This is a genomic window from Schinkia azotoformans (genome assembly GCF_035811335.1).
Classification (GTDB): domain Bacteria; phylum Bacillota; class Bacilli; order Bacillales; family Bacillaceae_J; genus Schinkia; species Schinkia azotoformans.
This window is the reverse complement of the sequence record NZ_JARSMD010000017.1, coordinates 57,672-115,342: the sequence shown is the minus strand read 5'-3', so window position 1 is coordinate 115,342 and position 57,671 is coordinate 57,672. Positions and strand designations below refer to the sequence as shown.

Annotated in this window: 57 protein-coding genes, 1 pseudogene and 2 riboswitches (2 of these 60 cut by a window edge); of the genes and pseudogenes, 43 read left to right on the top strand and 15 right to left on the bottom strand. The window is 37.3% G+C overall.

Annotated elements, in window-relative coordinates; translation table 11 throughout:
- On the top strand, window positions 1-545 hold the 3' portion of the coding sequence (locus P9E47_RS10320; RefSeq protein ID WP_326163372.1) for an ABC transporter ATP-binding protein. It extends 202 nt beyond the left edge of the window; the window shows 545 of its 747 coding nt (coding positions 203-747); the start codon falls outside the window, past its left edge; its stop codon occupies window positions 543-545.
- Between the two features lie 112 nt (window positions 546-657).
- On the opposite strand, the gene P9E47_RS10315 is transcribed toward P9E47_RS10320, so the two are convergent.
- Window positions 658-1,377 carry a nitrous oxide reductase accessory protein NosL gene (locus P9E47_RS10315; RefSeq protein WP_003332811.1) on the bottom strand — a complete coding sequence of 240 codons (720 nt, stop codon included), beginning with the start codon at window positions 1,375-1,377 and terminating at the stop codon, window positions 658-660.
- Window positions 1,378-1,568: 191 nt separating this feature from the next.
- Between P9E47_RS10315 and P9E47_RS10310 the strand changes: the two genes are divergently transcribed.
- The 6 genes from P9E47_RS10310 to P9E47_RS10285 all read left to right on the top strand — a co-directional run bounded on the left by P9E47_RS10310 (window position 1,569) and on the right by P9E47_RS10285 (window position 7,103).
- Window positions 1,569-2,546, top strand: a complete 978-nt coding sequence (locus tag P9E47_RS10310) for a YncE family protein (protein ID WP_003332812.1) — start codon at window positions 1,569-1,571, stop codon at window positions 2,544-2,546.
- 4 nt (window positions 2,547-2,550) lie between these two features.
- Window positions 2,551-3,228 carry a response regulator transcription factor gene (locus P9E47_RS10305; protein ID WP_003332813.1) on the top strand — a complete coding sequence of 226 codons (678 nt, stop codon included), beginning with the start codon at window positions 2,551-2,553 and terminating at the stop codon, window positions 3,226-3,228.
- A 4-nt stretch (window positions 3,229-3,232) separates the two neighbouring features.
- Entirely contained in the window at window positions 3,233-4,633 is a 1,401-nt protein-coding gene (locus P9E47_RS10300) for a sensor histidine kinase (protein ID WP_039957708.1), read from the top strand.
- A 143-nt stretch (window positions 4,634-4,776) separates the two neighbouring features.
- The gene (locus P9E47_RS10295) at window positions 4,777-5,295 is read left to right on the top strand and encodes a hemerythrin domain-containing protein (RefSeq protein ID WP_003332815.1); all 519 of its coding nucleotides are present in this window, start codon (window positions 4,777-4,779) and stop codon (window positions 5,293-5,295) included.
- Between the two features lie 135 nt (window positions 5,296-5,430).
- Window positions 5,431-5,928: an Lrp/AsnC family transcriptional regulator gene (locus P9E47_RS10290; protein WP_003332816.1), complete on the top strand. Its 498-nt coding sequence runs from the start codon at window positions 5,431-5,433 to the stop codon at window positions 5,926-5,928.
- Complete coding sequence (locus tag P9E47_RS10285; protein WP_003332817.1) at window positions 5,925-7,103, top strand: aminotransferase; 1,179 nt, start codon at window positions 5,925-5,927, stop codon at window positions 7,101-7,103. The genes P9E47_RS10290 and P9E47_RS10285 overlap by 4 nt, the downstream gene beginning before the upstream one ends.
- Before the next feature lie 151 nt (window positions 7,104-7,254).
- On the opposite strand, the gene P9E47_RS10280 is transcribed toward P9E47_RS10285, so the two are convergent.
- Window positions 7,255-8,613 carry a sodium-dependent transporter gene (locus P9E47_RS10280; protein WP_003332818.1) on the bottom strand — a complete coding sequence of 453 codons (1,359 nt, stop codon included), beginning with the start codon at window positions 8,611-8,613 and terminating at the stop codon, window positions 7,255-7,257.
- 183 nt (window positions 8,614-8,796) lie between these two features.
- On the opposite strand from P9E47_RS10280, the gene yugI reads away from it, so the two are divergent.
- From yugI to P9E47_RS10265, 3 genes are all read left to right on the top strand, one after another.
- A complete protein-coding gene (gene yugI, locus P9E47_RS10275) occupies window positions 8,797-9,225 on the top strand; it encodes a S1 domain-containing post-transcriptional regulator GSP13 (RefSeq protein ID WP_326163371.1) in 429 nt (142 codons plus the stop codon).
- Window positions 9,226-9,366: 141 nt separating this feature from the next.
- Window positions 9,367-10,533, top strand: a complete 1,167-nt coding sequence (locus P9E47_RS10270; protein ID WP_326163370.1) for an iron-containing alcohol dehydrogenase — start codon at window positions 9,367-9,369, stop codon at window positions 10,531-10,533.
- Between the two features lie 21 nt (window positions 10,534-10,554).
- Window positions 10,555-11,916 carry a glucose-6-phosphate isomerase gene (locus P9E47_RS10265; RefSeq protein WP_003332821.1) on the top strand — a complete coding sequence of 454 codons (1,362 nt, stop codon included), beginning with the start codon at window positions 10,555-10,557 and terminating at the stop codon, window positions 11,914-11,916.
- Here P9E47_RS10265 and P9E47_RS10260 read toward each other — a convergent pair.
- Window positions 11,896-12,885: a potassium channel family protein gene (locus P9E47_RS10260; protein ID WP_003332822.1), complete on the bottom strand. Its 990-nt coding sequence runs from the start codon at window positions 12,883-12,885 to the stop codon at window positions 11,896-11,898. The two genes, P9E47_RS10265 and P9E47_RS10260, sit on opposite strands and share 21 nt — an antisense overlap.
- A 147-nt stretch (window positions 12,886-13,032) precedes the next feature.
- Here P9E47_RS10260 and P9E47_RS10255 point away from each other — a divergent pair, with 147 nt between their 5' ends.
- From P9E47_RS10255 to P9E47_RS10245, 3 genes are all read left to right on the top strand, one after another.
- A complete protein-coding gene (locus tag P9E47_RS10255) occupies window positions 13,033-13,173 on the top strand; it encodes a hypothetical protein (protein WP_157382174.1) in 141 nt (46 codons plus the stop codon).
- Window positions 13,174-13,367: 194 nt separating this feature from the next.
- Window positions 13,368-14,285 (top strand): DMT family transporter, encoded by a 918-nt coding sequence (locus P9E47_RS10250; protein ID WP_326163369.1) that lies wholly within the window; start codon window positions 13,368-13,370, stop codon window positions 14,283-14,285.
- Between the two features lie 136 nt (window positions 14,286-14,421).
- Window positions 14,422-14,748, top strand: a complete 327-nt coding sequence (locus P9E47_RS10245; protein WP_003332824.1) for a hypothetical protein — start codon at window positions 14,422-14,424, stop codon at window positions 14,746-14,748.
- A gap of 51 nt (window positions 14,749-14,799) precedes the next feature.
- Here the strand turns inward: P9E47_RS10245 and P9E47_RS10240 are convergent, their stop codons facing one another.
- From P9E47_RS10240 to P9E47_RS10220, 5 genes are all read right to left on the bottom strand, one after another.
- Complete coding sequence (locus P9E47_RS10240) at window positions 14,800-16,377, bottom strand: S-layer homology domain-containing protein (protein WP_326163368.1); 1,578 nt, start codon at window positions 16,375-16,377, stop codon at window positions 14,800-14,802.
- A 101-nt stretch (window positions 16,378-16,478) separates the two neighbouring features.
- Window positions 16,479-17,225: a stalk domain-containing protein gene (locus tag P9E47_RS10235; RefSeq protein WP_326163367.1), complete on the bottom strand. Its 747-nt coding sequence runs from the start codon at window positions 17,223-17,225 to the stop codon at window positions 16,479-16,481.
- Window positions 17,226-17,329: 104 nt separating this feature from the next.
- Window positions 17,330-18,100, bottom strand: coding sequence for an ABC transporter permease (locus P9E47_RS10230; RefSeq protein WP_326163366.1), 771 nt, complete (start codon window positions 18,098-18,100; stop codon window positions 17,330-17,332).
- 11 nt (window positions 18,101-18,111) lie between these two features.
- A complete protein-coding gene (locus P9E47_RS10225; RefSeq protein ID WP_326163365.1) occupies window positions 18,112-18,873 on the bottom strand; it encodes an ABC transporter ATP-binding protein in 762 nt (253 codons plus the stop codon).
- 18 nt (window positions 18,874-18,891) lie between these two features.
- The gene (locus tag P9E47_RS10220; protein ID WP_326163363.1) at window positions 18,892-19,989 is read right to left on the bottom strand and encodes an ABC transporter substrate-binding protein; all 1,098 of its coding nucleotides are present in this window, start codon (window positions 19,987-19,989) and stop codon (window positions 18,892-18,894) included.
- Between the two features lie 76 nt (window positions 19,990-20,065).
- A riboswitch (SAM riboswitch) is annotated at window positions 20,066-20,177 on the bottom strand.
- A 182-nt stretch (window positions 20,178-20,359) separates the two neighbouring features.
- A riboswitch (SAM riboswitch) is annotated at window positions 20,360-20,473 on the top strand.
- Between the two features lie 144 nt (window positions 20,474-20,617).
- Between P9E47_RS10220 and P9E47_RS10215 the strand changes: the two genes are divergently transcribed.
- From P9E47_RS10215 to P9E47_RS10205, 3 genes are read left to right on the top strand one after another with little or no spacing between them, the layout of a single operon-like run.
- Window positions 20,618-21,391, top strand: a complete 774-nt coding sequence (locus P9E47_RS10215) for an enoyl-CoA hydratase-related protein (protein WP_326163362.1) — start codon at window positions 20,618-20,620, stop codon at window positions 21,389-21,391.
- Window positions 21,392-21,417: 26 nt separating this feature from the next.
- Window positions 21,418-22,446 (top strand): CoA transferase subunit A, encoded by a 1,029-nt coding sequence (locus P9E47_RS10210; RefSeq protein WP_326163361.1) that lies wholly within the window; start codon window positions 21,418-21,420, stop codon window positions 22,444-22,446.
- Window positions 22,443-23,231 carry a CoA-transferase subunit beta gene (locus P9E47_RS10205; protein ID WP_326163360.1) on the top strand — a complete coding sequence of 263 codons (789 nt, stop codon included), beginning with the start codon at window positions 22,443-22,445 and terminating at the stop codon, window positions 23,229-23,231. Before P9E47_RS10210 ends, P9E47_RS10205 begins: the two co-directional genes overlap by 4 nt.
- Window positions 23,232-23,634: 403 nt before the next feature.
- Here the strand turns inward: P9E47_RS10205 and P9E47_RS10200 are convergent, their stop codons facing one another.
- From P9E47_RS10200 to P9E47_RS10185, 4 genes are read right to left on the bottom strand one after another with little or no spacing between them, the layout of a single operon-like run.
- Window positions 23,635-24,492: a PhnE/PtxC family ABC transporter permease gene (locus P9E47_RS10200; protein WP_326163358.1), complete on the bottom strand. Its 858-nt coding sequence runs from the start codon at window positions 24,490-24,492 to the stop codon at window positions 23,635-23,637.
- On the bottom strand, window positions 24,489-25,283 hold the full coding sequence (locus P9E47_RS10195; protein WP_326163356.1) for a PhnE/PtxC family ABC transporter permease: 795 nt from the start codon (window positions 25,281-25,283) through the stop codon (window positions 24,489-24,491). Before P9E47_RS10195 ends, P9E47_RS10200 begins: the two co-directional genes overlap by 4 nt.
- Window positions 25,280-26,038 carry a phosphonate ABC transporter ATP-binding protein gene (locus P9E47_RS10190; RefSeq protein ID WP_326163355.1) on the bottom strand — a complete coding sequence of 253 codons (759 nt, stop codon included), beginning with the start codon at window positions 26,036-26,038 and terminating at the stop codon, window positions 25,280-25,282. Before P9E47_RS10190 ends, P9E47_RS10195 begins: the two co-directional genes overlap by 4 nt.
- Before the next feature lie 11 nt (window positions 26,039-26,049).
- Window positions 26,050-26,967 carry a putative selenate ABC transporter substrate-binding protein gene (locus P9E47_RS10185; protein ID WP_326163353.1) on the bottom strand — a complete coding sequence of 306 codons (918 nt, stop codon included), beginning with the start codon at window positions 26,965-26,967 and terminating at the stop codon, window positions 26,050-26,052.
- A gap of 217 nt (window positions 26,968-27,184) precedes the next feature.
- Here P9E47_RS10185 and P9E47_RS10180 point away from each other — a divergent pair, with 217 nt between their 5' ends.
- The 11 genes from P9E47_RS10180 to P9E47_RS10130 all read left to right on the top strand — a co-directional run bounded on the left by P9E47_RS10180 (window position 27,185) and on the right by P9E47_RS10130 (window position 37,851).
- Entirely contained in the window at window positions 27,185-27,775 is a 591-nt protein-coding gene (locus P9E47_RS10180) for an SCO family protein (RefSeq protein ID WP_003332839.1), read from the top strand.
- A gap of 295 nt (window positions 27,776-28,070) precedes the next feature.
- A complete protein-coding gene (locus P9E47_RS10175; protein WP_003332840.1) occupies window positions 28,071-28,505 on the top strand; it encodes a cytochrome c family protein in 435 nt (144 codons plus the stop codon).
- A 15-nt stretch (window positions 28,506-28,520) separates the two neighbouring features.
- Window positions 28,521-30,398 (top strand): Sec-dependent nitrous-oxide reductase, encoded by a 1,878-nt coding sequence (gene nosZ / locus P9E47_RS10170; RefSeq protein ID WP_326163351.1) that lies wholly within the window; start codon window positions 28,521-28,523, stop codon window positions 30,396-30,398.
- A 62-nt stretch (window positions 30,399-30,460) separates the two neighbouring features.
- The gene (locus P9E47_RS10165) at window positions 30,461-31,030 is read left to right on the top strand and encodes a hypothetical protein (protein ID WP_326163349.1); all 570 of its coding nucleotides are present in this window, start codon (window positions 30,461-30,463) and stop codon (window positions 31,028-31,030) included.
- Window positions 31,027-32,343 (top strand): nitrous oxide reductase family maturation protein NosD, encoded by a 1,317-nt coding sequence (gene nosD, locus P9E47_RS10160; protein ID WP_326163348.1) that lies wholly within the window; start codon window positions 31,027-31,029, stop codon window positions 32,341-32,343. The genes P9E47_RS10165 and nosD overlap by 4 nt, the downstream gene beginning before the upstream one ends.
- Window positions 32,343-33,140 carry an ABC transporter permease gene (locus P9E47_RS10155; protein WP_003332844.1) on the top strand — a complete coding sequence of 266 codons (798 nt, stop codon included), beginning with the start codon at window positions 32,343-32,345 and terminating at the stop codon, window positions 33,138-33,140. Before nosD ends, P9E47_RS10155 begins: the two co-directional genes overlap by 1 nt.
- Window positions 33,137-33,808, top strand: coding sequence for an ABC transporter ATP-binding protein (locus P9E47_RS10150; protein WP_003332845.1), 672 nt, complete (start codon window positions 33,137-33,139; stop codon window positions 33,806-33,808). The genes P9E47_RS10155 and P9E47_RS10150 overlap by 4 nt, the downstream gene beginning before the upstream one ends.
- Window positions 33,805-34,737, top strand: a complete 933-nt coding sequence (locus P9E47_RS10145) for a FixH family protein (RefSeq protein ID WP_326163346.1) — start codon at window positions 33,805-33,807, stop codon at window positions 34,735-34,737. Before P9E47_RS10150 ends, P9E47_RS10145 begins: the two co-directional genes overlap by 4 nt.
- 182 nt (window positions 34,738-34,919) lie before the next feature.
- Window positions 34,920-37,022, top strand: a complete 2,103-nt coding sequence (locus P9E47_RS10140; protein ID WP_326163345.1) for a methyl-accepting chemotaxis protein — start codon at window positions 34,920-34,922, stop codon at window positions 37,020-37,022.
- Between the two features lie 12 nt (window positions 37,023-37,034).
- Entirely contained in the window at window positions 37,035-37,463 is a 429-nt protein-coding gene (locus P9E47_RS10135; RefSeq protein WP_003332849.1) for an ATP-binding protein, read from the top strand.
- Window positions 37,456-37,851 carry an STAS domain-containing protein gene (locus tag P9E47_RS10130; RefSeq protein ID WP_003332850.1) on the top strand — a complete coding sequence of 132 codons (396 nt, stop codon included), beginning with the start codon at window positions 37,456-37,458 and terminating at the stop codon, window positions 37,849-37,851. Before P9E47_RS10135 ends, P9E47_RS10130 begins: the two co-directional genes overlap by 8 nt.
- An 83-nt stretch (window positions 37,852-37,934) precedes the next feature.
- Here the strand turns inward: P9E47_RS10130 and P9E47_RS10125 are convergent, their stop codons facing one another.
- On the bottom strand, window positions 37,935-38,402 hold the full coding sequence (locus tag P9E47_RS10125) for a 4-vinyl reductase (protein ID WP_326163343.1): 468 nt from the start codon (window positions 38,400-38,402) through the stop codon (window positions 37,935-37,937).
- Window positions 38,403-38,536: 134 nt separating this feature from the next.
- On the opposite strand from P9E47_RS10125, the gene P9E47_RS10120 reads away from it, so the two are divergent.
- Both P9E47_RS10120 and P9E47_RS10115 read left to right on the top strand, forming a co-directional pair.
- Window positions 38,537-40,150 carry a sensor domain-containing protein gene (locus P9E47_RS10120; RefSeq protein ID WP_326163342.1) on the top strand — a complete coding sequence of 538 codons (1,614 nt, stop codon included), beginning with the start codon at window positions 38,537-38,539 and terminating at the stop codon, window positions 40,148-40,150.
- The gene (locus P9E47_RS10115) at window positions 40,143-40,400 is read left to right on the top strand and encodes an amino acid decarboxylase (RefSeq protein ID WP_326154753.1); all 258 of its coding nucleotides are present in this window, start codon (window positions 40,143-40,145) and stop codon (window positions 40,398-40,400) included. The genes P9E47_RS10120 and P9E47_RS10115 overlap by 8 nt, the downstream gene beginning before the upstream one ends.
- 21 nt (window positions 40,401-40,421) lie before the next feature.
- Here the strand turns inward: P9E47_RS10115 and P9E47_RS10110 are convergent, their stop codons facing one another.
- Window positions 40,422-41,120, bottom strand: coding sequence for a Crp/Fnr family transcriptional regulator (locus P9E47_RS10110; RefSeq protein WP_003332854.1), 699 nt, complete (start codon window positions 41,118-41,120; stop codon window positions 40,422-40,424).
- Window positions 41,121-41,142: 22 nt separating this feature from the next.
- Window positions 41,143-41,409, bottom strand: a complete 267-nt coding sequence (locus P9E47_RS10105) for a hypothetical protein (RefSeq protein ID WP_003332856.1) — start codon at window positions 41,407-41,409, stop codon at window positions 41,143-41,145.
- A 272-nt stretch (window positions 41,410-41,681) separates the two neighbouring features.
- Between P9E47_RS10105 and P9E47_RS10100 the strand changes: the two genes are divergently transcribed.
- From P9E47_RS10100 to ppdK, 14 genes and pseudogenes are all read left to right on the top strand, one after another.
- Window positions 41,682-42,560 carry a DUF6282 family protein gene (locus tag P9E47_RS10100; RefSeq protein ID WP_003332857.1) on the top strand — a complete coding sequence of 293 codons (879 nt, stop codon included), beginning with the start codon at window positions 41,682-41,684 and terminating at the stop codon, window positions 42,558-42,560.
- Window positions 42,561-42,587: 27 nt separating this feature from the next.
- The gene (locus P9E47_RS10095) at window positions 42,588-43,994 is read left to right on the top strand and encodes an FAD-binding oxidoreductase (protein ID WP_326163341.1); all 1,407 of its coding nucleotides are present in this window, start codon (window positions 42,588-42,590) and stop codon (window positions 43,992-43,994) included.
- A complete protein-coding gene (locus P9E47_RS10090) occupies window positions 43,991-45,331 on the top strand; it encodes a (Fe-S)-binding protein (protein WP_003332859.1) in 1,341 nt (446 codons plus the stop codon). Before P9E47_RS10095 ends, P9E47_RS10090 begins: the two co-directional genes overlap by 4 nt.
- A 40-nt stretch (window positions 45,332-45,371) precedes the next feature.
- Window positions 45,372-47,114, top strand: a complete 1,743-nt coding sequence (locus P9E47_RS10085; protein ID WP_326163340.1) for a nitrilase-related carbon-nitrogen hydrolase — start codon at window positions 45,372-45,374, stop codon at window positions 47,112-47,114.
- A gap of 124 nt (window positions 47,115-47,238) precedes the next feature.
- Window positions 47,239-49,344: a sensor histidine kinase gene (locus tag P9E47_RS10080; RefSeq protein ID WP_003332861.1), complete on the top strand. Its 2,106-nt coding sequence runs from the start codon at window positions 47,239-47,241 to the stop codon at window positions 49,342-49,344.
- Window positions 49,341-50,708: a sigma-54-dependent transcriptional regulator gene (locus P9E47_RS10075; RefSeq protein ID WP_003332862.1), complete on the top strand. Its 1,368-nt coding sequence runs from the start codon at window positions 49,341-49,343 to the stop codon at window positions 50,706-50,708. The genes P9E47_RS10080 and P9E47_RS10075 overlap by 4 nt, the downstream gene beginning before the upstream one ends.
- Window positions 50,709-50,927: 219 nt before the next feature.
- Window positions 50,928-51,578: an ABC transporter permease gene (locus tag P9E47_RS10070; protein WP_003332864.1), complete on the top strand. Its 651-nt coding sequence runs from the start codon at window positions 50,928-50,930 to the stop codon at window positions 51,576-51,578.
- 18 nt (window positions 51,579-51,596) lie between these two features.
- Window positions 51,597-52,601, top strand: a complete 1,005-nt coding sequence (locus P9E47_RS10065) for an ABC transporter ATP-binding protein (RefSeq protein ID WP_326163338.1) — start codon at window positions 51,597-51,599, stop codon at window positions 52,599-52,601.
- 10 nt (window positions 52,602-52,611) lie between these two features.
- Entirely contained in the window at window positions 52,612-53,349 is a 738-nt protein-coding gene (locus tag P9E47_RS10060) for an ABC transporter permease (protein WP_035198423.1), read from the top strand.
- Between the two features lie 20 nt (window positions 53,350-53,369).
- Window positions 53,370-54,314, top strand: coding sequence for a glycine betaine ABC transporter substrate-binding protein (locus P9E47_RS10055; protein ID WP_326163336.1), 945 nt, complete (start codon window positions 53,370-53,372; stop codon window positions 54,312-54,314).
- A gap of 51 nt (window positions 54,315-54,365) precedes the next feature.
- A pseudogene (locus P9E47_RS10050) lies at window positions 54,366-54,512 on the top strand (MmgE/PrpD family protein); the annotation flags it as partial.
- A gap of 84 nt (window positions 54,513-54,596) precedes the next feature.
- Complete coding sequence (locus P9E47_RS10045; protein ID WP_326163334.1) at window positions 54,597-55,511, top strand: alpha/beta hydrolase; 915 nt, start codon at window positions 54,597-54,599, stop codon at window positions 55,509-55,511.
- 182 nt (window positions 55,512-55,693) lie between these two features.
- The gene (locus P9E47_RS10040; RefSeq protein WP_003332871.1) at window positions 55,694-56,509 is read left to right on the top strand and encodes a pyruvate, water dikinase regulatory protein; all 816 of its coding nucleotides are present in this window, start codon (window positions 55,694-55,696) and stop codon (window positions 56,507-56,509) included.
- Window position 56,510: 1 nt separating this feature from the next.
- Window positions 56,511-57,671: the 5' end (the start) of a pyruvate, phosphate dikinase gene (gene ppdK, locus P9E47_RS10035; protein WP_326163333.1), read on the top strand. It continues 1,503 nt past the right edge of the window; only the first 1,161 of its 2,664 coding nucleotides appear in the window; the start codon lies at window positions 56,511-56,513; its stop codon lies beyond the right edge, outside the window.

Sequence of the window (57,671 nt, the reverse complement as noted above, 5' to 3'; positions counted from 1 at the left end):
TGACGATGGACATGAATAGAGCAGTGTACAAATCGCTTTTTTCCTACATGCCAGATGCGATGGTATTTCCGAAAGTTTTAACAGGCTATGAGGTTTTATGCTTTTTTGCCGACTTATCAAATGTACCAAAAGGAAGAGTTGATTTTCTTCTTGAAAAAGTAGGTCTTGCCAATGATAAGGATAAAAAGGTGCGGGAGTATTCGAAGGGCATGCAGCAAAGATTGGCATTAGCGCAAAGTTTATTGCCGGAAGCACCGTTGTTAATTCTCGATGAACCGACAAACGGCTTGGACCCGTATTGGGTTCGTGAATTTAAAAATATTATTAAAGAAGAAAAGGAAAAAGGGACCACGATTTTATTCTCTTCCCATATTTTATCTGATGTTGAGGAGTTGGCCGATCGGGTTGCTTTTATGAATAGCGGCCGACTGCTTGTTACAGATACAGTCGAGGCGTTGACAAAAGGAAATAACGACAGTTCCGCAGTCAAAACAACGTTGGAGGAAGTATTCTTTTCGTTGGTGAAGGCTGAGCAAACGGTGTGAATAAGGGGAGAGCCAGGTTTGATAGCAGATAACTCTATTTAACCTACTACAATATAAAGTGAACAAAAGGATTCCCTGCCATAGTAGCAAGGAATCCTTTTTGTTGTTCTTATTAGTGATTCATTTGTCCGTTCATGTTACCGTTCATTTGGCCATCCATTTGCATCTGTCCTTGACCGCCCGCCGCACCTGCTGCTTTTTCTTCTGCTGCTTTCATTTTTGCTAGTTTTGCTTTACGACGTTCTAAAGCAATCTTATCAACATCATCCATAGATGTTACTACAGCAGCTAACATTGGATTTTCAGTAACGAATTTGTCGGCAGCTTCCTCGGAACCAAATAATGCAAACCCCATTTTCATTGGAGTTTCGATGCTTGCTCTTACAGGAATTGCATTGCTTACTGGCACCCATTCCAACGTGTTATAATCACGCACCCATGCAGCCTGTGGTGCTTCTTCAAGAACTCGGATTTGGTTCATTAAACAACCTACATCATCTGTAAATAAATGTTCACCATCAGCCGTCACAACTTGTCCTGTAAATTTGCCCATATCATGGTCGTGAGGGTAGACTGTCATATCGCACATTGAGCATTTTGTTTCTGTGGTAGGTTCAGTTGCTTCAACAGCAACATTCACTGGTTCATTTTTCTGCGCTGCTTCATCTTTATCTCCACCTACACCATCTGTTTCTTGCATAGCAGCTTTTTCAACATCAGTAGTCCCTTCAACAGGTGCTCCACTTTGTCCTTCATTGCCGCCTGTACCACATCCTGCGATTACAGCTGTTAGTAAACCAAAGACTGATAAAACAATTAAAAATTTCTTCATAAATAAATCTAACCTCCAAAAATTATTTATATTTTTGATTCCAATTACAGATTAATAAAAAGATTTGAAATATCTGTGAGTAAACTTTATAGAAATGAAAAAGTTTAATAAAAATTTTATAAAATGAATTCACTTTTTCAACACATATACAAGGTATACTGGAGATAGTAACTTGATTTGGGGGTTAAGTAATGTATAAAACAAAGTGGTTACTAGTTTTGACCCTATCTCTCTTATTGACGGGCTGCCGAGCGGAACAATATACAAAAATAGAGGCGTCAAAAGACCAGATTATCGTTGTTAACCTGCTAGAGAGCAGCTTATCCTTTTTTGATCAAGACACAAAAGAAGAGCTGGCAAGGTGGACAATACCCTATACGTTCACAGGTGCTTTGTTATTACCGGATAATAAAACGCTGCTTTTATATGGGAAGCATTTAGAAAAAATCTACTTATATGATATTACGACTGGAACTGAAGTGGACCGCTGGAAAACAGGAAAAGGAATTGTTAATGTCCAAATTTCGAACGATGATTCAAAACTATTCTTGGCTAATCAAGAAAATGATAAAATTCAAGTGAGGACAGTAAGCGGGGAGAAAGTAGCAGAAGTAACTGTTGGAGACGATCCGCTAACGATATTGGAGAGTAAAAAAAGGCACCAATTATTTGCTATTAATTTCAATGCTCCTGAAATTACTGTCATCGATAGCAGATCATATGAAAAAACAAAGGTTATCCATGCGAAGCCAGCTTCTGTAGGCGCCGTACTAATTGAACCATATGATGAACTTTGGACCGGGGGCCATGGAGTCGGTCATAAGACGGAGAATGCTGTGACGGTATATTCATTGGATACAGGTGATATAAAAGGAGAAATTAACGCACCGATTATGCCGGTAGACTTGGAGAAATGGGAGGACTATGTTTTTGTTGTCAGTCATGGCTCCAATCAACTGCGAAAAATCAATATTCATACAAAGGAAGTTGTCGCAGTGAAGGAAATCGGCGCGAATCCGTTTAAAATCTCGATTATTGATAATTTAATTTATATTGCAAGCTATGACAGCAATGAAATTATCGAGGTTGATCCTACTACGATGGAAATAGTTGATACGATTCAGGCTGGAAAGGGTCCTTTCCAAATCCTGTTCAAAAAAGAGGTGTGAGAAAATGAGTAAAGGTATAGTTTTAGTTGTTGATGATGAAGCGGATATGAGACGTCTTATTCGCATGTATCTTGAAAAAGAAGGTTACGCTTGCGTCGAAGCAGAGGATGGTCAAGTTGCCCTTGATCTATTAAAATCACATACTTTTGATTTGATTATTTTGGATGTTATGATGCCAAAGGTCGATGGACTTACATTACTTATGAAAGTAAGAGAGCATTCTTCTGTACCGATTATCTTTTTAACAGCAAGGGGAGATGAATGGGATCGGGTTTACGGCTTGAAGTTGGGAGCAGATGATTATATCGTAAAACCATTTAGTCCGAATGAATTAATTGCGCGGGTGGATGCCGTTCTTCGCCGGGCGAATCCGAGTGTACGCGATGAGGAGGAGACTCTATCTTTCGGGCCGATTCAATTAAATATTAAAGGAAGGCAAGTTTATCTTGAAGGTGAACTCATTAACTTAACGTTGAAGGAATATGAACTCCTATTATTCTTCTGTCGCCATACTGGACAGGCGCTAAGTCGCGAACAGCTATTAGAAAATGTATGGGGATTTGACTATGTTGGTGGAGTTCGAACAGTGGATACTCATATTAAAACATTGAGATTAAAGTTGAAAAGCCATGGCAGTTTAATTCAAACAGTTTGGGGAATTGGATATAAATTTGAGGTTTAAAAAAATGGATAAAATTTCTCTTTCTCTTGAACAGAAATTATGGATTATCGTTAGTATTGTTATGTTGACCGGGATCGCTGTTTCCTATGGTATGTATCATTATTTATATAAAAAAATATATGTTGAAGACGTCGAGACTAATCTCAGACAGGAAGGCTTTCAACTGGCTAATGAATACACAGGCGGAGAGTTAACGCCTGAACTTCAGGAAAAGATTGAATGGTATAACAACATATCAAGATCCGAAGTGGTCATGGTCAATGATCCGAAGGAATTAAGTGCCTGTTTGCCTTTTGATGTAAATCATCAGACCTTGATTGGCGCAGAGGATCGGGAACGATTAATTAATGGTGAAAGTGTCACAAAAATTGGTTATGAAAAACAATTTGATAGGAATATAATGGGCGTCATTGTGCCGCTTCTTGATGAAAAGCGATTGAAGGGTATTATCTATCTTTATATTCCGCTGGCCACGCTTAATGAAGTTTTTGAAGAGGCCAGCCTTATCATTACGATTATTAGTCTAATCTTTAGCTTATTTGCTCTTCTCTTTGGAAAGAGAATCGTAAAAAAATTAACAACCCCGTTAAACGAAATGGAACGGGTAGCGTATCAAATGTCAAAGGGAGATTACAGCGAAAAGGTTCATGTTTATTCCAATGATGAGATTGGTAGGCTCGGTATGGCCTTTAATCAAATGTCGGAAGCGATAAATGAAGAGGATGAACGGAGAAAAGAATTTTTGGGGAATGTATCCCATGAACTTAGGACGCCGATCAGTTACATCAAAGGGTATAGTGAGGCCATTTTAGATGGGACGATTTCTGAAAAAGAAGAGGCCATCAAGTATATGCAATTAATCAATCGTGAAGCGGGTAGAATGCAGCGATTAGTCCATGACTTGCTCGATTTAGCCCGATTGGAAAAGAAATCACTGCCAATGAAGATCCAGCCGATTGCGCTTGCCCAATTAATTGAGGAGTCGCTTGAGAAATTTGAACCATTTTTACGCGAGAAAAAGCTCAGCTTTGAGAAAAAACTGGATCCTGATATCATCATTATGGGAGATCAGGATCGGATCGAGCAGGTTATTCAAAATATCACGGAAAATGCTGTACGCTATTCACCGGAAAACTCATTTATTCGGGTTTCATTGGAAAAATCGAAAGGCAATACTTGTACAATTGCAATAAAAGACAACGGGATAGGAATTCCAAAAAAGGACATTCACCGCATCGGCGAACGATTTTTTAGAATTGATAAAGCAAGAACGCGTGTCTATGGCGGTACAGGCTTAGGAATAGCGATTGTCCAAAAAATTGTGCAACTTCATGAAGGTAATTTTTATATAGAAAGTGAAGAAGGTGTTGGTACAACGGTATTCATTAAATTACCAATCATTTGATTTTTTTGTTTTATAACATAAACTACATTTTATTGTGCAAATGTGTGATAAACTTCATTTTTCATGATAATCAATCAGAGTATTCTTATGGTATCCGGTCTAGATCATTAGATGACCTTTTCTATAAGAAGGAGCTGTTGCAAATGAGTGAAGTCAAAGGAAGTAATTTATGTGAACCGCTAGATCAACTAAAGGGTACACATGGTTTACTTTTAGGTCAAATGAGAAAGATTTCCCAATTAGTACGGGAATTACAACAAAGTTCCTTTGACAACGAATGGGATGGAAAATGGTTTGAATTGTATCAACATGTCGTTATGTTTTTCGCGCATTTGAAAATTCATTTATATAAAGAAGAGCATTTCCTCTTTCCAATCATAGAACAATATTATGATGATGACGATAATGTGTTATTGGTAATGGATCATGAGCATAAAACAGTTGAGCAAAAAATTGTCCAGTTCATGGAGACATTTGAAAAACGGAAAACGCCATTTAGTCCAATTGAGGCACTATCACTTTTATCCTGTATTGAGTTTGCGTACACAACGCTTATTGACCATTTTCACAAAGAGGAAAAAGTACTTTTTCCATTTGCAGAAAGACATTTAGTAGAGTGTGAAAAAGAAAAATTATCAAGCAAAATGAACATTTTTAAATAGATAGTATAATATCCTACTGGAAATACTGAGTACCAGTAGGTTTTTTATATTAGTTTCAAAAATGTATTCGATATTTTTCCTATTTTTGATATAATTGGTCTCAAAACTATATAAATCTAGGGAGTGTCACTCACCATGAATCAAAAAGAAATTGAGATTCTAGAGATTCTTGAAAAGAATGGCCGCTTAAGCATGGAAGATCTTGCAAAGATGGTCGACCTAACGGTAAAAGAAACAGAAGAAATTATTGAAAAAATGGAGAACGGACAAATTATCCTTAAGTATTTGACCGTGATTGATTGGCAAAAGGTTGAAGCGCGTGATCCGGGCGTTACAGCGATGATTGATGTAAAAGTAACTCCGAAAAGAGATAGAGGTTTTAACGAAATCGCCGAAAGAATTTATCGTTTCCCAGAAGTTCAGTCAGTATACTTAATGTCTGGTGCTTATGATTTATCCGTTGTCATCGAAGGAAAGTCTTTGCATGATGTGTCTCGTTTCGTGTCTGAAAAGCTTTCAGCGTTAGATTCTGTCGTTTCAACAACAACACATTTCATCATGAAAAAGTACAAGCATGATGGAACAATTTTTGGTGATGACGAGAAGGATCGTAGGATTGTGGTGACACCATGACCCACGGACAACAATATTTATCAGAAAAAGTAATAAACCTTAAGCCCTCTGGTATCCGTCGATTTTTTGACCTTGCTTCCGGTATGGAAGGGGTTATTTCTTTGGGTGTAGGTGAGCCTGATTTTGTTACGTCCTGGGCTATCCGTGAGGCCAGCATTCTATCATTGGAACAAGGCTACACGGCCTATACGGCTAATGCAGGTTTAATTGAGCTTCGTCGGGAAATCAGCAAATATATGAAAAATCGTTTTGAGGTCAGCTATTCTCCTGAGGAAGAAATCATAGTTACAGTCGGTGCAAGCCAAGCATTGGATTTAGCTGTCCGTGCGACGATTAATCCTGGTGATGAAGTGATCATAGTAGAACCATGTTTTGTGGCCTATGCTTCAATTGTTCAACTCGCAGGCGGTATTCCTGTACCTGTACAAACAACGGCTGAGAATGAATTCAAGCTGCAGCCGGAGCAAATTGAGGAAGTGATCACTCCGAGAACAAAAGCTATTTTGATTTGTTCACCCAATAATCCAACAGGTTCAATGTTGGTAAAATCTGAGCTTGAAAAAATTGCTGATATCGTGAAAAAGCATGATTTAATTGTTTTTTCTGATGAGATCTATGCAGAATTAAGCTATGAAGATAGCTATGCCAGCTTTGCATCAATAGATGAAATGTGGGAGCGGACGATTGTCATTAATGGCTTCTCAAAAGGATTTGCGATGACAGGCTGGCGTTTAGGTTTTGCCTGCGGCCCAAGCGTATTTATCCAAGCGATGTTAAAAATACACCAGCATACAATGATGTGTGCCCCTACAATGGCCCAGCATGGTGCTGTTGAAGCGATGAAAAACGGCATGGATGATGTAGCTCATATGCAAAAGAGTTATCTGCAACGCCGTAATTATTTTGTCAAGTCACTAAACGAAATCGGTCTGGACTGTCATATGCCAGGGGGAGCATTCTATGCTTTTCCATCCATTAAAAGGACAGGCTTAACTTCTGAAGAGTTTGCCCAAAATCTATTAATGGAAGAAAAGGTTGCTGTTGTACCTGGTGATGTATTTGGAGAAAGCGGAGCAGGACATATACGCTGTTCCTACGCAACTTCCATGGAACAGTTAAAAGAAGCAATTAAACGTATGAAGCGGTTTGTTGAAAACCTACAAGTAAAAGCATAATAAGAAAAGCGCAAGCGCCTTGCTCATCGCCGTACAAACTGGAGGAGACCTGAAGTTTGTACGGCGATAGGCGCTGGAGCTAGACAATGATGCACAACACGCTTTCATTACTTATAATAAAACAGCCTGGGAAATACATCCCAGGCTGTTTTTACACTTGAATAATCCCCAGCGCATGCAGGAACACAATTACGATGCCAATTGGCACCAAATACCGAATCGACCAATACCATACAGTAAATAGCTTTGTACTTGCGCTTGATGATCGCAGCAGTTCTTCCTTCAGAACCGCTTTCGGTATTTTTAAGCCAACAAAAAGGGCTATTAATAGGCAGCCGGTTGGAAGGGCAATGTTGCTTACAAAATAATCGGACAGGTCAAAAATGGTTTTATTGAATAAAGGTTTAAAGTCCGCAAGAATGCCATTGGACAGGGCTGCTGGGATTCCTAATAAAAATACCAAAATTCCTGATATCCAGGCTACCTTTTTACGCTTTCCAACATCATCTTTAGCAATGGTGGCAACAATAATTTCCAAAATTGAAAAGGCTGAAGTTAATGTTGCAAATAAAAGTAAAATCATAAAGATCGCAAAGAAAACACTTCCATAGGCTATATGCTCGAAAACAGCAGGGAAAATAATAAAGACTAACGAAGGGCCGCTGTCCGGCTCAAAGCCAAGTGCAAAAACAGCAGGGAAAATAGCAAGTCCGGCTAGTAAAGAAATAAAAATATTCAAGCTGACAATGGATGTTACAGAGCGTGGTAGGCTTTCAGTCTTTGAAAGATAAGACCCGTAGGTGACCATAACAGAGAGCCCGACACTTAACGCAAAGAAGGATTGGCCAAGAGCCATAATGAATGTTTTAGAAGTAATTTCATGCATGTCTGGCATTAGAAAAAATTTAATACCTTCCATTCCACCTTCTAGCGTAACGGACCGAATCACTAATATGATGAAAAGGATAAATAAAGAGGGCATCATATATTTATTTGCTTTTTCAATTCCATTTTGGATTCCACCCTGAACGACGGCGATCGTCATAATAAGGAAAATAAGCTGTGTAATCGTTACTTCCCATGGGTTTGAAATAATTTGGCTGAACAAATTACCATACTGCTCATTTGATAATCCACTCAAATCACCAGTTAGGCTTCTAACCATATAAGAAAGGATCCATCCGCCAACAACACTATAGAACGATAATAAGACAAATGAGGAAATGACCCCGATCACCCCAACTAGATGCCAAGGCGTATTCGGAGATAGCTTTTTATAAGCTGTAATCGCGTCCTTCTGAGTTCTTCTTCCAATAATAAATTCTGCGAATAACATCGGTGCACCGAAAAATATAGTAAATAAAATAAAAATTAAAAAGAACACACCTCCGCCATTCGTACCGGCCATATAAGGGAATTTCCAAATCGCTCCGAGTCCAATCGCAGAACCGGCAGCCGCTAATATAAAACCTATTTTAGAAGACCATTGTTCGTGGTTTGGTTTTTCCATGAAGTTTTTCATCTCCTTTTCGCTTTTACTATAATAGTGGAAAATGTCGAATAATGAAAGGTAAATAAAATTATTTTCTTTGTATAAGATAATAGTGTAAATAGCATTGTTTTTGATTATATAGGCCGTTTATGATATACTTCTTTAATGCGCAGAAAAAATGTATAAATTAGGAGTGTTTCCATGTCAGAAAAGTATGAAGTTGGACGTGAATTAACAGGAAAAGTAACAGGTATTCAACCTTATGGAGCGTTTGTTGCCCTTGATGAGAATACACAAGGTTTAGTTCATATTTCGGAAATTACCCATGGCTATGTTAAGGACGTTAGTGAACATTTAGCCGTAGGAGATGAGGTGAAAGTAAAGGTTTTATCTGTTGATGAAGAAGCAGGTAAAATAAGTCTTTCTATTAAAGCTACTCAGGAGGCACCTGAAGTAACGGAAGCACCAGCTCGTCCGAAAAAAGAAAGAAAGCCACGTCCGCAGGTTAACAAAGAACAGCAACAAATACAACTTGATGCTACTAATGCTTCAGGCTTTAATACCTTGAAGGATAAGCTTGAAGATTGGATCAAACAATCATCAGACCGTGAAAAATTATTAAAAAAGTAAAGGGTCATTAAAAAGAGGTATTCAATATCAATATTGGATGCCTCTTTTGTTTTACATATTGAAGACGGGTTCAGGTTTTAACATCCATTGGAAATAGCGTATAATATTACCATTGGGTGATTTTCGAAGGGAGAGTACTCTATGCAAAATTTCGTGTATCATAATCCAACTAAATTAATCTTCGGTAGGGATCAACTAATCAGCTTGAAAACCGAAATAGTAAAGTATGGAACGAAAATATTACTTGTTTATGGTGGAGGCAGCATCAAGAAAAACGGTCTTTATAACAAAATTACACAGTTGCTAACAGAAATGAATGCTGACATATTTGAGCTTTCAGGAGTTGAACCGAATCCGAGACTATCAACAGTACATAAGGGAATTGCAATATGCAAGCAAGAAAACATTGAGTTCATTCTAGCTGTCGGTGGCGGCAGTGTTATTGATTGCACGAAAGCCATCGCTGTCGGTGCTAAGTATGATGGCGATGTTTGGGATATTATTACCCGTAAAAATACAACCGCAGATGCTCTGCCTTTTGGAGTGGTTTTGACAATAGCTGCTACAGGCTCAGAAATGAACCCAAGCTCTGTCATTACAAATTGGGAAACACAAGAAAAATACGGATGGTCGCTGAATCCATTCACTTTTCCAAAGTTTTCCGTCCTAGAGCCCGAAAATACAGTCACGGTACCAAAAGATCAAACCATTTATGGTATTGTCGACATGATGTCGCATGTGTTTGAGCAGTATTTTCACCAGACTCCTAATACACTGCTTCAAGACCGGATGTGTGAAGCGGTATTAAAGACAGTGATTGAAACAGCACCAAAGCTCGTAAAAGACCTTGAAAATTTAGATTTACGTGAGACGATTTTATACTCGGGTACAATTGCCCTAAACGGCATACTTGCGATGGGAGCACGTGGGGATTGGGCAACCCATAATATTGAGCATGCTGTCTCCGCTGTTTATGATATACCGCATGGCGGCGGGTTGGCGATTCTCCACCCAAACTGGATGCTCCATGTTTTGGATGAAAATGTGAAAAAGTTTAAACAGCTGGCTATTCGCGTCTTTAATGTCAATCCGACAGGCAAGGAGGATCGCGAAATTGCGATTGAAGGAATTGAAAAACTACGAGTTTTTTGGACTTCAATTGGTGCTCCAGAAAGCTTAGCTCATTATGGTATTGATGATTCTAAATTGGATGTAATGGCAGATAAAGCAATGGCACGTGGGGAATACGGGATTTACAAAAAATTGAATAGGGAGGATACTCTTGCTATCTTAAAAATGTCTTTATAAATGATAACTGGGGGAACGTCAATGAGTAAAGTGAATTTTGATTATTCGAAAGCATTGCCTTTCTTTAATAAGCATGAGCTTGATTATGTAAGAGACTTTGTAAAAAACGCCCATCATTCACTTCATGAAAAGACTGGCCAGGGCAACGATTTTCTTGGCTGGATCGATTTGCCGATCCATTATGATAAAGAGGAATTTTCCCGGATCCAAACAGCCGCTGAAAGGATTAAAAATAATACAGATGTTTTACTAGTCATCGGCATTGGGGGTTCCTATTTAGGAGCAAGAGCGGCATTACAAATGCTTACCCATTCATTTTATAATGAACTCCCCAAGGATAAACGACAAACACCGCAAATTTATTTTGTTGGAAATCATATTAGTTCAACCTATGTTCAGGATTTGCTGGATTTATTGGATGGAAAAGATGTATCGATCAATGTAATCTCTAAATCGGGGACCACAACTGAACCGGCGATCGCCTTTAGAATTTTTAAAAAGTATATAGAAGAAAAATATGGCGTAGAAGAGGCGAGGAAACGCATTTATGCAACAACGGATAAGGAAAAAGGTGCACTAAAAACTTTGGCGGATGAGGAAGGCTACGAAACATTTGTCGTTCCGGACGATATTGGCGGCCGTTATTCTGTTTTAACAGCGGTAGGGTTACTGCCAATTGCAGTGAGTGGTGTTGATATTGAACAGATGATGATGGGGGCCCGTGCGGCAAGGGAGGATTTAAGTAAATCTGAACTTGCAGAAAACCCCAGCTATCAATACGCTGCCATTCGAAATATTTTATACCAAAAAGGGAAAACCATTGAAATGCTCGTTAATTATGAGCCTAGTCTTCAATATTTTTCAGAATGGTGGAAGCAGTTGTTTGGAGAAAGTGAAGGAAAAGATCAAAAAGGGATTTTTCCAGCATCAGCCAATTTCTCTACCGACCTTCATTCATTAGGACAATATGTGCAGGAAGGCCGCAGAGATTTATTTGAAACAGTACTATACATAGAAAAGTCACGGCAACAAATCGAAATAGAACAAGCGGCAAGGGACTTGGATGGACTAAATTACCTCGCCGGTAAAAGCATGGATTTCGTCAATCAAAAGGCGTTCCAAGGCACACTTTTAGCACATACGGATGGAAATGTGCCCAATCTAATTATTACGGTGCCGGAGATCAATGCATTTACTTTTGGATATCTTGTCTACTTCTTTGAAAAGGCATGTGCCATGAGCGGCTATCTATTAGGCGTGAATCCGTTTGATCAGCCTGGAGTGGAAGCCTATAAGAAAAATATGTTTGCTCTTCTAGGAAAACCAGGCTTTGAAAAGGAAAAAGAAGAATTAGAAAAGCGTTTAATGAACAATAACCAATAATTCGTCATTCATATCAATTGTAATCGAAGGGGAAGGGTAAATTAAAAACTCTTCTCTTTTTTTTATCCCAATCAACAGGAATCCCTCTTTTAATAATAATTCAACTCCACGTGAAAATGTTTTATCGCGGAATTCTTCTGTTGGGGTTACTAAAGCCAATCGTCGTTCTTTTGTAAGATTTAATAAAGAAAGAATAGGGGTAGATAATCCATGTGAATGAATACTTGTGACCATAATATAGCTTGACACAAGGTATGTTTCAATGAGTTCATCTGCACCAGCGCGACGCGCGTTGTTTACCTGTTCATGTGTTAAAATTTCAACTAGGCAATATATCATTGGATTAAGTCCCTTTATGGCCAGTAGTGTTAGGATGGACTGCATATCAGCTTCATGCTCATTCATATTTTGATCAGCAGTGATAAGGACAGTTCCTGCCTTTTCAATATTGGCCCGTTTTAAAGTTTCATCCTTTGTAGTATTTCCTTTTACAAAATACACGTTCCGATCAGCTAAAGGATTCTCTGTCAATGAATCATCAATTAAGACAATATGTAAAGTTGGATTGATGAAGTGGAGATGTTGAATCGTATTTTTCGATCGCTCATTCCAGCCAACAATAATCATATGCTCCTTTCCTTTATAAGCTGCACTTCCTTCATGCAAAGCATCGAGCGTCTTAAAGATAGAGGTTGCTACTGTTACCATATAAAAAGTAACAAGGGAAGCCCCTATTAAAATCATAACGATGCCAACAGACCTGCCAATAACAGTTTCTGGAACATAATCACCATAGCCAACTGTAGCGGTCGTAACAACAACCCACCATATTCCATCGAAAATAGTCGGGAAGTTTTCAGGCTCAATAAAATGGATGGACACCCCAAAAGCAATAAAGACTATGCTAATAATTAGAAATAACCGTAAAATAATATTCATTTGCCTAAATCTATCAAAAAAACCGCGCAAAATCGGAACACTCCTTTAAAACCTATCTTATTCCTATTATTAACAAATTATTGAAAATTTATATTGACTAGCATTTGAGATGTGTTATATAATAAATTACAACAGTTGATATCTGTTATAATACAATATAAAGAGGAGAGAAATAAAGTGGAAAAGTATGAAATGGCATATTCGAACTATATTAGGAATTGTGAAAAGCATGGGATTGATCGAATCATTGATTTTAAAAAATTTATCGAATGGTTAACGTATGAGCAACTTGAAATGATGATAAATGAAGCCCATTAAGGAGTGGAAGAATGAAAAGTGATGTCAATGTGTGCATGATATACGTACTTTTGTCTAAATCATAAAATCGTCTGTTACTTTTTTAAAAAGAAACAGGCGATTTTTTTGCTTCTATACATAGTAGTGAGTGATGTATATTTAAAATATTCAAAAAACATTATACCTTTTTATAATTTTTATTGGGGGATTTTTTATTGAAAGCAATATTGATTGGAATTATAGCCTCATTCTTTTTTGCCTCAACTTTTATTTTGAACAGATCCATGGATTTGAGTGGGGGAAGCTGGATTTGGAGCGCATCTTTACGATACATATTCATGATCCCATTTTTACTCTTAATTGTTGGAATAAGGGGAAATATGAAGCCTGTGTTTGAGGAAATGAAGAAAAAGCCATTTGAATGGCTGCTTTGGAGTACAATTGGCTTTGGTTTGTTTTATACACCAATTACATATGCAGCGGCCTTTGGTCCCGGCTGGCTTGTTGCTGGTACATGGCAGACAACGATCATAGCCGGGTCTTTACTTGTTCCTTTTCTTCAAAAAGAAAAAATACCAGTTAAAGAGCTGAAGTTTTCTTCCCTTATTTTAATTGGTGTTATTATTATTCAAGCACAGCAAGCCACACAGGTCGAATTAAGCTCCACACTTTTAAGTATCTTGCCTGTCATCATAGCCGCATTTGCGTATCCGCTCGGTAATAGGAAAATGATGGAAGTGTGTGATGGCAGATTGGATACCTTTCAGAGAGTATTGGGGATGACGATTGCCAGCCTTCCTTTTTGGTTTGTATTGTCAACAATAGGGTTGTTTATCCATGGAGCTCCCTCTAATAACCAGCTTTTCCAGTCGTTTATTGTAGCGATTTTTTCAGGGCTCATTGCTACGGTGCTGTTTTTTTATGCGACAGATCTAGCCCGCAAGAGCTCTCGCCTGCTCGCTGCTGTTGAGGCGACGCAATCCGGCGAAATTATCTTTGCCGTCATTGGCGAAATGCTATTATTAGGTGCTGCAGTCCCAGGTGCTATCGCCCTTATAGGTCTTGGTCTTATCGTCCTTGGAATGATCCTTCATAGCTTATCTTCACAAAAGATTCAAATAAATAGTGACTAATGTCACTCTTTTTTTTCGTGAATTTGTATAACTTTAATATAGAATACTTAACTAGTTTCGAAGGATGGTAAGGATAATTTTTGAAGTGAAGTAAATAATTATCTTAGGGCTATGTTTAACATCGGAGGGGTAAACCATGGAACAAACAATAAACGAAATTTTAAAATTACTAAATCAAATGAATTCAAATATAATGAGCAAATTGCAAACAATTGAATCCAGGCTGGCAAGAATAGAAAAGATGGATAGCATCGAACATTATGTAAGTGTGAACCAAATAGATTTAACGGATATAAAAGAAATATTGGAACGCATTGAGGAAAGTAAATGTCTTCATGGAAATGGAGTGGATGTAATTGAAACATCCGCTGACTTTGTCGGTAAATTAAACAAACGATTGGATACGCAGCTCTTAAGAATAGCGAAAGTAGAAGAAGAAATTGAATTATTGAAGGAAAAGTAACAAGGAGGGACAGTCACAAATTGGACTAGTCCCTTCTTTTGTATTTAGTAGCTATTTCAGTTTTTTCGATTCCATTAATTTATAGATCATTGACATTGCTTCCGCTTTTGTCAATTTGCCTTTAGGGTTAAAGTTTCCGCTAATAGGCGTGATCAATTTTTCGTTTGTAGCCTGTAATACTGCCGGTGCTGCCCAATCGGAAATCTTGTTTGCATCCTTATATGTCTTTTTGAGTTCGGCTTTTGGATCTTCAGGTGCATCTTTTGTTGATTTTTTCTTTTTCGTAAATTTAGACTTTGAGGCCTCTTGTTCAGCACCATTTAGGCTGATTGCCCTAGCTAAAAATGCAACAGCTTCTTCACGGGTTAACGTGTTCTTTGGCTCCATGACCATATATCCAGGAATATTGGACTCCTTCCCAAAAACAAGTCCATTCATTACACCTGCCATTAAATACCCAAGTTCATCTTGGCTATAGTCAATTTCTTTTATATCGGAGAAGACGCCAGTGTAATCTAGCGGTTGGAATCCAAGTGCTTTTGAAAGAAGCACCGTATAGTTGAGGCGGTCAATTGGCTTATCTAAACTTGTTAATAACTCTTTATCCTTCGTGTTTATTTCCGGTTGAATCACACCTTTATAAGCAAGTCCGAGTACTTCCTTTTTAGCCCAATGGTTTTTAAGACCGTAGTCTTTGTACACTAGACCGATAGCATACGTTCCAAAATCATCGAAGACTGCTGTTACCGTTTTATTTTGACTATTAACAACCCCGCCGATCGGAATCCATTTACCATAATTGTTTTTTAAAACAGCTAGGTTATAGCCTTCCATTGCTTTAGGCACAGCCCCTTCGTAGGCAAGCGTAATGTCCCCCCATGTACTTGGCTTTGCAATCAGACTTCCATTCGAATCGTCAATGATGAATTGCTGACTTAAAAACACATAATCATCAGATGGCTGCGGCTTTTCGCGAACATTAACGACAAATCTTTGGTCTAAGAGAATATGTTTAAAAGAACTAGATTCAGCTTTGACATTATCAGAGATATAAGTGCCTACAGGGAAACGAAGAATTAACTTATCCCCAAACATTTTTATATCTTTTCCACCAATAAAGTCTGTATAAAATTTGGCCTGGGAATGATCAACATGATAATAGTTTAATTCAATGTCGATTTTGCCACTTTCACCTTTAAAATTACTGTAGGAAGAGTCTTTAGAATCACGATTCTTTATTTCGATTGGTATCTTATAGCCTGTTTGTGTTTTTGTAAGTTTGGTATCAATATCGTGAATCGTATAAACATGTTCGTAAGACTTTTTCGTAATTCTTGAATGGCTGACTTTTGTATCAACATCAAAAACACCGTAGGGGATACCATTATACCCGAAGTTCGGTTTCGAATTATCCTTGTTATACCATAGGACAGTAAAGGTTAATTCATCAATCATGTTTGTACTTATGTTATTTGTCCTGGGATTATCTAAACGAATATAAAATCCGCTAGATGAATCAAAATAATAATGATACCCGTTTTCATCATTATATACATGCTCTGCATTACCAGTAGTGGCAGGTAATAGAAGCAGAGTTAAAGAAAGTAATAGAATTAATTTTTTAATCATAGTTGCGATATCTCCCCTCTCTAAATATGCCCTATGGTTATTTTAATATATAATGGAAACTATTTCTTCATTTTAAAGAAAAAAGAGCAAAGGAATATCCTTTACTCTTGAACGGCTTCTAAAACGACATCTACTAGTGCTACTCTTGAAGCGGTGCCGCTCGCTTTGATATTTTTAATTTCTAGTTTTTCAACACCTGTAATATCAACCTCAAACGAGATTGGCTCATCCCGCTTTGTTCCGGTCGTAATCGTCGCAAGCTCTTTGTTATCACCATAGAACTTAATAATGCCTTTTTCTGAATAACCAGGGTTGGAGTCGTCTACACCAACTAGCCCCTTAATAGATTTGAATTTATTGTCATATAGATGATAGGCAACAGAACTGCCGTCAAGAAAGGCGATAGAATTGATTGTGCTAAATTGTTGTTTTAACAACGTTATTTTTCCGCCGTCTTCCTCGGGCTCGAGATAGTCTTTGCCGCCATAACCGACAAACATGTACGTTTCACCATATATCGGATCTAGTTGGTAGATTCCCGTTGAAGGTCGATGGCTTTTTTCGGTCTGTCCGATCATAATCGTGTTGTTTACTCCATCCCATGTTACTTGTTTTCCAAATGCTTCCCCTATATCCCTTAGCGGTAAATAGGTCGTTCCGTCGATTAACAGCGGATCAGTCTTTAGATAAATAGGTTCCCCATCCAAAACAATATTGATAGAAGAAATAAACGCTTTAACATTTTTATAGTATGGTTCAAAAGCATCCACAGTAGATATCGTTGTTATGAAAAGTGTAGTCCCGACAATGCCCGTTGCCAACCCTTTTAAATATGATTTACGTCCCATAAGATATACGCCTCCTATTCTACTATATTATTTCTATACTAATTTTAAATATCCTTTAAAAATAAAAAGGACTGTCACATGCAGGGCATAATGACAGTCCTTCCTTAACTTCTCCAGCGGAGCAAATGTTTTTCAAGTTTGTGAAACAATGTCATGATCACAGTTACGATGAGGCCAATGAAGATAATACCAGTAATTACTTTTGTATAATTACCGTAATCTGTTGCTAACTTTACATAAAAACCGATGCCGGCTGAGGACCCAATCATTTCTGCGGCTGTTAACAAAATAAACGATAATACTAAACCGACCTGTACTCCTGAGAAAATCGAAGGCAATGCTGCCGGAATAATAATTTTAGTAGTCATTGTATATTGATTTAATCCAAGGGTTTGTGCAGATTTAATGTATCTTGAATCAATATTGGTAACACCATTTAATGTATTAAGAAAAATAGGCCAAAAAGCACCGATAAAGATGACAAAAGTTGATGACGCTTGAAACGATGGTAGAATCGCAATTGCATATGGTATCCATACGATCGGAGGGATCGGAGATAAAACGCTGGCAATTGGTCTAATTACGAATTCAAGCCGTTTATTTGATGCTGTAAAAACCCCTAATGGAACTCCTAAAACAATGGCTAAAATCATTCCACTGGCTAATAGTTTAACGGATGCCGCCAAGTGAACAAGCAGTTCTGCCCCATCGGCTTTAAATTGACCTAGTACTGATTGCGGGGATGGATAAAGGAAATTCGACAAAAGTCCCAGCTGTTGGGTTAAAAGCTGCCAAGCAAGCAATAGTACCCCAATAATGATTATAATATCAGTCGTAGCTTTTCTCTTTTCATTGCCAACAAGTAAATTTTTCATCTTAATGCCCCCTAGTATTCTCCGGAAATAGCTTTTAATAGTTCGCGGCGAATCTTCGTATATTCTTCCTCTTGATCGATATTGAATCTGTTTCTTGGGCGTTTAAAAGGGATGGCAATATCCTCTTGGATTTGACCATCATGGAGAACAACAACCCGGTCCGATAGAAAAATAGCTTCATCTATATTGTGGGTGACAACGAGGACGGTTTTCTTTGTTTCCCCTTCTTCCCAAAGGTTTAATAGCAGGTCTTGAAGCTGATTTCTTGTAATTTCATCAACGGCACTAAATGGTTCATCCATTAAAAATACTGGTGCATCAAGGATAAACATCCGAGCGATGGCAACCCGTTGTTGCATTCCACCGGAAAGCGCAGATGGAAAAGATTTTTGCGCTTTTTCATCTAAACCGACTTTTGCAAGAATTTGAATCGCTTTTTTTGTAATTACCTCATTTGGTTCTTTCGACTTTTGTTTTAGGGCAAAGGTAATATTTTCGAGCACCGTCATCCAAGGGAATAGGGAGTAGTTTTGGAATACTACTCCACGGTCAAGACCAGGCCCTGTAATCTCGCTATCATTAATTTTTACCGCACCTGAAGTTGGAGTTAATAAGCCAGATGCTAAATTAAGAGTTGTAGATTTACCGCATCCAGACGGGCCAATTAATGAAACAATTTGACCCGCTTGGATAGTAAGGTTTAAGTTTTTTAAAGCATATTGTTCTGTTTTGTCGTATTTGACATTAATATCTTCAAATAGTATTGTACTCACTTTTATCCCATCCCTATCCTATAGGTTGTTTTCCTGAAAACGTACTAGTAACTCTTGATAGAAAGGATCATTTGGTTCAGCTGCTATTAACTGATCCAGTGCTTCTTTGTAAGTTTCAACATGAATAAGATCTGAAATATCTTTCTCTTCTTTTAAATAACCGATATTAACCATCGTGTCTCTCATTGAAAGAATCGCTTTTTTATTAGGGTCGGCGCTTTGATCCACGTAGCCGCCGTAAATATCTTTTTCAATAATTTCAAGATCAACATCTACATATTTTTTGATATCTTCGATTGCTTTTTGTTTATTGGCTTCATCTTTTTCAAATCTTTCTGCTTTAATGATCGCTTTTAAAAATTTAACATATTTTTCATGATTTTCGTCAAACCTCTTTTCGTCTGCAATAATGCGGCAGCAAACATGATTTTCAGCATACTCTTGTGAATACTTAACAATCTCTAATCCTTCTTGTTTTGCTTTTTCAACAAATGGAGCCCATACTACACCGGCATCCACTTCCCCTTTTTTAACTGCCATAATTACATCGGCTGGTGAGTTCATTTCAATAATGGTTACATCTTTTTCATAATCAATTCCAGCTTCATATAATGCTCCACGCAAAATAACATCACCAGTAGCAAGCTTAACAGTAGCAACCTTTTTTCCTTTAAAGTTGTTAATATCCTGAAGCTCATGTAATAAGTTAGGCTTTGAGACGACCCCTGCACCAGTTCCCATTTGACCGCCTAGGAACACAATATCGGCACCTTGCTCTTCAAAAGTAAGTGGCGCTGGAGTCCCGAATGTGCCGACATCTAATTTTCCAGCTATTACTGCATTGATTCCTTCTCCACTATTTGAAAATGGATGAAATGTAGCATTTAATCCTTCTTCTTTAAAATAACCTTCTTCTTGTGCGATATAATACAAGCTATGCCCTGTTGTTGGTAAGTGACCGATAGCAAAGTCTATCAATTTTTGGCTTTGATTATTATTTTCTGCTTGTTCTGTTGGGGGCTGTGTTGTATTAGCCGTATTCTCTGCACTGTTACATCCTGCTAATCCTATTGTTAATGATAATGCTGTACCTAAAACTACTAATCTCTTTTTCATAATGATAGATCGTCCTCTCGATTATTTTCTGAAACTAAAAAACCTCTTCCCAAGGAAGAGGCAAAAAATCGACTCTTCCTTATCTTCTAACAAGTTATACAACTTGTTACTGGAGTTAGCACCTTTTGCATTGCTGCAAGGTTGCTGAAGGATCATAGAGCCAGTCTCTCCCCTTCTCTGGATAAGGTATCCGTTTCAATATTTGGTTGTTTTTGTTATGATTGTGATTGTACGGGAGGAAAGTATACTTTGTCAATAAGGATTATTAGAAATTTTAAAATTTTATTTTTTTGAAAAAGCAGTTGCCAAACATTGAAGTTAATGATAGAGTTAAGGACATAATTTTAAAAAAACAAAATATTTGAATTTTTACTTATCCAGAGTGGTGGAGGGAAAGGCCCTATGAAACCACGGCAACCCCATTCTTTTAATAAGATGGAAGGTGCCAATTCCTACTGATGAATCGTCAGCAGTAAGATAAGTGAGGGACTCATAAATGTTGTAGTGGTCTTTCCTTATCTTGAGGAAAGGCCACTTTCGTTTTATAGGCATAGTTTCCATTAAGGAAAAATTGCAACAGTTTTACACATATTAAACTAACTAAACAGATATGAAAGGTGGATTTACTATGAGTTTAATTAAATATGAGGAAAATGGAAAAATTGGAACCATTACATTAGATAATGATAAGCAGCGTAATGCGCTATCGCTTGAATTGATAAGAGAACTGGATGCAAAGTTAACTGAAATTGCAAATGAAAGAAAAATAAATGTTGTTATTATCCAAGCAGAAGGAAAAGTGTTCAGCTCCGGCCATAACCTTCGTGAGATTGACGGTGCACCAGTTGAAGATGTTGCAAATCTATTTGAAGAGTGCCAAGCCTTAATGGAAAAGATCAGAAATATTCCACAAGTTGTCATTTCAAAGGTGCATGCTATTGCGACAGCAGCGGGTGCGCAATTGGTAGCGGCATCTGACCTAGCGATCGCAAGTGATAATTCATTATTTGCAACCCCTGGAACATTAATTGGCCTATTCTGTCATACACCGGCTGTTTTCGTAAGCCGTAACCTTGATCGCAAGAAGGCTGCGGAGCTTTTATTTACAGGCGATTTCATCACAGCAGAAGAAGCGAAGATTCATGGGTTAATTAATAGAGTTGTACCGCTTGAAAAATTAGATGAAGAAACTGAGAAGTTTGCAAACTCCGTTGCTCGTCATAGTTTGGCAGTTTTAGAGGCTGGTAAAAAACAATTATATACACAGCTTCAAATCTCTAACGATTTTGAAGCTTTAACATATAGCTCAGATGTGATGGTGAAAAATAGCCAAAAACCAGATGCAGTAGAAGGAATACGTGCATTTTTAGATAAAAGACCAGCACAATGGTCAGACCGCTAGGAAAAAACGAAGGGAGAAATGTTGCGATGACTACTACAAACATTAAAGCCGAAAATCCGTATTTATATGGCTGGGCATCTACTGATGAAATAAGGGAATATCGAAGAAATAATAAATCAACAAAGAAAATTGATAAACGAGTTACTTTAAAAGAGGCAGTAAGCCGTAGGGTTAATCAAGGGGATTATATTGTATTTAGCGGCATGGGCTCGGTCCGCAACCCAATGGCTGCTGTATATGAGATTATTCGTCAAAATATCGGTGACTTAACCATTGCGGCAAAGGGGTCACAGCATGACTGGCAGCTGTTGGCAGCAGCTGGGTTAATAACAAAAGCTGAAATTGCCTATGGCTTTGGGGATGAAATTCGTGGCCTTTGCCCAGCATCACGCCGAGCAGTAAAGAACGGAACTTTGGAGATTCTGTCCGAAATGACAAATGCCGGCTTCCAATGGCGTTTTTCAGCTGCTGCAAGAGGAATTCCATTCTTCCCATCAAGAACAGCACTTGGAACTGACACTCTTCATTATAGTGGGGCGAAAGTAATTGAAGACCCATTTAGTGGTGAAAAAATAAACTTATTACCTGCATGCTATCCTGATGTAGCCATTATCCATGTCCACCGTGCTGACAAATACGGAAATTGCCAAATAGACGGAAATATTACGCTTGACGTGGAACTAGCACATGCAGCAAAAAAAGTGATCATTACAGCTGAAAAAATTGTGTCAGACGAAGAAATTCAAAAACGACCTGATTTAACAAAAATTCCATACTTTGTTGTTGATGCAGTAGTTGAAGTACCATATGGATCCCATCCAAACCAAGTTCCATACCAATATTCATTCGATGAAGATCAATGGATGGAATGGTTGAAGGCTTCAGCAACAGATGAAGGGGTGCAGGAATACTTAGACCAATATATCCGCTCAACTAAAGATCATTATGAATACCTAGAAAAAGTCGGCGGCCTTCGGAAACTGCGCGAGCTTGAAAATATCGAAAATGGAACACTACCACATCCAACCGTATCTACAAGGGGGGCAATAAAATGACAACAACTCAAGCAAAACAAACAGCAACTGCTGCTGACAGAATGATTATTGCAGCCGCAAAAGCTTTAGAGGATGATAAAAGTGTCTTTGTAGGGACAGGGATGCCGTTATTAGCAGGTATTTTTGCTCAAAAAACACATGCTCCCGGATTATTAACAGTCTATGAAGGTGGCGGTATTGGCGGCACGCCATCACAACGTCTGCCTATTCAAGTTAGTGAATCAATGACATTTGAAAATGGTACGATTGTCGGTTCAATGGATTATGTGATGAGCTTAGCACAAGCAGGTTTCATTGAATATGGATTTTTAGGTGGAGCCCAAATTGACGCTTACGGCAATTTAAATTCAACATTAATCGGGACATGGGAGGACACAAAAGTACGTCTTCCTGGTTCTGGTGGAGGAGCAGATATCGCTTCATTTTGCTGGAGAAATATCATTTTAATGCTCCAGGATAAGCGTAAATTCGTTGAACAGCTTGACTTCTTTACAAGCCCAGGCTACTTCCGAGGACCGGGTGAGCGTGAGAAGCATGGACTGCCGAAAAATACTGGCCCATATCGTGTCATCACGCAATTAGGTGTCTACGGTTTTTCAGAGGAAACAAAACGGATGAAGCTGCTTCACTTATACGAAGGCGTTACATTAGAAGATGTTCAAGAAAACAGCAGCTTTGAAATCGAAATCGATCCAAACTGGAGCTATATTCCTGAGCCAACTAGCGAGGAACTCGAGATTCTACACAAAATAGATGCAACAGGAATCGTGTTAGGGAAAAACTAATTGGAGTTGCTTCGACTGAAACATAAAAAGGAAGCCCAAACGCAAAATAGTTTGGGCTTCCTTTAATTTTGGTTAAATTCATGTTTTATCCATAACCCAACATGATGGCTCCTTCGTTTGATTACTGATAACTAGGATTTATCCTCACCAAATGGGGCACCGTACCTGTTTGAATATAGATAACTTGATTTTATCCTCACCAAAAGGGGCACCGCGCTTGTTTGAATATAGATAACTTGATTTTATCCTCACCAAAAGGGGCACCGTACCTGTTTGAATATAGATAACTCGATTTTATCCTCACCAAAAGGGTTTCTGCGCTTGTTTGATTATAGATAACTCGGATTTATCCGCATCAAAACGGGACCAGAACTGATTTGATTAATAATAGCGCACTAATTTACTATTTAATAAATCTCCGAATCCCTTCTGAAATCGAATCCGTCAAAATCACTAACAGCACATAACAAATTAAAAACAACGTTATATCAGAATAATGGAACCAGCTCATACTCAGCTTGAAAGCTTGACCTAATCCTCCTGCTCCGACAAAGCCGACAACAATGGTTGTACGGATAATAACTTCCCATCGATATAGAATATAGGTGATAAACTGGGGAAGTACAGTTGGGATGACGCCATAAATAAACATTTGTACTTTACCAGCACCGGAAGAGGCTAGACTACGAATTGGTCTCGTATCGACATCCTCAATAACCTCTGCACAAAGCTTGCCTAATATACCGAAGTTGTGCAGCGCCAAGGCGACCGCACCAGGTAGAATGCCCGGTTTAAAAATAAAGATGATAATCATCGCCCAGATTAATTCCGGAACTGATCTTGAAAAAATATAACAACCACGAATAAGTCCATACACTATTTTTCCATACCATTTTCTTGACAAGGTCAATGTTCCATTGGCCACATTTCGGGCAGCCGGAACCACCGTTAATACCATAATAATGACCGAAAATCCAATGGCCATAATACTCATTTGCAATGTTTCAACTGAAAGCTTTAATGCCTCGAGCCAGCTTTCCTTACTTAAAAAGGCGGGATGTTCTTCCCCTACACCAGCCAATCCATTGAAAAATTCCTTCGTATATACCAAGTTTTCCTCTGAAAACAAATCAAATAGACTGGCATCTTCTCCAACAAAAATGAAAAGCCAAGAGCTAAGAACAAGGGCGAAAATTAACAAAACGGAGAGCTTAATAACACCGATTTTGGCTGGTCGCCTAAGATTTTTTTCGTTTTTCATGCTACCAACCTCTTTCGTAAAACTTGGCTCCAAAAATCAATCAGTAAAACTAGGGCAATTAAAAAGAACATGAATGTCCATACTTCATCGTATTTTAAATCATTAAGTGACAGTTGAATTTGGTAACCAAGGCCTCCTAAACCGATAAAACTCATAATTGCTGATGAACGGATCGCACACTCAAAACGATACATAACATAGCTGACCATTCCACCAGCAGCTATCGGAAAATACCCGTACAACAATATTTGCAGGCGTGAGGTACCGCTCGCTTTTAATGCTTTGATTGGTTCTTCAGGAACGTCATTTAACATATCAGCAAAAATCCTTCCTAAGATGCCGCCATAGGGAATCGCAATTGCAAAAATAGCTGCAAATGGAGATAATCCGAATGCTGCTACGAACAACCAAGCCCAGATAAGTTCATGAATTGCCCGCATAAATCCTAAAATCCCCCGGAAGGACGTGATGAACATCGCTTTACTGTAGGGTTTCGAAGCAACAACACCAGAGCCCAACACACCGAACACAACACCGAACAAAACGGCTAGTGACATTCCGGCCGTAGCATAAGCCAATGTTCTCCAGGAAGAAGTGATCGCTAAATTAATAATTTCCGGAGAAAAATCTGGTTTGATCATTCCTTCAAGGATTTGCATGGTGGTTGCTTTTCCGCCGGAATGTAGAAGGTCAGATCCCCATTCTACAGAAAATAAGCTCCAAGCAAATACAATGATCATTATAATTGTTAAGGTCGTCTTTTTATGGAATGGAGGTTTCGTATGCATCATCTCTCGGGCTCCATTAAATCATAAAGATCTGTTAACATATGTTCAGTTACTTCATTAATAGGAAGGTCAAAGAAAATCCTTCCTTCCCTTAACGCGATAATACGGTCAAAATATTTCGTAGCCAGTTCAACTGAATGCAAGCTAGTAATTAAGGTTTGGTTTTCTTCCCCTGCTAATTGGACAAGCTTCGAAATAATATCGTCAGCACGGGCCGGATCTAGGGAAGCAACTGGTTCATCTGCAAGAATAATTTCCGGTCTTTGCACTAATAGGCGTGCAAGTGCGATACGCTGTTGCTGCCCGCCGGAAAGATTGGCTGTTTTTTCATATGTTTTTTCTAATAGCCCGACTCTTTCCAAGGCATGAATAGCCATATTTTTATCTTGTGGAATAAAAAATGATAGGGCTGATCTGAAAAAGCCCCATTCACCTAACCGTCCTGCAAGAACATTATGAATAACCAGCAAGTTAGGTACTAGATCAAACTGCTGACGAATAATGCCTAACTTACGTGACAGTGTTTTGCCTGCCTTATATTGGGAAGACGTCATCCCATCAAGCCAATATTCTCCGCTATCAGGTTGAATAATCATCGCTAAGATATTTAATAATGTTGATTTACCGGCACCGCTTGGACCGATTAATGCGATTCGTTCACCCTTATGGATACAAAGAGAAAGGGAGGATAGAGCCCTATTCTCCCCGTACTTTTTTTCGATATTTTTTAAAACGAATTGTTCGTTTTGAAATGCCATGCTTTCACCTTCTACTTAATAATGCCTAATTCCTTTGCAACCTTTTCTATAGCAGCATAATTTTCATTTTTTGTTTCGATAAATTTATCTGTGGCAAATAAGTCAAGAATGTCCTTTTGCTCTTCATTCATTGAAAGAAGTGCTTCTTTTAGTTTATCTTTAGTACCTTCCCCGTATACTTCATCGACATTGCCTACAACCCAATGATAATCATAGTACGGTGGTGTTGTATAAAAAACTTTTACTTTATTCACATCAACTTTGCCTTCTGCTACAGCTGTTTCCCAAACTGCTTCATTTAACGCACCTGTTTGGAAAGCACCAGATTCAACTAATTTATATGTTTTATCATGTGATCCAGAATAGTTAGGCATACCATCAAGGTCTTGATCAGGATTTATTCCTGCTTCTTCCATAAAGTAACGTGGCATTAAATGACCGGATGTTGAACTCTCACTTCCAAACGTGAAGCTCAAACCTTTTAAATCGTCTAAGCTATCGATTTGTAGATCATTTTGAGCAATAAATACTGAATGGAATTGTTCATCACGTGGTCTTTGAACGATTGCTTCAGCCTCTGGTACAACATTTCGAACCTGAACACCAGTTAGTCCGCCAAACCAGCCTAATTGAATTTCTCCACGCTGAAAAGCGGTGATTAGTGCGGCATAATCAACGGATGGTACATATTCAACCTCAAGTCCCGTTTTTTCACTAAGATATTCCGCCATCGCACCAAAGCTTCTATTTAAATCTGAGGCATTTTGATCAGGGATTGCTCCAATTTTTAATACTTGTTTTTTGGCTGCAGTATTTGCTTCCGGAGTAGTTTTGCCTTCTTCATTTTTATCGCTGCCACCGTTTCCACCACATGCAGTTAAAGCTATCATTAATAATATGGAAAAAATAGCAAGTAATGTTTTTTTCATAGTTATTCGCTCCTCTATAAAAATAATTCATAGTGAATATCAAAAATTATTATAGAGGGAAGAAAAGAAAACGTAAAGTAATTAAACTTATAAGAATAGTATTAATATTTTTAAGTAGCACTTATAAATTTTAAATATAATGTTAGCTGTTACTTAAATTTTGATATAATTTCTGGTAGGTATTAAGATTGAAAAATCAATAGTTGGAGGAAAAAAAATGAACTTAAAAAAATGGCGCATTCAATTTGGAGTTTTATTAGTAGTATTTTCTTTAGTAGCATTGACCGCTTGTGGTCAACCAAAATTTGAAGCTACCTATGATTGGCCTATGGCGGATTTCTCTTTTACTAATCAAGATAATCAACAACTTGGCCTGTCAGATTTAAAAGGAAAGGTCTGGCTTGCGAACTTTGTTTTTACTAATTGTGATACTGTATGTCCGCCAATGACAGCCAATATGGCGAAGCTTCAAAAACAAATGGCCGATGAAAAAATCAATGCGGAAATAGTATCTTTTAGTGTGGATCCAACAAGAGATACTCCTGAAACATTAAAAGAATTTGCAAGTAAATTTCAAGCTGACCATTCAAACTGGAACTTTCTAACTGGGTATACAGAAGAGGAAATAAAAGCAATCGCCAAATCATCATTTAAAACATTAGCAGAAGCAGAACCAGGTACAGATCAATTCATTCACAGTACAAAAATCTTTTTGATTAATCAAGAAGGCATTGTCGTAAAAGGTTATAATGGACTAGAAGTTCCTTATGAGGAAATTATTTCTGACTTAAAAGCTATAACGAAATAATAAACAGTAGTAAATTTATTCACTGTTAGTAATATGATAAACCTTTATTTTATAACTAGTTTCCAAATGGAAGCTAGTTTTTTTATTTTCATAGAAAAATATTTTTTCAAGTAAATTTGATCAAATATTGAAGAGATTCTTGAAAAAATTTCGTCTTTTTTGTGAAGGAGATGTGAAAGAAATGTGAAATCTTGTCAATTTTTGATATTATGTGATATTTATCACATGTTTTTTGTTTCTTTGGAATTAAGATAGGGTCGTAATCTTAACAAACATCCTGAAAGGGGGGGACAAGATGAAAAATGCAATTATAATCTTTTTTGTTTTCGCATTAGTGGGATTTGGTGGTGGCTATTTATTTAGTCAATCGGGTTCACAAGAACAAGCTACAGCACCAGATAATGCGGCAACCGAACAAACTCAAAATACAGCCGATGATGAAAAAGTGGAAGCACCTGCACCAGCTGTATCTCCAGAAGGAGAGATTTTCAATCAGAAAGGTTGCCTTGCTTGCCACTCTGTAGAAAATCTTGGTTTACAAGGTGGAGCTACAGGTCCTGACTTATCACAAGCATATGTGAATGTTGAAGGAAAGCATGGAAAACCAATTAATGAATTCTTAAAAGAACCAACATCAGCGGTAATGTCATCAGTGATCGGTGGTAACCCATTGACAGATGATGAAATAAATAAAGTTGTTGAAGCTTTAAAAATTGCTAGTGAAAAATAATAGGAGGTGCGTTTAATGAAAAAAGGTATTATCCCTGCCATAACTGGTTTAGTTGCCGGTGTATTGGCATCAACTGTTTTCTTCGCACAGACGGAAGTCGGTCCAAGACCGGTTGCCAACACATCTTCAACAGTAAAATCAAATGCTGAAAAGGTTTATGTGCCATTTGGTGAAAAAGACGAATATTATTTATTCGCATCTGGTGGTCACTCAGGACAATTGTTTGTTTACGGTGTACCATCAATGAGACATATTCGTACAGTACCTATCTTCTCTCAAGATTCAGCAACAGGATATGGCTGGTCTGAGGAATCGAAAAAGCTTATGGGTAACTATACATGGGGTGACTTCCACCATCCAGCGTTCTCAGAAACAAAGGGTGAATATGACGGTAAATATATGTTTGCAACTGACGTAGCAAATAGCCGTGCTGCAGTAATGGATCTTAAAACATTTACTGTAAAAGATATTATTGAAGTACCAAATACGAGTGGACCACACTGTGCGGCATTCGTTACTGATAATTCAGAGTATATCTTCTTACCAACACGTTTCTCTGTGCCGCTAGGCAGTGCTTATGCGTCATTAGACGAATACAGCCAAAAATATTATGGAGTTATGAGTGCTGTTCAATTTGATGAGCAAAAACAAAAACTCGGAGTTTCTTGGCAAGTTGCACTTCCACCATGGAGCTATGACTTATCAGATGCTGGTAAAGGTCCTTCACATGGTTGGGGTGTAATCACAACTTATAATACTGAAGAAGCAACAACTACAATGGAAATCAATGCGTCTCAAGCAGACCGTGACTTTATTGTGCTCTTCAACTGGCAGGAACTTGAAAAAATGGTTGCAGAGGGAAATTACGAAGAAGTTAATGGTGAAAAAATTGTCTTCCCTGATAAGAACAAAGGTGGAATCTACTTAGTACCAGTTGCTAAATCTCCACACGGAGTTGACGTAACACCAGATGGAACAAGATTTATCGCTTCAGGTAAACTTGCACCATCAATGACAGTATTTTCATTTGAAAAAGCATTTAAAGCTATCGAAAATAAAGATTTTTCTGGCGAAAAATATGGTATGCCTGTATTAAATTATGATTCTGTAATGGAACGCGAAGTAAACCCTGAAAATGCTCTTGGTCCGCTTCATACACAATTCGATGATAAAGGAATGGCTTACACAACAATGTTCATTTCTTCTGAAATCGTTAAGTGGGATCCTAACACAGGGGAAACATTAGACCGTGTACCTGTTCAATATTCACCAGGTCACTCAGTTGCTGCGGAAGGTGACTCAGCTTCACCAGATGGTAAGTATATTATTGCATTGAATAAGATTGCGAAGGATTCTTACTTATCTGTTGGTCCTTCACACCCTGAATCCATGCAGTTAATCGACTTAACTGGACCTAAGATGGAAATTATTCAATCTGCGCCAGTTAACCCAGAGCCACACTATGCACAAATGATTAAAGCAGATAAGATTAAAACAATTACAGTCTATGATAAAGATCCATCAAATCCTGATGCAGTATATAGCCAGGATCAAACAAGAATTGAACGTAACGGTAAAAAAGTGGATGTCTACGGTATTGCAATGCGTTCAAGATTTATCTTTGATGCAAAATCTGAGCGTCCAGACGTTATTGAAGTAAATGAAGGCGACGAAGTAACGATTCATTTAACAAATATCGACTTTGACCAAGATATTACACACGGCTTTGCTATTAACAAATATGATCTAAACTTCGAAGTACAGCCTGGACAAACAGAAACAATTAAATTTAAAGCTGACAAAGCTGGAACATATCCACTATATTGTACAAACTTCTGTTCAGCGCTACACCAAGAAATGAATGGTTATTTATTAGTTAAACCAAAAAAATAAACAGATACGGGAGTACTTTTTGGTACTCCCCCTTTTTTAAAACTTTTTATGAGGTGATGGGTATGTCTAAGAATCTATCTGTATCTTCTATGGCATTATTAATTATTGCAGCAGGATTATTTGTTACTTCTATCTTCTTTCCGTGGTGGGGAATGAAATTTTTTGCGCCACAATATCCAGAGGGGCTCGATATTATTGTGTATCCATATAAATTAGAAGATGCAAACGATGTATCGATCATTAATGGTTTAAATCACTACATCGGCATGAAAGAATTTAGTGAAGAAAACTTTCCTGAATTAAGCTATTTATCTTACATTATCGGCGGATTAGCCTTATTAACATTAGTTGTTGGGATTTTACGTAACAAAAAATTATTAATGGGATTAATTGGTTTATTCGTCATTGGCGGCGCTCTAGGTGTTTATGATATTCATCGCTGGCTGAAAAGCTATGGAACTAATTTGGATCCTATGGCTCCGATTGATGTACCACCATTTGTTCCACCAATCATTGGAGAGAATACAATTGCTAATTTTGTAACTCATAGTTATTTTACAACAGGATTTTTTATGATTGGGATTGCATTTATTCTAATGATTATTCCATTATGGAAGGATAGAGCGCAATGAAAATCCAAGCCTTTGTCATTGTTGGATTTTTATTCTTTTTACTTGGAAGCAACGCCAGTTATGCCGAAGAATCGCTTCAAGATCTAATTGATCAAACCCCTGAGAATGGTACGCTTCAACTTGAAGATAAAACCTATGAAGGGAATATTGTTATTTCTTCACCAATTACCATCATTGGCACGAAAGAAACCGTTATAAAAGGCGAGGGGAAAGGGAATGTCATCACTGTAAAAGCTTCTAATGTTACCTTGAAAAACTTTTCGGTTATAAATAGCGGACATGATCGAAATTCAGGGGAGGAATATGCAGGCATTAAGCTTATGAAAGATGGGAACATTGTTGATCAAATAAAAATCACCGATTGTTTTCATGGTGTTTATTTAAGCCAATCCCATCATAACAAGGTCAGTAACGTGACGGTTATCGGCAAAGAGAATGGTGAGATCGGCGGACAAGGGAATGGTATCCAACTTTATTATTCTCATCAAAATGAATTAGTTAATAATTATATAGAGGGAACTCGTGACGGAATTTTCTTTGATTATTCCCATGAAAATATTTCAAAAGGAAATGAAATACAGCATACCAGATATGGTTTGCATTATATGTATTCTGATCGAAATAAATTTACAAAAAATAGATTCAGCTATAATATTGGCGGAGCAGCCATCATGGAATCTAGGGGAACGATTTTAGAAGACAATCAATTTATTTTAAATCAAGGAACACGTTCATACGGACTCTTGATGCAATCAACAAATGACACAGTTATAACTAAAAATCTCTTTTTTCAAAATCAACGAGGCATCTATTTTGATCAATCTCAAAAAGCGATTGTCAAAGATAATGAATTTTTACAAAACCAGATAGGTGTTGAAGTATGGGCATCTTCTGCAGACCAAGTATTCAGCGGCAACAGATTTTCAAATAATATCGCTACCGTGCTGACATTTGGCGGGAAAGATAATAATCAATGGTCTGAAAATGGCAAAGGAAACTATTGGGGGAATTCTATTTCAGTGCTTGACCTCGATCAAAATGGAATCGGTGATTACCCTGTTGAATATAAATCCTCGCTTTATCAATTGGTAGAGGATAATGAATTAGCATATTTATTTTTAAAAAGTCCGGCGATAAAAGTTTATGAAAAAATGAATGAAGTGTTAAATAAAAAAGAAGTCATGGTTACCGATCAATTTCCTTTAGTGGAAAAGGGAACAATAAACGAAAATAATAATCTCTATATTATTATTTTGCTATTAATGGTTATATTAGGTAGTGTTTACTGGAAAAGAAAAAGGAGAAGAGCGTAATGAATTATATTTGGAAGGAATGGAAGGAGCAATCGAGGGGTAAAGGGATTTGGCTAGCACTTCTTATGGTCATTCTTTTATCAATTTTTATTTTACTAGAGGCACGTACATTACCGTCTGAGCATGGTTTTACTGTTTTTCTTCTTTCTTTATATGAAATGAATATCTTTATTTTACCGTTATTAAGTATTTTTATTGCATCCTTTTCGATCATACAAGAAAAAGAGTTAAAAACGTTAATGATCTTAACGACGAAAAAGGAATCGTTTTTAAGCTTTTTATTTAAAAAGAGTATAGCTGTTCAATCTGTCATTTTAGGCGTTTTTATTGCTTGGTACTTTGTGTTTGCGGTAGTTATGAAATTTTTCTTCTATTTTAATGTTAGTCATTTTATGGCTTTTCTAATGTCAGTGATATTTTTAATTATCATTTTTAATCAGATTGGCTTATTCTTGGGCAGTATTTGCAATACTAGAATGCAGTTGATCGGTGCTAATATTTTTACATGGTTTTTATTTGTGTACCTAGCAGATTTATTATTCTTATATCTTCTGCCATCCGTAACCTATGATAATGTACAACTATTTTCAGTCTTTTTCTTTTTAGATCCGATTCATGCCATTCCGTTCTATTTGGAAACATCATTAGGAGTATTTTCGACAGATCACATGTCTCGCCTAATGGAAAAAATGGTTTGGGCGTCTCCTGTCATGTTTATTGTTATTGATGTCATTGTCTGGGTGGCTCTTTCTTTCGTATTCAGTATTTTATTAAAAGGAAAGGGTGATAGAGTATGATCGAAATCCGTGATGTATCACATTCCTATCAGAAAAAAAAGGTTTTAGATTCAGTTAGTCTCATTGTCGAAAAAAATGAATTATGTGCATTAGTCGGCAGAAATGGTGCTGGGAAATCTACGCTGATTCATTTAATGCTGGATCTTTTGCCTTTAAAAACTGGGACGATTCAGTTGAATGGAATTCCGGTACAAAAGCCGGGTTGGAAAAAGACCGTTTCCTATTTACCTGAGAAATTTCAGCTTTATCCGAATTTAACTGGTGAAGAAAATTTGCGTTTCTTTGCTTCTTTAGAAGATGGTACAGTTGATGAGGACAAATTAGAGGAAAAGCTAAAGCTTGTTAGGTTGTGGGAAGATCGGAAGGAGCAAGTTTCCGGCTATTCCAAGGGGATGCTGCAGCGTCTTGGACTTGGGATTATGCTTTATTTTGATACAGAGCTATTAATACTAGATGAACCGACAAGTGGTTTGGATCCAATCGGCCGCATTGAGATTTTATCAATCTTAAAATCATTAGAAAATAAAACGATCTTGCTTTCTTCACACCATATTGATGAAATCAACCAAATTTGCTCCCATGTAGCCTATTTAAAAGATGGGAAAATGGAAAAATACACGGTAGAAGAATTTGAAACCAAAATCTTAAATGAAGGAGTTCTTGCATGAAAAAAATAGTAACGTTTTTAATGGGATTGTTTGTACTAGCGGGTTGTAGTGGCGGCGGAAATTATAATGTTGAGGTTGCCGAAGCACCGGTTTATAAACCAGATCACACTCCAGCGGCCGTTTCGTTTAAAATTTCAGAGGGAGAAAAAGCAGCTGAAGGTTTAGAGGTTAAGGCCTTATTTGAAATGGAAAAGATGGACCATGGTTCAATTGAAGTAACCCTACAAGATAAAGGGGAAGGTCTTTATGGTGGTGAAGTTGCGCTGCCTATGGGTGGAGACTGGCAGGCTTTATTAACGATAAAAAATGAAAATAAAACAGCGGAACAGCTTGTGAAATTTACGGTTGAAGAACCTGTTGCAACGGTGACAACATTACCGGAAGGTGTAGTTGCTACAGTAAACGGGGAAGAAATTAGTGATGAAGATATTAAATTTTATGAGGCTATTAATACGATTCAAATTGAAATGTATCGTGAAGCTGACAAAGCTAAATATCAAGGTAAAGAGTTAGAGGAAGCTATGAAGTACTGGGATGCCCAGGTCGCAGCGGCTAAAAACAAAAATACATTATTAACTCAAGTTATTCGTCTGCGAGCTATGGCCTTATTAGCAGAAGAAAAGGGTCACAAAGCCTCTTCTGATGAAATTCAAGCAAAATTAAATGAAACGAAAAATTCATACAGAAATAGCGAAGTAGCCGAGAAGTTGATCAAAGAATATGGGGAAGAAAAGTTTTGGTCTATCCAAGAAAAACAACAGAAATCGATCGTGCTAGTGTCAAAGGTTCAGCAGGATGTAATAAATAATGTGAAAGAAGCAAATCCTAAAGCGGAATCAAAAGAGATTAATATGTTAGCAGAAAAGAAATATGAAGAACTATTAGTTTCACAAGTTGGAACATTAGATATTAAATTGAATAAATCATAATCGGAAGCAGGTGATTCGACTTGCTTCCGATTTTTTTTGTGCCTGTCCCCACTTGCCAGTTGGTACAGTTTTATAAACGTTCATAATTAATAAAGAAAATTGTGAGATTTATCACGATATAAATACTGTGTAAACAGTAAAATTACAGAGAATTAGCCTATTTGAAACGGGGGAATAGACGAATGCAGTATTTTTTTGCACCAGGGACTTGGCTCATTAATAAGTTTAAGTATTCAGGGAAATTTTTCATTCTAGGTGTAATTGTTCTTATTCCGTTAGTATTACTTTCTTATTTTTTGTTTTCAGAAATAAATAATAGTATAGAGGCGGCAGAGGAAGCTGTCGATGGTGCAAAGTATAATAATGAATTAAAGACATTTTTACAATATATGCAGCAGCATCGTGGTACGGCGAATGGCTATTTAAATGGTGACCAATCCTTTAAAGAAAAACTAATTGAGATTCAAAAGAAAATAGATGATACGATAACAACTATTGACAATATTGATCAAGAGGTTGGAAGTAGGCTTAAAACTACCAAGGCATGGACTGATATTAAGAATAAGTGGATCAGTGTCTCCAAAAATGTATATAATATGAAGGCGCCTGAAAGCTTTGCTCTTCATACCGAGATTACATATGAAACAATGGAATTAATAAAAGATGTCGCTGATTCTTCAAAGCTTAAAGTTGTACCTCAGTTAGATGCAAGCTATTTAATGGAGTCAGTTGTAAATGAATTACCGCTTTTAACTGAAAATATGGGCCAGGCACGTGGAAAAGGTGCAGGTGCTGCTGCAAAAGGGGTATTGACTGATGAAGAAAAACTACAGTTTTCTTCATTTATAAGTTCGATCCGTAGTAATTCAGATAACTTTATAAGAGCATATAGTATTATCCTTAATGAAAATCCAGAGGTCGGAAATAAACTTAAGGAAAAGGTTGATTTCTCCCAGCAATCAATTTCAGAATTTCTTGATATCTTTGAAAATAGGATTATTAAGAAGGTCGATATTGAATCTGGACAGTTTTTTGATATCGGAACAAAGGCTATTGATGCAAGCTTCGCTTTATACGAAATAGAAACAAATATGTTAAATCAGCTTCTATTGGATCAGGTTTCGCAGTTAGAAATGGAAAAGTTGACTCTGACAATAATCGTTTCTGTTCTATTTTTATTAGCAGCCTATTTATGTATTTCATTTTTTATGTCTGTTAAGGATGCCGTTACTAATTTAGTAAAAACAACAAGTGAAATGGCTAATGGGAATTTGACAGTTAGAACAAATATTAAATCCCAGGATGAATTACTTGTTATCGGTGAAGCCTTTAATGGGATGGCTGACTCTTTTTCAATGATGATAAAGAAGAGTCAAGCGGCGGTAGAACAATTGGCAAGTTCATCTGAACAGCTTTCAGCAAGTGCTGATGAGACTGAACAGACCGCCATGCAAATTGCCGACACAATTAACGGTGTTGCAGCTGGAGCGACCAAGCAATCTGATCATACCGGTGCCATTCTTGAGATGATTAAAAATATGAAAGCACAGGTTGATATTGGAAACGCCAAAGTGGAACAATCATTCATTCAAGCCAAGGAATCTTCGCGATTTGCTAGTGTTGGTAATGCCGCGATTTCAGAAGCGATAAGCCACCTTGGCGATGTTACTCGAACTGTACAATTTGCGACAGATTCGATTCAAAAGCTTGGAAAACGATCAAATGAAATTGGCGGCATCATTAGCGTCATTACTAATATTGCTGATCAAACTAATTTGTTGGCATTAAATGCGGCAATCGAAGCTGCAAGAGCCGGTGAGCAAGGAAAAGGCTTTGCCGTAGTTGCTGAAGAAGTAAGGAAATTAGCAGAACAATCTAGTACGGCAGCCCGTCAAATCATAGAGTTAATTGAGTCCATCCAGTCTGAAACATCCGTAACAGTAAGAACGATGGAAAGTAATTTAACCGCTGTCCAAGGTCAAGTGAATATCATTCAAAAGGGCGGCGAATCTTTAAAAGAGATTGTTCGAAACGTTGAAAAAACGGAAATGAGTGTCCAGGAGCTTCAACAAGTTTTAGTGCAGCTTGAGGAAAATGCCGATGAGATCCTAAAATCTGTTCAAGTAGTAGCAGCTGTAATCGAAGATACGGCCGCATCTGCGGAAGAAGTAGCTGCCTCTGCTGAAGAGCAATCTGCAACAGTGGAGGAAATGTCAGCTAGTTCCCTCACATTGGCTAAATTAGCGGAGGAACTGCAGAGTGAAATTAATAGATTTACAGTGTAAGGAGTGGGGCAAATGTTGACAAAACAATTAATGGTTGAGGTAGATTGTCCATCCACCTCAACATCTTTACCAATATTACATCATTTAAGTAGGGAAGCATTACAAAATTTAGAAGAAGAGGATCAAATAAAAAAATGCTTTGCGATCAATGAAGGTTTAATTAATGCAATACAGTATTCAGATCGAACTAATGCTTCTATTTCATTTTCAATCATTAAAACAGAAGAGTATACAGATTTTATTATTAAAAACTATGGTGCACAGATTTCCGATATAGTATTAGAGAATCTCTCTACCCAAACATTTGATGATGTATTATGGGAGGAAAGCGGCAGAGGTCTATTAATCATTAACGAAATTGCAGATGAATGGTCATTTAGTAGGGATGAGCAGGGCCGAAACATATTGAAAATAAGAATGCGGGATGAATTATATGATTGAAAATAATAGTGTTGAGATTCGGTCGGAAATCCTTCATGGGTTTCAAAGGATCATGTTTTCAGGAGAGCTGGTATACGGTCAAACTGAAAAAATTCGCGAAGAAATATTTTCACTTCTAGTCGATTGTGACGGCTACATTTTGGATTTACAAAATGTAAAGACGATAGACAGTACAGGATTTGGCATTTTAGTAAGCATTGCTAAAAAGCTAAAGAATCAAAATCGGAATCGAATGGTAGTTGTAATTAACAAACCTTCGATCCTGCAACTATTTAAAATTACTAAACTCACATTAATATTTCCGGTCGTGGAAACAAAGGAAGAAGCCGTTGCACTGTTATCAAAGGATTTGGATACACCGTCGGGACTATCCATCGATGATTATTAAAAGAAACTGAATAGAGGGGACAGGCACTGCTGGTGACGCAACTGGCGCACCTACTGGAGGGTGGTGTCTGTCCCCATAGTCCGTTACGAAAACTTGATCTTATACTCGCAATCCTCATCACCGTTTACATTGCACTTCACTTCGCGAACATGAATTTCGCCCTCATAAATCGAGGATAGCGCGCCTTCCAAAATAGCTCCTTCTAGGTCGCAAACCATATTTCCTTCGTGGACGGGAAGACCTTCACAGAAGCAGTCCTCAATAGCAATATGAATTTCATTATCGTTTTGCGAAAGTATCCGCGGAATGCCTATTTTCAATTGTTCAAACAACTCCAAGACTTCTTCGATTGAGGAAACCTGCATGCTTTCGCCAATTTTTCGCCCCACCGTCATTGTTGTATTTTTCCCTTTCATCGGTAAACCTTGATACATGCCGATTAATCTTACAGAGCGAAATAGCTCTAACGGCACAGATTCTCCTAATGTGTTTCGTTTAATTTTTTTCATATCTTCAAAGGTAAATAAATTCATCGTATTCATTTCGATCATTCAACTCCATTCTCTCACTGATAATCATTATCACAAAACCACAAAATAAAAACCTTGATTTAAATCAATTACTTCTATGAATTAGCGTAGTATCATAATCCACATAGCGGGATGGAACCGGAGGTGAGGGGTCTTTGAATCTTTATAAAGAAGCACTTCAACAATTACAGGATGGTATTCTGATCACAAATATGGACGGAACGATTCAATTTGCCAATTCAACTTTCCTTAAAAGGAGTGGCTATAGCGAGAGCGAAATTCTCAATCAAAAAGCCAATTGGTTGTTTAGCTATACCATTAATGCAACAAGGCAATGGCAAGGAGAAATCGAGCTAAAACTAAAAAATAACGGCACAAAAACACAATGGGTCAATGTGAGTCCAATCAAAGATGAAAATGGAATCACGCAACATGCCGTCATTATGTTTTCAAACTATGAAAAAAGTGAGCTTGATCCATTAACGAAATTGCCTAATCGCTATTTATTACAAAAACAGCTGAAAAAGATTCTAGTCCATTCGCAAAAGAATGATAAGATCTTTGCTGTTTTATATATGGATCTTGATCGCTTCAAATTTGTAAATGATACATTAGGCCATTCTTATGGGGATTTATTATTGCAACAGGCCTCCGAAAGACTGAAAAACAGCATTGGTGAGGAACATATACTAGCTCGAATGAGTGGGGATGAATTTGTTTGCGTATTGCAGAATTTGCAAAATGAAGCGGATGCTGAAAATATCGCGAAAAGGATCGTTTCCGGTTTGTCTCAACCTTTTTCACTACATGATATTGAAATCCATATATCAACAAGTATTGGAATCAGTCTTTTTCCATACGATGGGGACGATGATGAAAATCTTCTTACAAACGCTGATTCAGCCATGTACAGGGCAAAGAAAAAAGGTAGAAATCAGTATGAAAAAGCAAATGTTGAGGTCAATGCTGGTTGTTATGAACGGCTCATCATTGAAAATAACCTCCGTAAAGCATTGGAGAAAAACGAATTATCGCTAAATTTCCAGCCGCAATTAGATTTAAGAAACGAAAAAGTCATCGGCTTTGAGGCGTTATTAAGATGGAATCATCCAGACCTGGGAAATATTCCACCTTCCGAGTTCATACCGATAGCTGAAGAAACAGGATTAATCCTTCCAATTGGGGACTGGGTTTTAAAAAATGCTTGTTTGAAAGTAAAGGAGTGGGAAAAAGCGGGTTTTCACTCACTCCGCATTGCCGTTAATTTGTCAGCCCAACAATTTTTACAAAAAAATATGGTTGAAAAAATTAAAGCCATTATCAAAGAAACTTCCATTGAACCGGAATGTCTGGAGCTGGAAATCACTGAAGGAGTTGTGATCCATGATATTGATTCAGCTATTTCAGTACTGCAGCAGTTGAAGGAGATCGGCGTTCAAATTTCGATTGATGACTTTGGAACAGGCTATTCCTCTTTAAATTATTTAAAAGAATTACCGGTTAATACGCTGAAAATTGATCGCTCATTTATCTTCGATATTGATACAAATCCAAGCAGCAAGGCGCTGACAGCAGCGATTACGACAATGGCCCATGATCTTAAACTTAATGTAGTGGCAGAAGGGGTCGAAACATATAAACAATTATCCTATGTAAAAAAATCATCATGTGATGTGATTCAAGGCTACTATTTTAGTAGACCATTACCATCCGATCATGTTGTTAACTTTTTAATAAATACTAGACAGGCGGTGCAGAAAGATGCTTGATGTTAAATTAGAAGGAAACAAAGCCATTATTGATGTACGTGAAAATATTAAAAGAGGGGAACATCCACGCGGTGAAATATTGGACTACGTAAAACAGGCCCCTGCAGGGACCATTTTCGAAATTCATTTACCACTTTATGCGCAACCGTTAATCAATGCATTAAGTGCTCTTGGTATGAATGCGATTATTAACGAATTAGGGCCAGAGCATTATCGAATTATGGCGGTAAAAATTAACGAAGAAGCATAATCTTAAGCATTGATGCAATAATCACAAACCAGCTAAATCTTTTAGTGTATCCAAATTGAGCACCTGAATCACTCTGCGCTGCTTTACTGCAATAATTTCTTGTTCCGCAAACGATAGTAATTTGCGGCTCAGAGTTTCAGGTGTTGTTCCTATCAATGAAGCTAAATCCTTTTTTGGGATCGGTAACATAAACTCGTTATTCCTAACCTCAACCTTTTCGAAAAATAGCAGAATGACCCTCGCTAACCGTTTCTCAACCTCCATAAGGCTCAGTAGACTCATCCACTCATCAGCCAAAAACAAGCGATTATTTAAAGCGTTAATGAAGTGAAGCGCCATCGTCGGATTTTTGCCAAGCGTATCTAAAAAGGCTGCTTTTTCAATCGAGCAAATTGTTGTTTGTTCAAGTGCTTCTGCATTAGCATAATGGTTACTATTTTGCAGCAAGGCAAATTGTCCAAAAAAATCCCCGGGAAATAGGAGACGAATAATTTGCTCCTTCCCCTCTTCGTTCAGTTTTGAAAGCTTGATTAAACCTTCATGGACAACAAAAAGAGAGTCAGAATGCTCCCCTTCACGAAAAATATAGTCGCCCTTTTTATAACAACTGCTATTTGTCACAGATTGTATAGTTGCCAGCTCTTCATGATCCAACCCCTGAAAAACCGGAACAATGCGTAAACAAGATGATTGATGATTACAATTTTGAGTATAGTACATTGTGATATACCTTCCTTGAAAGTTAATGAAGTTGATTTTTGCCAACCATCATATGAAAGGAATCTTTAAATCCAATGAAAATTAATTTAAACTTGATTAAGGCCGTTAAAAATAAAAGTTCTAAGCTGCTTCGAAGTCCTAATTCTATCCTTGACTTTTCTTCTTCAATCAATTCGAAATAAATATCTTCAATCTTCTCGTTATTAAAAAAGTTTCTATCTTTCTTTTTCACCTTCAAGATACTTTCAATCTGAGAAACTAATTCGCGATTTGTTAATTTTCTAATCATCAAGAACATCACCTCGAAATTGAACATTTATTATAAATTTAATTATAGCGAACAATAGTGAATGATGGAGTTAATATTGTCACACAATTTGTAAAAAATAAAAGATAATAACGAAAAAAATTTTTACAAATCTAAGTAAATTAATTTTATTGTTCTTAATATTCAATCACAATTTAATTGATAAATGAGTCCACGCTAATGGGTATAAACAATGGCACAATTCTTGCATATTTAGAAATAAAAGAACTAACCATGAAAAGGGGAGTTAAGTAATGAATATACCATTTCACCCGTTATTAGAAGGGGCAATAGAGCTACATGTTCATAGTGCCCCAAGTTTGTTCCCAAGAAAGCAAACGGATTGGGAGTTAATAGAGGATATAAAAGAAGCAAAAATGTCAGGCGTTGTGTTAAAAGCGCATGAGGCTCAAACTGTCGATAGAGCTGCGTTAATACGTGAAAAAGAACCACAACTTCGTGTATATGGAGGTATCGTATGTAATCACTTTACAGGTGGTCTGTCGCCAGCAACAGTTGATACCGCAATCCGGTTGGGGGCTAAAATCATTTGGATGCCAACATTTTCTGCGGAAGAACATCAACGTTACTTTGGGAAAAAGAAAACAAAGTTTTTTAATAGCAAAAAAAGTCTGAAACATAGTTACGGACTTGAAATATGGGATGAAAATAGGAGTATTCTTCCGGAGGTTCATGAAATATTAGATTTAATTGCGGAGGCAAATATAATCCTTGCAACAGGACATCTGGCGGCAAAGGAAGTTGATGTGTTAGTAGATGCTGCAATTGAACATAAGGTTGAAAAAATTTTAATCCAGCACACTGATCTAGGAATAGCACGTATTCCGCATGAATTGGAAAAGAAATTTGTAAAAAAAGGTTGTATTTTAGAAAAATGTTACTTAGCTTGTAGTGATGATTTTAATGATATTAGAACAGAGGAGATGGCAGAGACGATAAAAATTCTCGGTGCGGATTCTTGTGTGATGGTAACGGACTATGGACAAAGTCATAATATCCCTCCCGTTAGAGCCTTAAGTCGATTTGTGGATGATATGCTTCAGGCCGGTTTGTCAGATAAAGAGATTACTAAAATGATAGTAAGCAATCCAAAACAATTACTTGGACTCTAAAATGCTTCATAGGGGAGTGGAAGAAAATTGAATAAACAAATATTCCAAGCGATTAAAGAATTTATACCTGAAAATAGACTGTTTACTAAATTAGAGGATTTATATTCTTATAGTTATGATGCTTCATTCGGACAATATTTACCTGATCTGGCGGTTCAACCAATTGATGCAGAAGAAATCAGCAAAATTGTTAAACTAGCAAATACATTCCTTGTCCCAATTTATCCACGAGGCTCGGCAACTTCCTTAAGTGGTGGTTCTCTACCGGTTGAAGGTGGAATCATCCTTGACATGTCCCAAATGAGTAAAAAACTTGTGATTGATAAAGAAAATTTACTAGCCATAGCATCACCTGGAGTGATAACAGCCAATATCCATCAAGAGGCCGAAAAAGTTGGATTATTTTATCCCCCGGATCCCAGTAGCTCCCATGTATCAACGATTGGCGGGAATTTGCTTGAAAATTCAAGTGGGCCTAAGGGGTTAAAATATGGGACAACAAAGGAATATGTAATCGGTCTCGAAGTCGTTACACCAACCGGAGATATTGTTAGAACAGGTGGAAAAACGGTAAAAAACGTTACTGGCTACGATTTAACGCGGTTAATCGTTGGTTCAGAAGGTACGCTGGGAATTGTAACCGAAGTAATCTTACGTTTAATCCCGAAGCCAAAGGCAAGGAAAACATTGCTAGCTACATTTGGACAACTTGTCGATTCGGGATATGCGATTACAAACATCTTGTCCAATGGAATATTACCCGCTGCAATGGAGTTAATGGATAATTCCTGTATAAGGGCTGTAGAAAATTATCAGCCAACAGGTTTACCACTTGATGCTGAAGCACTACTAGTTATAGAAGTAGACGGTCATCCTTTAACTATTGACGAAGAGATAAAAGCTTGTGAAGAGATCTGCCTCTCAGTAGGGGCAACTACTGTCAAGGTTGCAAAAACAGATAAAGAGCGGGATGAAATTTGGAAGGCTAGAAAAATGGTGTCGCCCGCGATTACTCAATTGGGACCTACTAAAATTTCGGAGGATGCAACTGTACCACGAAGCCAAATTCCAGCGATGATGGAAAGACTAAAAGAAATTCGAGAAAAATATAATCTTACATTAGTAGTGTTTGGTCATGCCGGGGACGGTAATATGCATCCAAATATTATTACAGATAAACGAAATAAAGAGGAAATGAAGAGAGTAGAGAACGCAGTTAGTGAAATTTTTGAGGCAGCAGTTCAACTAGGCGGTACTTTGTCTGGTGAGCATGGAATTGGAATACTGAAAGCGCCTTATATGGAGATGGAGCTTGGCAAAGCGGGTCTTGAATTGATGAGATCTATTAAACAAGCTTGGGATCCTAATAACATCTTAAATCCTGGAAAAATTTTTCCGAAACCAGGAATAACAAAGGTGGTGCTAACGGATTGACAGTGGTAAAAAAAGAAATGAATCCAATACCAGATGATTTGCATTCCAAAAAGCTTTTTGAGTTAACGTATGAAGATACAAACAAATGTATTCAGTGTGGATATTGTTTGCCAGTATGCCCAACATACAAAATGATGGGAAAAGAAACGGCTTCACCTCGTGGTCGGATTAACTTGGTAAAAATGGCTGCAGAAAGAAAGATCGATATAGAGGAACATTTGGCTGAACCGATTGATTTATGTCTAGGCTGCAGGGCTTGTGAAGTAGCCTGCCCGGTTAATGTTCCATATGGTCATATTTTGGAATCGGCTAAAGAAGTCATAACGGAAAAACAAACGAAACAGAATCATATAAAAAGGCAAGGAAAAATTAAAAAGCTTGTGTTAACAAAATTATTTCCTTATCCAACAAGAATGAGAGCAGTTGGTAATATGTTCTGGCTCTATCAAGCGTTACGCGTAAACAAACTTGTCCAGAAAACAAAGATCATCGAGAAAATTTCTCCCTCTATGGCTCAATTTGAAAAAGTTCTTCCAAAATTGGAAAGTCCAACAAAACGAAACCAAATTGGTCAAGTCATTCCAGCAAAAGGCACAAAAAAAGCAAGAGTCGGCTTCTTTATCGGCTGTATAATGGATGGCTTAATGTATAAAATTAATCGCCAATCAATTGAACTATTATCCTTAGCCGGTTGTGAGGTGGTCGTTGTTCAAGAGCAACAATGCTGCGGTGCCCTACATTCTCATCAAGGTATGAATAAAGAGGCGAGGGGATTAGCAAAGGCGAATATTATTGCATTTGAAAAAAGTGGTGCTGATTACTATGTCAATAATGCTGGTGGGTGTGGGGCCATGCTCCATGAGTATGATCATTTACTTGATGATGAGCCTGAATGGAAGGAGCGGGCCCGACAATTTGTGTCAAAAACAAAGGATATTAGTCAACTGCTAGTTCAATTTGGTCCACTTCCATTTAAAAAAGACTGGGAGGGGATCATAACTTATCAGGACTCTTGTCACCTTCGTAATGTTCAAGGAATAATTGAGCCGCCAAGGCAGCTTTTAAAGTCAATTCCAGGTGCAATGTATATAGAACTTAAAAGTAGTCATATGTGCTGTGGTTCTGGAGGAATCTATAATCTTCTTCATTTTGAAGAATCGATGATGATCTTGGATGATAAAATAAAGGATATTTTAAGTACGAAAGCAAGAACCATTGTGACAACGAACCCCGGTTGCTTACTTCAAATGAATTTAGGTGTAGAAAGAACTCCAAGTGCCGTTCCGTTACGAAGTCTTCATTTAGTAGAAGTTCTTGCGGAAGCTTGTGGACTTTAAAAATAACTTTCATAAGGGAGTTTATGGAGGGAGTGTTTTAATGAACACGAATAATAATTCATTTAAGGTTGCTTGTATACAATTTAATCCGGTCTTAAATGAAAGGGAAAAAAATATAAAGGCTTTATTTGCTGTAATAGAAGAGGCTGCTCAACAAGGTGCAAAGCTTATCATTACACCTGAGATGGCAACAACAGGGTATTACTATAAAGATCGAAAGGCGATTGCTTCATTTGTAGACCTTATACCCGGACATACAACAGCCTTCTTTGAATCATTGGCTAAAAGCTATAAAACTTTTATCGTTATAGGCATGCCTGAACAAGATTCGGAAACAGGACTATATTACAACTCAGCGGCATTAATAGGTCCAGACGGATATATTGGTAAATATCGCAAAATCCATTTATGGGAAAGTGAAGCGCACTGGGCAGCGATTGGAGATTTAGGTGTTCCGGTATTTGAAACTGAAATTGGAAATATTGCAATCAATATTTGTATGGATTCCGTTTTCTTTGAATCAGCAAGATTAGCTGCTGTTCAAGGTGCTAATATTCTGGCATTTCCTACTAACTCTAGCTCCCAAACCATTTCATTACTACAGGATCGGGCTGAAACAAATGGTTTATATGTCGTAAGCGCAAATCGCTCAAATTGCGAAAATGGGCACCACATGGTTGGCGCAAGTGCCATCTGGTCACCTCTGGGTGAAAAGGTGGCGGAAGCCCCATACATTCCAACACCGGAACAGTCAGTTCATGAACCATTAATTTTATTTGGAACGATTAATAAAGATCTTTATCAAAATCCCGGAAAAGAACGGTTGCGTGAACGAAGGCCTGAAAACTATAGAGAGCTCATGCTGTACATTGCCCCTTGGGATTTTACAAAAAGTACGGTAACGGAAAAAATTACAGCTGCTATTTTTCAAACTGAAATCGTTCCTTTAGATAAAAAACAAAATCTTGCCAAACATAAGCAACTAATAGAGGAAACCGTCACTAATTTAAGACAAAAGGGGAACAAGCTAGATCTAGTTGTATTTCCGGAACTGGCAATGACTGGAACAGTTGCGGGGATTCCTATAGAAGAGATTATGGGATTAGCAGAAACGGTGAATGACATTTTTATAAAACAATATAGAGACTTAGCAAAAAGGTGGAACATCCATATTGTCTTAGGATTCTTAGAAAAAGAGAAATCATTGCTATACAATTCAGCAATCGTAATTGATGAATTTGGAGAGGTTATTGGACATTACCGGAAAATACATCTAAATGAGGAAGAGAAAAGGTGGGCAACACCGGGGGAGAAAATTGAGGTTTTTGACACCAACAGTATAGGCAGAATTGGAATAATGATAGGAAATGATGCTGCTTTTCCCGAAGTAAGTGGTATATTGGCCGTAAAGCGGGCGGATACAATCATCATTCCTTCTAATTGGTATGGAGAGTTTGGAAAGGAAAGAGAAATAAATAAAAATGTTTCAGTCAATCTCTACCCTGAAGGGGCCCTAACAACATGGGATGCGATTGCATTAGGTAATCAAGCCTATGTATTGGTAGCTAATTCAATAAAGAAGGAGGGAACTGTAGGTGGAAGAAGTGGCATGTACACGATTGACCCACTTTATGGATTAGACCAGCCCGTAATTGCTGCAAACAATAACGAGGAGAGCCTCATCGTAAATTACGAAACTTTGCAATCTGATTGGTGGATTAATCAAGAAAAGGTAATTGCTCTTAGACAAACAAGGGATTACAAGCCCCTTGTATTATTCTAAATTATGAGGGGATGACATAATACAGTCATCCCTTTAAAGTTTGTAATATTAAAAAAGTTATAAAAGTATGCTAGTATTATAATTAACCTTATATGAATCTCCTTAACAAATTGGAGTGAAATAAATGAAACAATTTTTTCGTTCAAAAATTACAAAACGATATTTATTAATCACACTACTCCTTACTTTATGTGCACTTTCGCTTCTATATTTGATAACTACTCAGGTGATGAACAAATCTGTTAGTGAGGAAAAAAATTATAGGAATGAGTTGATGGCGCAGACGGTTGGAAAGAAAATGAATTATATTTTTTCTAATATAATAAACGAGTTGAGGGTTTTGTCTGAGTATGCTTTGAGGGTGCAGGAAGGAGAAGTAATAGATATTGAAGAGGCGGAAAAGATTATATCACGTAATCCATTATTTCTTCACAGCAAATTAGTGGATGAACACGGTGATACCTTATTTGCGATACCAAATGTTTATATCTCCGATTCCCCAAAGTCTGTTGATATATTTGACCGTTTATCATGGAGCAAAACATATTATATCTCAAATTTATTTTCATTAGAAAATGGAAAAAAAGTTATTGCAGTATCGGTTCCGATCATTGACGAACATGGTTTATTTAAAGGTGGAATTATTGCCTTTATTAATTTAGATGTTTTATCACAGTATTTAAATCAAGTGAAAATTGGAGTTGATGGTGTAAACGCTCTCATTGATCGTGACGGAAATGTTATAAGCCATAGTGATTCATCGTTTATTGGAACGAATATTGCAACACATCAGCTTGGAGACTACTTATATAAGAATAAATCAGGAATTTGGGAAGGGGATTTATTTAATAAAAGGATGTTTTTTGCTTATCAGCCAATCCAATTAGGTAATTTCGGTATTATTGTAGGGGAGCCGATTCAGCAAGCTTTAGCATCGACAAAAAATGTTCAGGAATTATTATTGAAAGGATTTTTAACAGTCACATTACTGACGTTGATTTTTACATTTTATGCAACGTCCAGATTTGTGGAACCAATTACACATTTGACGAAACAGGCAAGGGAATATAAGGATGGATTTCGTCAGAGCTTTCAAATCATCAAAACAGGAGATGAGCTCGAAACCTTATCTATAACAATGGATGAGATGGCTAGAGAATTATCAAAAAGGCAGAAAAAGTTAATTAATATTTTAGAATCCATACCTTATGCTGTTATTACAATTGATAAAGAAGGAAATATAGTAACTTTTAATAAAGGTGCAGAACAACTAACTTTATTCAGTAGGAAAGAAGCGATTGGGAAAAAAATCATAGATTTGCCAATAAAGAAATCGAAGGATGAATTTTTTGTATGGCAAACGGTTCAACTGGGGAAAGAATTTAATGAAGTGGAAAGTGAGATTTATGATAAACAGGGACAAACTCACATTATTAATATATATTCTTCCCTATTTTATGATGATAAGAATCAAAATATGGGAACCCTTCTTATTTTAAGAGATGTAAGTGAAATTAAAAGGATAGAAGCATATTTAAAACAATCGGAGCGTTTAGCTTCACTTGGACAGTTAACAGCCGGAATTGCGCATGAAATAAAAAATCCCTTAGGGATTATTACAGCAGCAGCCGAAGCAATAGAGTTGGAGTTGCAGGAGGAGAATATCGAAATAGACGTTTTAAAGGATATGACACAGGATATTATTGAAACTGCTGAACGAATGAATCTTCTATTAACTGATTTTCTTAAAATGTCAAAAGGAGAAAGTAAAGATTTAAAAGCTAAGGTCAATATGCTTTCTTTAATACAGGAGCTTTTATCATTATTACGAAATAAGCTTGATGAGCATCAAATAACGGTACAACTAAATAACACGGTGAATGAAGTGCCATTTGTAGGAATTGAGAAAAAATTAAATCAAGTATTTTTGAATATCTTCCTTAATAGTATCCAAGCAATGGAGAATGGTGGAGTTTTAACTATTTCAGTAACTGAAAGGATAAGGGATTGGAAAATAGAGATTGAGGATACAGGAAAAGGAATTCCTGAATCGGAAATTAACTGGATTTTTAATCCATTCTATACAACCAAAAAAGAAGGTACTGGTTTAGGGCTGGCAATTGCCTATGAGATTATAACAGAGCATAATGGGAAAATTGATGCTTTTAGTAAGGTAGGTGATGGGACTATAATCAGTATTTATTTACCAAAGGAAGGTGGAGCAATATGAAAAGTATTCTTATAGTAGATGACGAGACGAAGCTCTTAAAAATATTTCAAACCTCCCTATCGAAGAAAAATTATCATATTTTAACTGCGGCAAATGGTCAGGAGGCCAGACGTAAAGTAAGTGAATTCGAGGAAATTAATATTGTTTTCCTAGATTTGAAGCTGCCTGATTGTTCTGGGTTAGATTTATTAGAGGAATTTGTATCGCTATACCCTTCAAAAATTTTTGTAATGATGACTGCTTATGGAAATATCGAAAATGCAGTTTTGGCCATGAAGGCTGGTGCATTTGACTATATTGTTAAACCAGTAAAACTTCAAGAAATTATTGTCGTCATTGAAAGAGCAATAGAATGGTTAAAAATAAAAGAAGAAAATCAAATCCTTAAGGAAAAATTAGAAAAAGCAGAGCAATCTGGGGAGTTATTAGGAACAAGTAAGGCGATGAAACAAATTCATCTTCTCATTAATCGTGTTGCGGCAACTGATGCCAATGTTTTATTGGAAGGGGAAAGCGGTACGGGAAAAAGCTTGATTGCGGAAACCTTGCATAAATTGAGTGACCGCTCCCACTCTCCTTTTATACCTGTTAACTGCGCTTCGATTCCGGAACAACTATTGGAAAGTGAACTATTCGGGCATGAAAAAGGGGCGTTTACAGGGGCCGTTTCCGCTCGAAAAGGAAAATTCGAAGCAGCAAATGGTGGAACAATTTTTTTAGATGAAATTGGTGAAATAACGCCTTCTTTCCAGGCGAAGCTATTGCAAGTTACACAAAGCAAAACATTTATTCCTGTTGGGAGCGATTCTATTAAACAAGTAGATGTTAGAATTGTTGTGGCTACGAATCGTGATCTAAAAAAGATGGTAGAAGAAGGACAGTTTCGGGAAGATTTATTTTACAGATTGAATATAGTTGATATTTATGTTCCATCATTGCGGGAAAGGAAGGATGACATTCCTCTCCTTGTTGAAAAGTTTTTAGACCGACATCGAAAAAAATACGGTCGTAATTTCCTTGCCTCAAGTGAAATAATGAGGATTTTAATGAGCTACCATTGGCCTGGTAATGTTCGAGAGTTGGAAAATGCAATAGAACGTGCCGTGGTTTTATGTCAGGGAGAACATTTATCTTTGGATGATTTTCAAAGAGAAATTCGCGAGACAAACATAGAACCAAGTGTCTTTGGAAACATGAAAGAACAAAATAAAACATTGCCGGAACAAATGGAAGATATTGAAAAACAGTTAATATTAAAAGCACTTGATGAAGCATTAGGGCAGCAATCTGTTGCTGCGAAGAAACTAGGAATTTCTAGGCAAAGCTTGTTATATAAAATGAACAAGTTCTTTCCGCATGAATGATCAGTAAAAGAACTAAAAAGGAATCAGCACTACATGTTTGTGGTGCTGATTTTCTTTTATTTATGGACAGGATTCTATTTGTAAAAATTTTTTACCAATTCTATTTAACTTCTTTACAAAAAATTCAGTATTTTCCCCGTTTTATTGTTCTTTTAAGTTGGCACAAAAGTTGCATATATAAATTGGCAAGAAAACAAAAAATCTTGGGAGGTGGATGTATTGGATATTATTGATTTTATTCAAGGAAACTGGCCAACTCTTTTTCAATTAACCTTAGAGCATATAAAGCTTGTAGGCTTAGCTGTAGGAGTCGCCGTTTTAACGGGAGTCCCCTTTGGTATATACATTTCACAAAAGGATTCCTTAGCGAATTTAGTCTTAGCTGTCGCAGGAATTATTATGACCATTCCTAGTATAGCACTTTTTGGGATTATGATTCCGATTTTTTCTATTATTAACCAAGGGATTGGGTTTGTTCCAGCAATCGTTGCCTTAATTCTCTACTCCCAGTTACCAATTATAAGGAATACGTATATCGCAATTAAAAACGTTGATCCCAATATAAGAGATGCTGCAATTGGAATGGGAATGACCACCTGGCAAAGATTATTCAAGGTTGAACTACCATTAGCACTCCCCGTTATTATGGCAGGGGTTCGGATGGCAATCGTCCTCACGATCGGAATTGGGGCAATTGCTGCCTACATTGGAGCAGGAGGGTTAGGCGTTTATATAGCTAGAGGGATCTCTACAAGCTATACCACAATGGTACAGGTTGGAGCTTTAGCCGTATCAATTTTAGCCATCTCGGTAGATTTAATTCTTGGGAGAATCCAAAAAGTAATTAGTCCAAAAAGAGTTCACTTATAAAAGAGGAAGGTGATATATGTGATTAAATTTGATAAAGTAACAAAGATTTATGAAAGCGATTCAAAAAAGGTAACCGCAGTTGATTCAATTAGTTTTGAAGTAAATCCTGGTGAAATCTGTGTCTTTCTAGGTCCATCAGGATGTGGAAAAACAACATTACTGCGTATGGTAAACCGATTAATTCCGATTACAGGTGGAAAAATTGAAGTCAATGGGCAGGATACCCAATCCTTAGACTTAATTAGATTACGGAGATCAATAGGATATGTTATTCAGCAAAATGGTTTATTCCCAAACCTTACAATTGAGGAAAATATATGTGTTGTTCCTAAACTATTAGGATGGGATCGTGTAAAAATGAAAAAAAGATCAGATGAACTTCTTGATTTATTCGGGTTACAGCCTGACGAGTTTAGTAAGCGTTTTCCATGGGAGCTTTCGGGGGGACAGCAGCAACGAGTAGGAATTGCCAGAGCATTAGCTGCTGATCCACCGATTATGTTAATGGATGAACCTTTTGGTGCTCTTGATCCAATTATTCGAGAACATATTCAAAATGAGTTTTTAAAAATTCAGGAGAATGTTAAGAAAACCATTTTGTTTGTAAGCCATGATATCGATGAAGCAATCAGACTAGCAAATAAGATAGCAATATTTAAAGATGGTCATCTCATGCAATATGACACACCAGACGATATCCTTGCTAGCCCGAAAAATAAATTTGTCGAGGACTTTATAGGAAGTGACAGTTCGCTTAAACGTCTAACCTTACTGACAGTTAGGGATTTGTTGGAGAAATTAGGAAGGTTCAGAAAACAAACGAAATATGATCCACATCGAAGCCAGTCTACAATTCAGTTAAGTGATAATTTACGAACAGCATTATCTATTATTCTATCTTCTCATACAGGAGAAGCAGTTGTTCTAGGCCAAAATGGAGATAAATTGGGTGTATTAACTGTTTCTGATTTTGAATCTTTAACGTCAGTGCACCCGTCTGAAGTGACTGCAATACGTTGTTAGGAGGGATAATGTGAAAGGTAAAAAACTTGAAAAAATTGTCCGCATATTACTTTTGTTTATCGTAATGGCAATTGTTGTTTGGGCTTTTAAGGCCGGCTCGTTTGATTTTATGATGAATAACCCGGGAGACCTTCTTTATTTAGGAGGGCAGCATATAAGATTAGTAGCAATATCTAGTTTGTTTGCTATCTTAATTGCAGTTCCATTAGGAATAATCATAACAAGACCAAAATACAAAAAATATGATTGGATTGTCATTAATTTTGCGAATGTAGGGCAGACGATCCCAACCCTTGCTATTTTAGCCTTAATCATGTCATATTTAGGCCTTGGCTGGCAAACTGCTGTATTTGCATTGTGGTTTAATTCCTTATTACCCATTTTGCGTAATACCGTTGCAGGCATTGAAAGCGTAAATCGCTCCATTCTTGATGCTGGGGAAGGAATGGGGATGACGAGAAAGCAAATTCTTTGGAAACTTGAAATTACGAATGCACTTCCCATTATTTTGGCTGGAATAAGAACATCAATTGTTATTAATGTAGGTTCCGCAGCTTTAGCATTTCTTATTGGAGGAGGTGGTTTAGGGGACTTAATCTTTACTGGGATCGCAATGTCTGATACAGGAATAATGCTTTCGGGTGCAATCCCTGTCATTTTCCTAGCAATCTTCTTGGACTTTATTTTAGGTATGTTTGAAAAAGTTGTTGTATCAAAAGGAATTCAACGTAATCTTGAAGCTGCATAACAAACAAAGGGGGATAAAGAATGAAGCGAATTTTCTTAGGATTTGTATTATGTATAGCAATGTTTGGTTTGGTTGCTTGTAGTAGTTCAAATAGCAGTAATAACGGTGAAGATCAAAAGGATCCATCTGTTGCTGCTGAACAATCAAAGGGAAAAATTACAATTGGTGGAAAGGACTTTACAGAGCAATTATTATTGTCAAAGATTTCTTCCATCTACTTAAAAGAGAATGGCTTTGATGTGGAAGAAGCTAGCAATATGGGAAGTACTGTTGTACGTACAGCGCTAGAAAACGGACAAGTTGATCTTTATTGGGAATACACTGGAACAGCCCTAGTAATTTATCAAAAGCAAGAGGTTGAGACAGACCCTGATAAAACATATCAAACTGTTAAAGAAATAGATGAGGGAAATGGATTGGTTTGGTTAGATAAAGCAGAAGTTAATAATACGTATGCACTATTAATGCGTAAGGATTTAGCCGATGAATTAGGAATCAACACGATTTCTGATCTTGCAAACTATGTTAATCATGATGCAAATGCATTAAAATTTGCGTCTAATGCTGAATTTTATGCCCGGGAGGATGGATTAAAAGGATTAGAAAAAAAGTATGGATTTAAATTCCCTGCAAAAAACGTAACACGTATGGATACCGGGTTACTGTATAATGCCTTAAATGATAAACAAGTAGATGTTTCTGTAGGATTTGCTACAGACGGCCGTATTAAAGGCTTTAATTTAGTGGCATTGGAGGATGATCAATATTTCTTCCCGGCTTATAATGCTGCACCTGTTATTCGTAAGGAAGTGGTAAACGATGAACTATCAAAGCTGTTAAATGAATTGTCAGCTAAATTGAATACTGAGACAATGATGACTTTAAATTATCAAGTTGATGTTGAACATAAAGAAATAGCAGAAGTAGCACGTCAATGGTTGACTGAAAATGGCTTGGTTAAATAAATATCCTTATCCATATAGGAAGGGGTTCATTAATCAGCTGGTGCAGCTTTTGTAAATGGGGTATTGGCTAATGCTCTTGATTTAGATGATGGACATAGATTAACCAAGGGCCATCCTGGTGCTGTCATTATCCCTGCAGTATTAGCTGCAGCAGAAGATGGGAGAAAAAAAGAGTGTCTTGTTACTAGAAAATATTGAACATATTGAGGAATTAGATTCTATTAATGATCTATTAAAAATTATAAATGACTAAAATATTTTTTAATATTGGAGGATGTTAACATGAAAGAACGTCAAATTAGCTTTTATAGTGAAGGATATAAATTAGAAGGAACTGTTTATTTACCTGATGATTATGTAGAAGGAGAAAAAAGACCAGCAATTATTCCGAATTCAGGGTATAACGGTTTTAACGAATTTTATCCACGTTTGTTTGCAAGAAATTTAACAGAGGCAGGTTTTGTTTGTTTAGGCTTTGATTACCGTGGTTTTGCCAATAGTGAGGGAGAAAACGGACGTGTTATCTTAGATGAACAAGTTGAGGATATTATGAATGCCATTACATTCTTACAGGTACAACCGGAGGTTGACTCTGAACGAATTGGATTAATTGGCTGGGGAATGGGTGGATCAAATGTTGTTCGGGTTGCTGCAAAAGACAAACGAGTAAAAGCGGTTGCTGCTCTAAACGGCTTCTATGATGGCGAACGTTGGTTAAAATCAATTCATTCTTATGTAGAATGGATGGAAATTGTAAAAACTGTAGAACAAGACCGTATAACTCGTGTTACAACAGGAAAGTCGGAGCTTGCAGACCCATTTATCCATTATCCATTGGACCCTGCAACAAATGATTATGTTCAAAAGGAATTAGCGCCACTTTCACCTTTTGGAAAACAAACTCAGATTCAATTTACTGATTCCATTATGAATATGAATGCGGAAAAAGTAGCTAAGGAAATTTCACCTATACCATTATTCGTTGGTCATGGAAAAGACAACTTACTTCATCCATTAGAAGAGTCAAAGGGACTATATGAAGCTGCCCAAGAACCAAAACAATTTTATTTAATTGATGGTAAACATAATGACTTTATGTATCATGAACATCCTGTTTTTCAGGCTCTAACTAGTGAATTAACGCTGTTCTTCAACACTAACCTAAATTTTTTAGCGAATAAGGTTGAGATTGCTTAATCATTTTGACGCTTTTAATTTTTTAGTCTAGAACAACAAGCCTGTAGAGAAAGCAAATTTTTCTCTGCAGGCTTTTCATGTTTTAGAAAAATTTTGTTTTTTTGTAATAAAAGGTTACGTATAATTTTTTGAATTGTATTACAATAAATGTGAGGTAAAAGCAGACAAGGAAGTGAGTGCTATTGAAAAACAGAGAAATAGTTTATATTGTTTCAGATTCAGTCGGAGAAACAGCTGAGCTAGTAGTGAAAGCAGTGGCAACACAATTTAACCGTGGTTATGTCGAAATCAAACGGCAGACATATGTTGAAAGCTTTGAAGATATTGAAGATGTGTTGGCGATGGCGATACACGGTTCTGCGATCATTGCTTATACAATCGTTATACCAACCTTAAAAGAATACTTAGATAAAAGAGCAAAAGATATAGGCATTCATGCGGTTGATTTATTGAATCCACTAATGGAAGCCTTTATCAACAAGTTTAATCAACAACCGAAATATCAGCCTAAATTAATGCGAAAGCTCGATGACGATTATTTTCGAAAAATCGAAGCAATTGAATTTGCGGTTAAATATGACGATGGCCGTGACCCGCGCGGAATCTTGAACGCCGATATTATTTTGATTGGTGTTTCACGAACGTCAAAAACACCACTTTCCATGTATTTAGCACATAAACGCTATAAAGTCGCAAATGTTCCAATTGTTCCCGAGATCAAGCCCCCGGACGAATTATTTAAAATGCCAAGAAATAAATGTGTTGGGTTGATCATCTCACCTGATAAATTAAATGCTATTCGCAAAGAACGCCTGAAAAATCTTGGATTAAAGTCCGAGGCCAATTACGCAAGCTTTGAACGTATTCTAGAAGAACTCGATTATGCAGAGAAGATTATGAAACGGATTGGCTGTCCAATCATTAATGTGTCTGACAAAGCCATTGAAGAAACAGCTGACTATATTTTAGATATTCTAAAAAAAGAGAGGAGTTCGTAAGATGAAAAAGTACGTTTATCTGTTTAATGAAGGAAACGCAAGTATGAAAGAGCTTTTAGGAGGAAAAGGCGCCAATTTGGCAGAAATGACCAACATTGGCCTCCCTGTTCCTTCCGGATTTACAATTACGACTGAAGCTTGTAATGCCTATTATGATTCAGGCAAAGCGATTTCCCCTGAAGTGAAAGAGCAAATTTTAATTGCACTTGAGAAGCTTGAACAACATACAGACAAACGTCTTGGAGATCCAACGAACCCACTCTTAGTATCCGTTCGTTCAGGCGCTGTTTTCTCAATGCCTGGCATGATGGATACAATACTTAATCTTGGTATGAACGATGAAACGGCCCGGGGAATGGCAGAATTAACGAATAATCCTCGTTTTGCCTATGACTCTTATCGTCGTTTCATTCAAATGTTTTCAGATGTAGTTCTTGGTGTTGATGTTTATTTCTTTGAACAATTGTTAGAAGAATATAGAGAGGAGAAAGGTTATTCATCTGACCCGGAACTAACGGCCGAGGATTGGCAGGAAGTTATTAAAGGCTATAAGGAAATTGTAAAAAAACGGACGAAAAAAGATTTTCCACAGGATCCGCGGGAACAGCTCTTTCTTTCTATTAATTCCGTATTTGATTCTTGGAATAACCAGCGGGCGATTGTGTACCGCCGTTTAAATAAAATTCCTGGCCATTTGGGAACAGCTGTTAATATACAAATGATGGTATTTGGAAATATGGGTGATGATTCCGGAACAGGCGTTGCCTTTACACGTAATCCATCTACTGGAGAGGCTGTCCTTTATGGTGAATACTTAATCAATGCCCAAGGGGAAGACGTTGTGGCAGGTATACGGACACCAAAACCGATCCTTACTCTAAAAGATGAAATGCCTACGGTGTATCAACAATTTGCTGATACATGCCATCATCTTGAACAGCATTATAAAGATATGCAGGATATTGAATTTACGGTTGAGCGGGGCAGGCTCTTTATCCTTCAAACCCGTACAGGTAAAAGAACGGCCCAAGCGGCGATTCGCATTGCTGTTGAAATGGTTGCGGAAGGAATTATAGATAAAAAGAATGCCATCTTGCGTGTTGACCCAGATCAATTAAATCAATTGCTTCACCGCCGTCTTGATGATAAAGTGGAGCGGAAT

What these genes read in the sequence shown, in the direction of transcription:
- P9E47_RS10315 (WP_003332811.1), bottom strand. Translation starts at nt 1,377, where the DNA reads ATGAAGAAATTTTTAATTGTTTTATCAGTCTTTGGTTTACTAACAGCT.
- P9E47_RS10310 (WP_003332812.1), top strand. Translation starts at nt 1,569, where the DNA reads ATGTATAAAACAAAGTGGTTACTAGTTTTGACCCTATCTCTCTTATTG.
- P9E47_RS10305 (WP_003332813.1), top strand. Translation starts at nt 2,551, where the DNA reads ATGAGTAAAGGTATAGTTTTAGTTGTTGATGATGAAGCGGATATGAGA.
- P9E47_RS10300 (WP_039957708.1), top strand. Translation starts at nt 3,233, where the DNA reads ATGGATAAAATTTCTCTTTCTCTTGAACAGAAATTATGGATTATCGTT.
- P9E47_RS10295 (WP_003332815.1), top strand. Translation starts at nt 4,777, where the DNA reads ATGAGTGAAGTCAAAGGAAGTAATTTATGTGAACCGCTAGATCAACTA.
- P9E47_RS10290 (WP_003332816.1), top strand. Translation starts at nt 5,431, where the DNA reads ATGAATCAAAAAGAAATTGAGATTCTAGAGATTCTTGAAAAGAATGGC.
- P9E47_RS10285 (WP_003332817.1), top strand. Translation starts at nt 5,925, where the DNA reads ATGACCCACGGACAACAATATTTATCAGAAAAAGTAATAAACCTTAAG.
- P9E47_RS10280 (WP_003332818.1), bottom strand. Translation starts at nt 8,613, where the DNA reads ATGGAAAAACCAAACCACGAACAATGGTCTTCTAAAATAGGTTTTATA.
- yugI (WP_326163371.1), top strand. Translation starts at nt 8,797, where the DNA reads ATGTCAGAAAAGTATGAAGTTGGACGTGAATTAACAGGAAAAGTAACA.
- P9E47_RS10270 (WP_326163370.1), top strand. Translation starts at nt 9,367, where the DNA reads ATGCAAAATTTCGTGTATCATAATCCAACTAAATTAATCTTCGGTAGG.
- P9E47_RS10265 (WP_003332821.1), top strand. Translation starts at nt 10,555, where the DNA reads ATGAGTAAAGTGAATTTTGATTATTCGAAAGCATTGCCTTTCTTTAAT.
- P9E47_RS10245 (WP_003332824.1), top strand. Translation starts at nt 14,422, where the DNA reads ATGGAACAAACAATAAACGAAATTTTAAAATTACTAAATCAAATGAAT.
- P9E47_RS10240 (WP_326163368.1), bottom strand. Translation starts at nt 16,377, where the DNA reads ATGATTAAAAAATTAATTCTATTACTTTCTTTAACTCTGCTTCTATTA.
- P9E47_RS10235 (WP_326163367.1), bottom strand. Translation starts at nt 17,225, where the DNA reads ATGGGACGTAAATCATATTTAAAAGGGTTGGCAACGGGCATTGTCGGG.
- P9E47_RS10230 (WP_326163366.1), bottom strand. Translation starts at nt 18,100, where the DNA reads ATGAAAAATTTACTTGTTGGCAATGAAAAGAGAAAAGCTACGACTGAT.
- P9E47_RS10220 (WP_326163363.1), bottom strand. Translation starts at nt 19,989, where the DNA reads ATGAAAAAGAGATTAGTAGTTTTAGGTACAGCATTATCATTAACAATA.
- P9E47_RS10215 (WP_326163362.1), top strand. Translation starts at nt 20,618, where the DNA reads ATGAGTTTAATTAAATATGAGGAAAATGGAAAAATTGGAACCATTACA.
- P9E47_RS10210 (WP_326163361.1), top strand. Translation starts at nt 21,418, where the DNA reads ATGACTACTACAAACATTAAAGCCGAAAATCCGTATTTATATGGCTGG.
- P9E47_RS10205 (WP_326163360.1), top strand. Translation starts at nt 22,443, where the DNA reads ATGACAACAACTCAAGCAAAACAAACAGCAACTGCTGCTGACAGAATG.
- P9E47_RS10200 (WP_326163358.1), bottom strand. Translation starts at nt 24,492, where the DNA reads ATGAAAAACGAAAAAAATCTTAGGCGACCAGCCAAAATCGGTGTTATT.
- P9E47_RS10195 (WP_326163356.1), bottom strand. Translation starts at nt 25,283, where the DNA reads ATGATGCATACGAAACCTCCATTCCATAAAAAGACGACCTTAACAATT.
- P9E47_RS10190 (WP_326163355.1), bottom strand. Translation starts at nt 26,038, where the DNA reads ATGGCATTTCAAAACGAACAATTCGTTTTAAAAAATATCGAAAAAAAG.
- P9E47_RS10185 (WP_326163353.1), bottom strand. Translation starts at nt 26,967, where the DNA reads ATGAAAAAAACATTACTTGCTATTTTTTCCATATTATTAATGATAGCT.
- P9E47_RS10180 (WP_003332839.1), top strand. Translation starts at nt 27,185, where the DNA reads ATGAACTTAAAAAAATGGCGCATTCAATTTGGAGTTTTATTAGTAGTA.
- P9E47_RS10175 (WP_003332840.1), top strand. Translation starts at nt 28,071, where the DNA reads ATGAAAAATGCAATTATAATCTTTTTTGTTTTCGCATTAGTGGGATTT.
- nosZ (WP_326163351.1), top strand. Translation starts at nt 28,521, where the DNA reads ATGAAAAAAGGTATTATCCCTGCCATAACTGGTTTAGTTGCCGGTGTA.
- P9E47_RS10165 (WP_326163349.1), top strand. Translation starts at nt 30,461, where the DNA reads ATGTCTAAGAATCTATCTGTATCTTCTATGGCATTATTAATTATTGCA.
- nosD (WP_326163348.1), top strand. Translation starts at nt 31,027, where the DNA reads ATGAAAATCCAAGCCTTTGTCATTGTTGGATTTTTATTCTTTTTACTT.
- P9E47_RS10155 (WP_003332844.1), top strand. Translation starts at nt 32,343, where the DNA reads ATGAATTATATTTGGAAGGAATGGAAGGAGCAATCGAGGGGTAAAGGG.
- P9E47_RS10150 (WP_003332845.1), top strand. Translation starts at nt 33,137, where the DNA reads ATGATCGAAATCCGTGATGTATCACATTCCTATCAGAAAAAAAAGGTT.
- P9E47_RS10145 (WP_326163346.1), top strand. Translation starts at nt 33,805, where the DNA reads ATGAAAAAAATAGTAACGTTTTTAATGGGATTGTTTGTACTAGCGGGT.
- P9E47_RS10140 (WP_326163345.1), top strand. Translation starts at nt 34,920, where the DNA reads ATGCAGTATTTTTTTGCACCAGGGACTTGGCTCATTAATAAGTTTAAG.
- P9E47_RS10135 (WP_003332849.1), top strand. Translation starts at nt 37,035, where the DNA reads ATGTTGACAAAACAATTAATGGTTGAGGTAGATTGTCCATCCACCTCA.
- P9E47_RS10130 (WP_003332850.1), top strand. Translation starts at nt 37,456, where the DNA reads ATGATTGAAAATAATAGTGTTGAGATTCGGTCGGAAATCCTTCATGGG.
- P9E47_RS10125 (WP_326163343.1), bottom strand. Translation starts at nt 38,402, where the DNA reads ATGATCGAAATGAATACGATGAATTTATTTACCTTTGAAGATATGAAA.
- P9E47_RS10115 (WP_326154753.1), top strand. Translation starts at nt 40,143, where the DNA reads ATGCTTGATGTTAAATTAGAAGGAAACAAAGCCATTATTGATGTACGT.
- P9E47_RS10110 (WP_003332854.1), bottom strand. Translation starts at nt 41,120, where the DNA reads ATGTACTATACTCAAAATTGTAATCATCAATCATCTTGTTTACGCATT.
- P9E47_RS10105 (WP_003332856.1), bottom strand. Translation starts at nt 41,409, where the DNA reads ATGATTAGAAAATTAACAAATCGCGAATTAGTTTCTCAGATTGAAAGT.
- P9E47_RS10100 (WP_003332857.1), top strand. Translation starts at nt 41,682, where the DNA reads ATGAATATACCATTTCACCCGTTATTAGAAGGGGCAATAGAGCTACAT.
- P9E47_RS10085 (WP_326163340.1), top strand. Translation starts at nt 45,372, where the DNA reads ATGAACACGAATAATAATTCATTTAAGGTTGCTTGTATACAATTTAAT.
- P9E47_RS10080 (WP_003332861.1), top strand. Translation starts at nt 47,239, where the DNA reads ATGAAACAATTTTTTCGTTCAAAAATTACAAAACGATATTTATTAATC.
- P9E47_RS10075 (WP_003332862.1), top strand. Translation starts at nt 49,341, where the DNA reads ATGAAAAGTATTCTTATAGTAGATGACGAGACGAAGCTCTTAAAAATA.
- P9E47_RS10055 (WP_326163336.1), top strand. Translation starts at nt 53,370, where the DNA reads ATGAAGCGAATTTTCTTAGGATTTGTATTATGTATAGCAATGTTTGGT.
- P9E47_RS10045 (WP_326163334.1), top strand. Translation starts at nt 54,597, where the DNA reads ATGAAAGAACGTCAAATTAGCTTTTATAGTGAAGGATATAAATTAGAA.